Raw genomic sequence first — 56,966 nt, forward strand, 5'->3', positions numbered from 1 at the left:
CGTCTGCGTTTCTCCGGTCCTAAGACATCAATCATCTGCTCTCCAATGACTAGTCTAAAAACTAGTATTAAGACTATCACTTATTTAAGTGATATTGGTTGTCTGGAGATTCAGGGGGCCAGTCTAATTTCCATTAGCTGTACAGGTTTGTTGGAGGTCAGGATACGAACATTCATACCACATATATCCATTATTTCCTGCCGACGCTTCATCCTTCCAGAAGTAATAATCCGCTCTACCAGATGCCAAATCATACGTAATTTCACTGGTCACGTCAGGAGCTGCCTGAACGCCAGTGAGCGTGCCAAACAAGCCCAATATCGCTGCAATCAATCGATTTCTCATGGTGCAACCTCCCTTTGCGCCGTCTGAACGTTTCCACGTAATTTAGGCTGTTTCAACTGTGCCTGAACCTGAATCGACTCCGGTAATTGTGAATAAGTCACCACACTACAAGTAACATCTCCGCTGTAACGAATGCTGGCGCGTTTCTTTACAACACTCAGTGGACACTTAAGGAATTGCTGCCCGGAAAGCAGATAGAGCTCTTTTTCGCTGCCGTTAATTTCAAGTGTAAATCCGCCATCTTCAGCTACCAGTAACATGGCGCTGTTCAGCCCCACAATCGGGAATTTTTTCACCGCTGCCGGCAGTAATAAACGACCGATATAGTTGTAGTTAAAGCTGGCAGACACTTCGCGATAGCGCAGCTTGCCAGGCAACAACATTAATTCACGATTCCCTGCACCGTTAATGATGTTTGTTGTCCCCTGCTGATTGCCCTGGCTACTGTCGTTAACCTCAACAAAACCAGACTGAAATCCAGGATAAGGGAACAACACACTGTCACTTTGACCAAGCTGCAAAGTTCGGCTGCCTGCCACCCGCGCTTCGAGTTGCAGATCCTGACTCTCTTCATCCTGTTCAGAGAAGCCTTTCACATCCACCAGTACCGCACCCAGCAAATCGTCTGTACCACTGGCTCCCAAATTAACGCCATAGCGACTGACAGCCAGCGTAGAGCTATAAGTGCCCGTAAAGGCCGAAAGATGATCATGATTCTTACGGTCATAACTATCAGATACGGTAGCGTAGACATTTCCGTATTGCCCATCCCAACGCCCGTTAACCGCGCTGTTTATGGTATCGGTGTTCAGGCCTCCGACGGTTACGCCAAGTTCTTTATGGCTGAATGAATCGTTATAAAAGGTATGCGATAACTGCCATGACGTTTGATCGCCATCCTGTTCGCTATAACGATAATCCGTAGACACATTTGTTGAATGGCTGTTGTTATTGCTATCCATCGTTGGCGTGTCAGATAACGAAAACGATAAGTACAAGCCGTTGTCGTCGTTATCGCCACCGTTGTCATTACGATGGAAAACACCGACTGACGTACTCAAAATCCAGTCACGCATCACAAAAGCGCGGGAAGCGCTAAGTTGTACAGTTTCAGAGATACTTTGCGCTGTTGTCTGGCGAAGATAGTTATTTTCAAAGCTCTGCTGTTTATCCCAACGCAAACTATCATCAGTGTTATTTTGTGTGCGGGTATAACCCAGCATCATATTCCAGCCGACAAAATTCTGTGAAACCGTCGCGGAAATACTTTCATAACAGCTTAAGGCGTTATAGCTCTCTCTGCTGTCGGTTGTACAAGCATCGCCGTCAGAGTTGGTCCGATAAAAGCCCAACGTCGGCCATCCCGGATTACTCCAGTTGGCCTGTTGCATATCACCTTTGCCGCCGTCATCGTTACGGAACACGCTGGCGCTGATTGCAAGATTCCCCACCCCGCCTAAATCTGCCGTCCAGTTATTACCTAACTCGAAAGCACTCACATCATCGGCATTCGCCAGCCCTGCGTAGAGCTCATATTGCGGATGTAATGGCAGGCGTACTCCTAGCTGATAAGCTGAACTTTCATCATCAGAAACCTGTGATGTAGTTTTACCTGCCTGTAAGAACCATTGCGCATTTCCGTCAGTCAGACCGCCGGTTTTGGTAAACGGCACAAGCTCGGTGCGGGTGAGTTGGTTATTTTCGTAGACTTTTAATGCCACGCTGTAGCTGCCAGGCGGAAAGGAACTGGTATCAATAAATTGCGAACCACTATTGAGATAAAACGATCCCAAAAGTTGCTCATTACGATAAGCGTCAACACGAGAATTGCGCGAAAGCAGAACCATTACTGGGGTTCCTTGCTGGCTTTGCGCCTGGTTTAAATAGCTCAGTGTCGACCCGATACGCATCCCATCAATTGCACCGAGTGGCAGAAAGTTAAAGGTAAAGTTCCCGCCTTGTGCATTAAATAGTGTGCGGTTGTCCATGCGACCCGCCTGCACATAATAACGACGTAAAAAATCATAACGATAATAGAGATCGCTGACGTCAGCATTACTGTCACTGACATCATCTGCATCATAACCGTTGAAATTCCAGTGTGCACCAATATAACTATTTTCTGTTATTCCCAGCGCACCGTTTCCCTGAATAGACAACGATTGGTAATCATCCTGTGCCAGAACATTGATGTCTTGCTGATGTATAAAAGCATTAACAGTATTTTTGTCTGGATTTAAATATAATGACTTCGCATCGAAAGCTGAATTCCATTGCGGATTAATAAACAACGTTGCCGAACTTTCTTCATCATTATAGATTATTTCCAGCGTATCGGTATTCAGAAAACCACACCCTGAGTCAGTACGTACATAACCGCAAGCCAATTCACCGTGGCGAGCTAGCGGCTGCGATAATTTTTCTTTCACTATATGCGCGATTTTCTGATCGTCTACATCCAGTTCCAGCTTGTTATATAGACTTGCTGGATCAAGAAATGTTACGGTATCAAGATTAACCATTGCATAATATTTACCGAGACTTTTCCCTGAAAAATAAACCTCGATATACTCCTGCTGTCCCTGAGCAATAACCTCAAACCCTGCGGGAATTTTGGTTAATGTCGCCTCTGCCGGGCTGAGACTCGCCAGGATCAAAAGAGCCAGTAATTTTTTATCCATGGCAATCCTGAAATCCATAACAAATACTAAAACAGTTAAAATAAGGGAGGGCTACCCCTCCCTTTGTTACGTGTTAATTCTGTTATCTGGATTAGATATCCTGAGACAGATAAATGCTTACTACACCACGGTAGATGCCTGTCTCCAGAACACCTTTGGTGGTTTGAGCAAACATCAGGTTTTTAGCCAGAGAACCGTTAGTTAACGCATCGGAAGCAAAGATTTTGGTTGCGGTAAAAGTGGTTGCCGCATCAGCTTTAATTTCTTCACCGCCCCAGGTTACTGTCAGCGGAACAATCTTGCTAGCATCCAGGCTTTGAACCAGTTGCGCCGGGGAAACTAACTGCATTTTTACATCTTTGGTAACGTCGTTAGACCAGATTTTGGTCATCAACTGGTAAGATTGCAGACCCTGCCCCGGCAGATATTGCATTTCTACTGCTTTCGGCAACGCGGTGTTATCGGTCTGTGTCATATCCAGAGCGGCATCAACGTTGGCCGTTACAGTAATATCCTTTTGTACTGCCAATGCGGAGCCTGCAACAGAAAACATCGCTGCGACCAGAAGAGATTTTGCAAATACCTTTTTCATTACTATTCCTTCGTTTATTACAATGATAATTAATGGACCGCCAGTTCAAACTCGCCATTATCTTTGGTGATCCAGTTATTATATTTGACAACGATTTTGTCGTAGCCAGATATGCTTTCAAGATTTCTTTCCTGACCAGGGAAGATGTTTTTATTTACGGTCTGTATCTTACAATTTTCTTTGCTATTATTTTTACAATAAGCGATCGTTAAAATCTTTAAGCGTTGATTCCCTGCATTAACTAATTTTTGGGCAGCATTTACTTCTAACTTAGCAATAGGTTGCTGAGGTGGAACACTAACAACAATCCCCCAAATTAAGTTAACTGTTAACTGCATAGAGAGATCTTTTTTATCTGTGGCAACGTCATCAATACTGGGAACCGCTTCAAATTTAACGCGATAATTTTTCTCTTTTTGCTCTGGTTCCATCGCAACAAAACGTACGGTTTTGCTACTACCGGCTGGTAAAGCGAATTTAGGTGGCATAACAACCAGATGATTTGCATCACCGGATTTAATCTCAACTTCATTTTCCTGAGGCGTCGATGGATTATCGATACGGAATACTGTCGCCTTGATGTACTGAACTTCATTACTTTTAGATATTACGCGAACGTTGCCTTCACCCTGACTATTAATGGAAACAGCCATAGGATAAACAGTCATATTTGACTGTGCCAAAAAAGGAGCGAACACGAATAAAAGCGGCGTAAGCCGTGATAAGAGATTAATTTTCGCCACCATATAAATTTGATCTTACAATATTGTTTCCAAAAAGTTGGTGTATTAGAGATGTAGATTTATTGTAAGTCAATATAAAAAAGCATTTTTAGTTAATATTAAATTTAAAGGCTGGGAATTAACTTACTGAAATTTAGTAGCTTTCACAATGACGATACTTATTTTTTAGGAATTTATAAATATTCACAATATTAATTCAATACATTAATTCAATCACCAAATTTATATATGACCAATGGCATACCCATGAATAAAGTGGTATGATAACTTGGTCCGCATTCCACTCCGGGAGACGCATATGGAAATCACTGAACCACGCCGTTTGTATCAACAACTTGCCGCTGACCTGAAAGAGCGCATCGAACAGGGCGTCTATCTGGTAGGTGATAAACTGCCTGCAGAACGCTTTATTGCCGATGAAAAGAACGTCAGCCGTACGGTAGTTCGTGAAGCCATCATCATGCTGGAAGTTGAAGGCTATGTCGAAGTGCGTAAAGGTTCAGGTATTCATGTGGTTTCCAACCAGCCGCGCCATCAGCAGGCGGCTGACAATAATATGGAATTCGCCAATTACGGTCCGTTTGAGTTGCTTCAGGCTCGCCAGCTCATCGAAAGTAATATTGCCGAGTTCGCGGCAACTCAGGTAACGAAACAAGACATCATGAAACTGATGGCCATTCAGGAACAGGCGCGCGGCGAACAATGCTTCCGTGATTCCGAGTGGGATTTACAGTTCCACATTCAGGTAGCCCTGGCGACGCAGAACTCCGCCCTGGCGGCCATCGTTGAAAAAATGTGGACCCAACGTAGCCATAACCCGTACTGGAAAAAACTGCACGAACACATTGATTCCCGTACCGTCGATAACTGGTGTGATGACCACGATCAAATCCTCAAGGCGCTGATTCGCAAAGATCCTCATGCTGCTAAGCTGGCAATGTGGCAGCACCTGGAAAACACCAAGATCATGTTATTCAACGAAACCAGCGACGACTTCGAGTTCAATGCCGACCGCTATCTGTTCGCCGAAAACCCGGTAGTGCATCTCGATACGGCCACCAGTGGCAGTAAATGAAACTCCTGTCCGACAGGCGCTGCGACGCGCCTGTTTGTCTCGTCGGTAAGCGAAAAGTATAAAGTGTCAGCCTGTGTAAATCCTCTCGCCACCCTCCCCTGCATTCAGCAAAATCAGACTCCACGGACATGTAATTTTGATAACGAACAACGTTGACCTTTGTTACAATTAGATTCAATTTGAATTTATGTTTTTGAATGCTTTCTTATCTCACGATTTAACAGGGAATAGTTCAGGCTGTGTTGATGTATCAAACCCGCAGAACATACCAAAACAGCAATAACATTGCGGTAGTGCATCTTTTAAAACCAGCGTGGCGTTAACCGATTCACCAGGAATAATGAATGGAACTTTTGACCCAATTGCTGCAAGCCCTGTGGGCGCAGGATTTTGAAACCCTGGCCAATCCATCGATGATTGGCATGTTGTATTTTGTCTTGTTTGTAATTTTGTTCCTTGAAAACGGCTTGCTTCCAGCGGCCTTTTTACCGGGCGACAGTTTACTGGTATTGGTCGGCGTGTTGATTGCGAAAGGCGCGATGGGTTACCCGCAAACGATTCTGCTGCTGACCGTTGCCGCCAGCCTCGGCTGCTGGGTCAGCTATATTCAGGGGCGATGGCTGGGCAATACCCGCACCGTACAAAACTGGCTATCTCATTTACCCGCGCATTATCATCAACGCGCACACCATCTTTTTCATAAACACGGTTTATCGGCGCTGTTAATTGGTCGCTTTATTGCGTTTGTCAGAACACTGCTGCCGACGATTGCCGGGTTATCAGGGCTGAATAACGCGCGCTTTCAGTTTTTCAACTGGATGAGCGGTCTGCTGTGGGTATTGATCCTGACAACTCTGGGTTACATGCTCGGCAAAACGCCGGTATTTTTAAAGTACGAGGACCAGCTGATGTCATGCCTGATGCTGCTCCCGGTGGTGCTGCTGGTGTTTGGCCTGGCAGGTTCTCTGGTCGTGTTATGGAAAAAGAAATATGGAAATCGGGGGTAAGGGATGCAAATACCTCGCATGTCGCTTCGCCAGCTAGCCTGGTCCGGCACTGTTTTACTTCTGGTCGGCACGCTGTTGCTGGCCTGGTCCGCGGTTCGCCAGCAAGAGTCTACGCTGGCGATTCGTGCCGTTCATCAAGGCACAACGATGCCAGACGGTTTTTCGATCTGGCATCACCTTGACGCTCATGGCATTCCTTTCAAAAGTATCACCCCCAAAAACGACACTCTGTTAATTACATTTGACTCCAGCGACCAGAGCGCCGCCGCAAAAGCGGTCCTCGACAGAACATTGCCCCATGGCTACATCATTGCGCAGCAGGACAATAACAGTCAGGCTATGCAGTGGCTGACCCGGTTACGGGATAACTCTCATCGCTTCGGATAACTTCCTGTTATCCGAAACATATCACTCACTTTGGTGATTTCACCGTAACTGTCTATGATTAATGAGGCGGTGGTTAACACTACCGCTTCGTTGTCTGGACAATCGTTCCTTTGTAATAGGTCCGAATCACAATGGAAGGTTCAAGAATGAAATACCGCATCGCTTTAGCTGTTTCTCTCTTTGCTCTTAGTGCCGGTAGTTATGCCACTACCCTGTGTCAGGAAAAGGAGCAAAATATCCTTAAGGAGATCAGCTATGCCGAAAAACACCAAAACCAGAATCGTATTGACGGTCTGAATAAAGCCCTGAGTGAAGTCCGGGCCAACTGTTCAGATAGCCAGCTGCGTGCCGATCATCACAAGAAAATCGCAAAGCAGAAAGATGAGGTGGCGGAACGCCAGCAAGATTTAGCCGAGGCGAAGCAAAAAGGCGATGCCGATAAGATTGCCAAACGCGAACGGAAACTGGCAGAAGCGCAGGAAGAGCTGAAAAAGCTGGAAGCGCGCGACTACTAACTCACAATAGTCACTACTTACTCACCTGGAGAAAACTATGTCGAAAGAACACACTACGGAACATCTGCGTGCTGAGTTGAAATCCCTTTCCGATACGCTGGAAGAGGTGCTTAGCTCATCTGGCGAGAAGTCGAAAGAAGAGTTGAGTAAGATTCGTAGCAAAGCGGAGCAGGCACTGAAACAGAGCCGTTATCGCCTGGGTGAAACCGGTGATGCCATCGCCAAACAAACCCGTGTCGCGGCGGCGCGTGCTGATGAGTATGTGCGTGAAAATCCGTGGACCGGCGTGGGAATTGGCGCTGCAATCGGTGTAGTGCTCGGCGTTCTGCTGTCGCGTCGTTAATTATGGCGGACACTCATCACGCGCAAGGGCCCGGTAAAAGCGTTCTGGGCATCGGGCAGCGAATTGTTTCCATCATGGTTGAAATGGTGGAAACACGTCTGCGGCTGGCGGTGGTGGAGCTGGAAGAGGAAAAAGCTAATCTCTTTCAACTTTTACTGATGCTGGGCCTGACGATGCTTTTCGCTGCATTTGGTCTTATGAGCCTGATGGTGCTAATTATTTGGGCGGTTGATCCGCAATATCGCCTGAATGCGATGATTGCCACCACCGTGGTGTTGCTGCTACTGGCACTGATTGGCGGTATCTGGACGTTACGTAAATCGCGTAAATCCACCTTGCTGCGCCATACACGCCATGAGCTGGCAAACGATCGGCAACTGCTCGAGGAGGAGTCCCGTGAGCAGTAAAGTCGAACGTGAACGACGTAAGGCGCAACTGCTTAGCCAGATCCAGCAACAACGGCTGGATCTTTCCGCCAGTCGTCGTGAATGGCTGGAGGCAACAGGCGCTTACGATCGTCGCTGGAATATGCTGCTAAGTCTGCGCTCCTGGGCGCTGGTTGGCAGTAGCGTGATGGCGATCTGGACGATTCGCCATCCTAATATGCTGGTCCGCTGGGCCAGACGCGGTTTTGGCGTATGGAGCGCCTGGCGTCTGGTTAAAACGACCCTCAAGCAGCAACAGCTTCGCGGTTAACTTCCCTCTGGCCGGAGCAATTCCGGCCTTATCCCTCAAATTTTTTGAAGATTTTTGACAGTTTTCCTTGCTAACAATCATCATTCACCACGTTTATGATTCTCTCCATCGACAGCAACGACGCTAATACCGCGCCCTTGCACAAAAAAACAATCAGCAGCCTGAGTGGCGCAGTGGAGAGTATGATGAAAAAATTAGAAGATGTTGGTGTACTGGTAGCGCGCATTTTAATGCCGATTCTGTTTATTACCGCAGGCTGGGGAAAAATCACCGCTTACTCTGGTACCCAACAATATATGGAAGCAATGGGTGTCCCGGGTTTTATGCTGCCGCTGGTGATTCTGCTTGAGTTCGGTGGTGGTCTGGCAATCCTGTTCGGTTTCCTGACTCGCACCACAGCCCTGTTTACTGCGGGCTTTACGCTGCTGACGGCATTTTTATTTCACAGCAACTTTGCTGAAGGCGTCAACTCGCTGATGTTCATGAAAAACCTGACAATTTCTGGCGGATTCCTGCTGCTGGCAATTACCGGTCCGGGCGCGTATAGCATCGACCGCCTGCTGAATAAAAAGTGGTAAGCACGCGCTATACTTAACGATAAAAAACGAGGAGGAAGCTCCTCGTTTTTGCTATTGGAGGAGAGAAAAATGGGTCAACTGATTGACGGCGTCTGGCATGACACCTGGTACGATACCAAATCTACCGGCGGTAAATTTCAACGTTCAGCTTCCGCATTTCGTAACTGGCTCACTGCCGATGGCGCACCTGGCCCCACTGGCACAGGCGGTTTTATCGCAGAGAAAGATCGTTATCATCTCTATATTTCACTCGCCTGCCCGTGGGCGCACCGCACGCTGATCATGCGCAAACTCAAAGGACTGGAACCGTTTATTTCCGTTTCCGTAGTGAACCCGCTGATGCTGGAAAACGGCTGGACCTTTGATGACAGTTTTCCGGGAGCAACCGGAGATACGCTCTATCAACATGAATTTCTGTATCAGCTTTATCTCCACGCCGATCCACACTACAGCGGACGAGTTACTGTTCCCGTGCTGTGGGACAAAAAGAACCACACCATCGTCAGCAACGAATCAGCAGAAATCATCCGCATGTTCAATACCGCGTTTGATGCGCTGGGCGCAAAAGCGGGTGATTACTACCCACCAGCCCTGCAAACGAAAATTGACGAACTTAACGGCTGGATTTATGACACCGTTAACAACGGCGTGTATAAAGCTGGTTTTGCCACCAGCCAGCAAGCCTACGACGAGGCGGTGGCGAAAGTGTTTGAATCGCTGGCGCGACTGGAGCAGATTTTAGGCCAGCATCGTTACCTGACCGGCAACCAGCTAACCGAAGCCGATATTCGCCTGTGGACCACGCTGGTCCGTTTTGATCCAGTGTATGTGACCCACTTCAAGTGTGATAAGCACCGCATCAGCGATTACCTTAATCTGTATGGCTTCCTGCGTGATATCTACCAGATGCCGGGAATTGCCGAAACAGTCAATTTCGATCACATCCGTAATCATTACTTCCGCAGCCATAAGACCATCAACCCTACGGGGATTATTTCAATTGGTCCATGGCAGGATCTCGATGAACCGCATGGACGAGATGTTCGCTTCGGTTAAAAAAAGGCACCTTACGAGGTGCCTCTGATAATTAGCTAAGTGCATGTTGTTCATGTCGGATGCGGCGTGAACGCCTTATCAAACCTACAAAACATTTATATTCAATATGTTGCAATGACCGCGCAGGCCAGATAAGCGTAGCGCATCTGGCGATTTTGCGCTTGTCATCAGTCTTAGCGCGCCTTCACAGCACTTTATTAATTCCTTGAACGAATATTTACTGCCATTTCATTCACGTCTATTCTTAATTTGCTGCTTTAAAAACAAGTGATTGAGCAAAATTGAGGCAAAAATGGACTGGTATCTGAAAGTACTAAAAAATTATGTCGGTTTCCGGGGTCGTGCGCGGCGCAAAGAGTACTGGATGTTTATTCTGGTCAACATCATCTTTACGTTCGTGCTGGGGCTGCTGGATAAAATGTTAGGCTGGCAACGCGCTGGTGGCGAAGGCATCCTGACGACAATCTACGGTATTCTGGTGTTTTTACCGTGGTGGGCAGTTCAGTTCCGCCGCCTGCACGACACCGACCGCTCGGCGTGGTGGGCACTGTTGTTCTTAATCCCGTTTATCGGCTGGCTTATTATCATCGTCTTTAACTGCCAGGCGGGTACGCCAGGCGAAAACCGCTTTGGACCAGATCCGAAACTGGAACCTTAAAACAAATCTGCTCGCCGGATGTCTGACTCATCCGGCTTTTATCATCATGTTGATGAATGAATAATTTACTAATGTTTATTTAAAATATTTCAATGTCGTTATATAAATTACCTATAAAAAACAACCATGTATTTATCTTAAATATCAAAACCTTTATAACATCCGAAAAAGAAAGATACGAATAGCATTTACACAATACCCGGAATAGACTTTCGTCACTTTTAATTAAAGGGATGTTTTTATGCAGTGGTATTTAGCCGTATTAAAAAATTATGTTGGTTTCTCTGGTCGCGCACGTCGTAAAGAGTACTGGATGTTTACTCTGATTAACGCCATCGTCGGCGCTATTATCAATGTCATTCAATTGATTTTAGGTTTAGAGTTTCCATTCCTTTCTCTCATTTACCTGGCAGCAACAATCATTCCGGTCATTGCTCTGTGTGTTCGTCGTCTGCACGATACTGACCGTTCAGGTGCGTGGGCGCTTCTCTATCTGGTACCGATCATTGGCTGGTTAGTTCTGTTTGTATTTGCCTGTTTAGAAGGCAATTCTGGCAGCAATCGTTACGGAAACGATCCTAAGTTTGGTTCAAATTAATCTTAGAATTGGGGCGACATTTCGCCCCTTTTTATTAATAATAACAAATATTATTTTCCGCTAAAAAGTTTGGGAATTTCCCGCAGACACCAGGATTTCGCTTCCCCCATACTGTCACGACGCCAGGCCATAATAATATCGATCTCGCTGGTCGATTCCGGGCTGACGACACGCAACCGCCCTTCCGCAATATCTTTTTCGACCATCGGATACGGCATCGTCGCCACGCCAAGCCCCGCCAGTAATGCCTGACGTTTATCTTCAATCGTGCTCACCGTTAAGCGCGGCTGTTTGTCCAGCAGCTGTACGGTCAACACCGGGCGCTCACGAGCGGTATCCGCTACCGCAATTCCACGATATTTCACGCGCGTCACTTCAGATAACGGTTCCGGCTCCTGATGAATCGGGTGATCAGGCGCGGCAACGTAGACGTTCATTAACGTATAGAGCTTGCGCGAGTTGATCTCCGACGAGGAACGAAAATGCATATCCGGCGCGATAACAATATCCGCCCGCCCCTGCTCCAGTCGTTCCCACGCCCCCGCCAGCACTTCGGTGATGATTGCCAGTTGGGTATTGGCTTTTGCCGCCAGTTTGTCGATTAACGGGAAAAAGGCAGGTGTCGGTACCAGCGCTTCGGTCACAATGGTGAGATGCGTTTCCCAACCGCGCGCGAGGGCTTCCGCATCGGTAGTCAGTTTATCTGCGGCTTCCAGCAAAACGCGCCCTCGCTCCAGCAACATCCTCCCGACATTGGTGAATTTGGTGCGATGGCCCGAGCGGTCAAACAGCACCACATCCAGCTCTTCTTCCAGTTTTTGCATGGTGTAGCTAAGTGCGGAAGGCACGCGTCCCAGCTCATCCGCCGCCGCCGCAAAACTGCCCCGGCGATCGATCGCATCCATAACCCGTAGTGCTTCCAGCGTTAATGCCCTTTCTTTGGCCATTTCGTTCTCATTCAGGAAATTTGAACATACCGGGCAGAATATCTGGCTAACAATGTAGCGTCCAGCCCCTTACCATAAAAGGAAGTAAAGAGAGGTCAAGAATTATGATTACTACCCGAACTGCCAGGCAGTGTGGACAAGCAGACTACGGATGGTTGCAGGCCCGGTATACTTTTTCCTTTGGACACTACTTCGACCCGAAATTGTTAGGCTATGCCTCCCTGCGTGTGCTTAACCAGGAAGTGCTGGCCCCAGGTGCCGCCTTTCAGCCGCGAACCTATCCCAAAGTCGATATTTTAAATGTGATTCTGGATGGAGAAGCAGAGTATCGCGACAGCGAAGGCAATCATGTTCAGGCCAGCGCCGGTGAGGCGTTGCTGCTCTCTACCCAGCCGGGTGTCAGCTACAGCGAACACAATCTCAGCAAAGACAAACCGTTAACACGAATGCAGCTTTGGCTGGACGCCTGCCCGCAGCGAGAGAATCCGCTGATTCAAAAACTGGCGCTTAATATGGGCAAGCAGCAATTAATCGCCTCGCCAGAGGGTACGATGGGAAGCCTGCAATTACGCCAGCAAGTGTGGCTGCACCATATCGTGCTCGACAAAGGCGAAAGTGCGAATTTCCAGTTGCATGGGCCACGCGCGTATTTGCAATCGATTCACGGGAAATTTCATGCGCTTACGCATCATGAAGAGAAAGCGGCGCTGACCTGCGGTGATGGGGCGTTTATTCGTGACGAGGCTAACATTACGCTGGTTGCCGATTCCCCACTGCGCGCTTTGCTGATAGATTTGCCTGTCTAGTTGTTTTTACAGGGAGATGATGATGAGTAAAAAATCGGCCAAAAAGCGCCAGCCAGTGAAGCCCGTGGTGGCGAAAGAACCTGCTCGCACCGCCAAAAATTTTGGCTATGAAGAGATGTTGAGCGAGCTGGAAGCCATCGTCGCGGATGCTGAAACGCGTTTAGCCGAGGATGAAGCTACCGCGTAAAGACAGGTTGCCGGATGCGGCGAAAACGCCTTATCCGGCCTACAAAATCCAACAACATTAACGAATTAAACAACCCGTAGGCCGGATAAGATGCGCCAGCATCGCATCCGGCATCAGGTACAAAACACAACAACATCAACAAGTTGAGCACCCCGTAGGCCGGATAAGGTGCGCCAGCATCGCATCCGGCACGATACCCAAAACCTGGCGTTTATCTGGCCTTGCTCGCCATAATCTCGATAATCTGCCGATCCGTTTGCTGCATCGAATGGCTTGCTAACGCACACAGGTTGGCAATCGACTGCTCAACATCATGCGCCACGATCCCTTCATTGCCGGTCACGGCGGTATCATCCAGCGCCATTAACACCGCTTTCCACGCAGCCGAAGCACTGGTCGAAACCTTCATCGCGCAGCTGTTCGACGCACCATCGCAAATCATGCCGCTGACATCGCCGATCATACTGCTGATCGCCATCGAGATGGTTTCATAACGCCCATCCACCAGCCATGCCATCCCGGCGGCGGCCCCCATTGCTGCGGTCGTTGCGGCACACAGCGCAGACAAACGCGGTAACTGGTTATGGATGTAAATTGCGCTCAAATGAGAAAGCATCAGCGCACGCGCCAGCCGTTCATCATCCGCTCCGAAGTGTTCTGCTACCACCACCACAGGCATTGTTGCGGTGATCCCCTGGTTACCCGAGCCGGAGTTACTCATAGCCGGAAGCGTAGCGCCGCCCATACGCGCATCGGATGCCGCGCTGGTACGAATCACAATGGATGAAGAGAGATCTTTCGCCAGCAAACCGCGCTCGCACTGTTTTTCCAGCGTCGCGCCAATATGCAGCCCCCACTTACCGCTCAAACCTTCCTGCGATAACGCACAATTTAGCTTCGCGGAATCGAGAATAAAGCGGATCGCCGCAAACGGGACTTCATTGACGAACTTCAGGATCTCAGCCAGCGTCGTTCTGGAAAGCACCGTCAGCGGAGACTCTTGCTCGCCCTCTGCCACACACGCCTGCTGGGTAAACACCACACCATTGTGCGTCTCAATATGCACAATGTTGGTATGCCCGCCGACGATGGTGACACACGCCCACTTCTCACCGTTCCAGACTTTGGCGCGTGAGAAGAGGATTTCATTGCAAGGTTCCTGGATCTTAACGGAGACTTTCCCCGCCGCCAGCAGTGCTTTGGCATCGGCAATTGCCTGCGCAGTTGCGTCTTTCAGCACTTCCAGCCCGGCGTTGGCATTTCCACCTAACGCCCCCAGCGCCGCCGCAATCGGCAGCCCCACCATTCCCGTGCCGGGAACGGTGACGCCCAGACCGTTCTTCATCAGATTTGGCGAAACCCAGGCTTCTACACGTTCAACCGGACCTTCCAGTTCTGCCGCAGCAACCGCCGCCGCCAGCGCCAGTGAAATCGGTTCAGTACATCCCAGCGCCGGTTTTACTTCCTCCTGAACGGCGAGGATGTAACGCTGCCATAACGGATTTAAAGTCGAATCAAACATATTAAAAACCTTAAAATTTCAGGTAAATCAAGAAAATGCCAGGAACGGAGAAACACAAAGCAACAAACCAGTGACGATAATCAGGTACAGAGACATCCCTTTGTATTTGTGCAATGCCGGTACTTTGTAAACCAGCCACGCCGGGATCAGGCACCCTACCATGCCGAAAATCGGGCTACAGATAGAGGTGAAGCTCAACACCGGTGCGTTCAGTACGATGGCGCTCCAGGCCAGCAAAATGGCGAAAATCATGATGCCGCGCTGAACAAGATTTTCGTTAATCTTCTCGGCAGGCATCTTGCGACGCAGGATGTTCATTACGATCCCTTGCGTTGCTTCGCGAAAGCCTAAATAGACGCCAAAGAATGCAGTCATGACAGCAAAGATATTGAGAATGACGCTGACCACTTTCACCCACGCTGCGCCGTCACCGCTAATAAACTGTGCGGCAATCGCCAGCGCGGAAATATTCTGCTCATAGGCTTTTACCGCTTCGTCATGTCCCATCGCCAGCGTGAACGACACGGCGTAGAAAAAGACGGTGACAAACAAAATGCCAAACGCGATATTCATTGCCCGCAATGCTTTATGCCGCGCCACTTCAATTGATTTTTCCCGCGAGCGATAAGAGATCACCATCGGGCTTAACGTCTGGATAAACAGAATCGACGTCAGGGTAAACGGCAGCGTAATAATGGCGTTTTTCACCAGCAGCCCCAGCGGCGGTAGCGAACCGACGTTATACAGATGCCACATTCCCACCATCGACACGCCCAGCGCCGCGACCACCAGCAGCTTGGTCAGCACCATGCCGGTCGAAATTTTGAATAACAATTTCTCGCCGCGTGAAGAGATCGCCACCAGAATGCAAATCAGTACCAGACCATAAAAGGGACTGTCTGACAGCAACCCTTCCGTCACGCCGAAGGTATGCAGATAGGAAGCACTATCGTTGGTGATGGCGGTGGAATAGACGAACATCCAAATCACCAGCATTACGAAATAGAGCGCACCTAACAGGATGCCCCAGTTTTTACCTAAATAACCGCTAATGACACTCGGGTAATCTTTACATTCTGGTGATTCTGCCAGCGTATTAATAAACAACCGCTGAAACAGATACATTGCCGGGTAACCAATCACCGATGAGAGCAAAAATACCCACAATCCCATCAAACCGACCTGCACCGGGAGAAAAACAATCCCCGCGCCAATCGCCATCCCGATACTCATAATCACCCAGCCGGTGTCAGTACTGTCGAATTTGATCGCTTCTCGCCACTCGCTCTCACTCATTCCAGCACGACCCGCCGGGGTCGAAGCGTCTGCAATGACGCCTTTATTCGATGCAATTTCCATAATTTCTCGCTCAATATTTTGTAGGGCTTATTATTTTTTTCCGAGCCGCATCAAGGCGATATGCGGTCTACGTTTTTGCAGGCGAGTTATTAGAATAAAGAAATGATACGCGCGAGGTCAGAGAAAATCTTCACAATCAAGACTTTGAAATAACGGAGATGGATAAGAATTTTCTACTAAATTAATCGCAAGAGAATATTCATTCTCTATTTGCGGCAGATCACAAAAAAAAGGTGCACATTTGTGCACCCAAGGATGAAAGCTGACAGCAATGTCAGCCGCAGACCACTTTAATGGCCAGTCCTCCGCGTGATGTTTCGCGGTATTTATCGTTCATATCTTTGCCGGTTTCATACATCGTCTCGATCACTTTATCGAGTGAAACACGCGGTGCCGAGGTGCGGCGCATCGCCATCCGCGCGGCGTTTACTGCTTTCACGGCATTAATGGCATTACGTTCAATGCACGGGATTTGTACCTGTCCGGCAACCGGATCGCAGGTCAGCCCAAGGTTATGCTCCATCGCGATTTCCGCCGCATTGCATACCTGCGCCGGACTGCCGCCCAGTAGTTCAGTTAACCCTGCCGCCGCCATTGAACAGGCCACGCCAATCTCCCCCTGACAGCCGACCTCCGCGCCAGAGATGGAGGCGTTCATTTTATACAGCGCGCCAATAGCCCCCGCTGCCAGAAAATAGCGGGCAATTGACCGCTCGTTTACCGGACGACGGAACTTATCGTAATAAGCCAGCACTGCCGGAATAATGCCGCACGCACCGTTAGTCGGTGCCGTTACCACGCGCCCGCCAGCTGCGTTTTCTTCACTAACCGCCAGCGCGTACATGTTGATCCAGTCGATGACATTCATCGGATCGTTAGAGATGTTATCGCTAGAAACCAGCTGACGACGCAGCGCTACGGCACGACGCGGCACATTGAGCGGACCAGGCAGCACGCCTTCAGTGTTCATCCCGCGTTCAATACCGTCATGCATCACTTGCCAGATACGGGCAAACCCTGCGTCAATTTCCGCTTTACTGCGCAGCGCTAGCTCGTTGTGCATCATCAGGCCAGATATAGACAGGCCGTTGTAATCACACATTTTCAGCAGTTCACCTGCTGAGTGGAAATCGTAAGGTACGGACGTTTCGACATCGTGCGACAGGCCGAAGTGTTCTTCTTCGACAATAAACCCGCCGCCGACAGAGTAATAGGTTTTACTTAATAGCGCTTCCTGTCCCTTCCAGGCAGTGATCCGCATTCCGTTCTCATGGCGAGGCAACATTTCGGGATGGAAGATAATGTTCTTTGCTACAGGAAAATCAACAATATGCGCACCAGATGCCACTGGCAGCCGCCCGCTGCGCGTTACTAACTCTATAAATGCAGGGATCTCATCAATGACAACATCCTGCGGACTGTTTCCTGCCAGTCCCATGATAATGGCGACATCCGTGGCATGGCCTTTGCCCGTCAGTGACAACGACCCATACAGATCGACCACAATATGGCTCGTCGCGGTTAATAAGCCGCTACTTTCCAGCCGATCAATAAAACTTTTTCCGGCATTCATTGGCCCCACGGTATGCGAACTGGAGGGACCAATCCCAATTTTGAAAATATCGAATGCACTAATCATATCCACACCCTCGGATTGCCGTTCAGTGAAGTGGAGCGGAACGACCTTGCGACCGTCCCGCTCACGAGGCTTTACGCACTACGTACTGCGATAGCTTCAATTTCCAGCTTCACATCTTTCGGCAAACGCGCAACCTGCACACAGCTCCGGGTCGGGTAGGTCGCCTGATGCTCATCGAAGAACTGCTTATAGACTTCATTGATGGTGGCAAAATCATTCAGATCGGTGATGAACACGGTCATCTTGATGATATCGCCCACGCTCAGCCCGGCAGCAACCACGATCGCTTTGACGTTTTCGAGGCTTAAACGCGCCTGATCTTGCACATCAGCCGGGATCTCACCGGTCTGCGGGCAAACCGGAATTTGCCCGGAGGTGAAGACCATGCTGCCTAAATCAACGCCCTGAACATAAGGGCCGATTGCGCCTGGGGCACGTTGCGTTTCGATAATCTTTTTCATACATCCTCCGGCGTCAGAGCGCCTGGGTAAAAGTACGTGAAATAACATCCTGTTGCTGTTCACGGGTCAGTGCGTTGAAGCGCACGGCGTAGCCAGAGACACGGATTGTCAGGTTAGGATATTTTTCCGGGTGCTCGATGGCATCCAGCAGCATTTCCCGATTCATTACGTTGACGTTGAGGTGTTGACCGCCTTCGACATCCGCTTCGTGGTGGAAATACCCATCCAGCAGGCCGACAAGGTTGGTTTTACGTACTGGATCTTCTTTGCCCAGCGCCGCAGGAACGATTGAGAAGGTGTACGAGATCCCATCTTTGGCGTAGGTGAACGGCAGTTTCGCCACCGACGTCAATGAGGCCACGGCACCTTTGCGGTCACGACCATGCATCGGGTTAGCGCCCGGCGCGAACGGTGTTCCGGCGCGACGACCGTCCGGCGTATTACCGGTTTTCTGGCCGTACACCACGTTAGAAGTGATAGTCAGAATCGACTGGGTAGGGACGGCGTTGCGATAGGTTGGCAGCGCTTTAATTTTCTTCATAAAGCGTTCAACCAGGTCGCAGGCAATGCTGTCTACGCGCTCGTCGTTGTTGCCGTACTGCGGATATTCACCGTCGATTTCAAAGTCCACCGCCAGGCCGTTTTCGTCACGGATTGGTTTCACGCGGGCATATTTGATGGCAGACAGGGAGTCCGTCGCCACCGACAGGCCCGCGATGCCGCATGCCATAGTGCGATAGACATCACGATCGTGCAGCGCCATCAGCGAAGCTTCGTAGCTGTACTTGTCGTGCATGTAGTGAATGATATTCAGCGCGCTGATGTACTGCACCGCCAGCCAGTCCATGAAGTGATCGAGGCTGTCCATCACTTTGTCGTAATCCAGCACGTCGTCCATCAGCGGTGCTGTTTTCGGCCCGACCTGAATCTTCAGCTTCTCGTCCACCCCGCCGTTAATTGCGTAGAGCAGCGTTTTCGCCAGGTTAGCGCGTGCACCAAAGAACTGCATTTGCTTACCAATCACCATTGGGCTGACGCAGCAGGCAATCGCGTAATCGTCGCTGTTGAAGTCAGTACGCATCAGATCGTCATTTTCATACTGCAAGGAAGAGGTGACGATCGACACCTGCGCGGCATATTTTTTGAAGGCAATCGGTAATTCTTCCGACCAAAGAATGGTCAGGTTAGGTTCCGGTGCCGGCCCCATAGTGTGCAGGGTGTGCAAATAGCGGAAGGAGTTTTTGGTCACCAGCGTACGACCGTCCAGCCCCATCCCGCCGATCACTTCCGTCGCCCAGATTGGGTCGCCGGAGAACAGCGAATCAAATTCCGGTGTACGCAGGAAGCGTACCATACGGATCTTCATGATGAAGTGATCGATCAGTTCCTGTGCCTGCTGCTCATTGAGTACGCCAGCTTTAAAGTCGCGCTCAATGTAGATATCGAGGAACGATGCCGTGCGGCCCAGCGACATCGCGCCGCCATTTTGCGATTTCACTGCCGCCAGATAAGCGAAGTAGAGCCACTGCACCGCTTCCTGCGCATTCTGCGCCGGGCGAGAGATATCAAAGCCATATTTCGCCGCCATTTCCTGAATCTGCAACAGCGCATGACGATGCTCTGCCAGCTCCTCACGCAGACGGATGGTGGCTTCCAGATCCTCGCCTTTTTCCAGACGAGACTGGAGATCGGCAAATTGCAGTTCGCGTTCACGTACCAGATAACTGATGCCATACAGCGCTACGCGGCGATAGTCACCGATAATGCGCCCACGGCCATAGCCATCTGGTAAACCGGTCAGCACGCCAGATTTACGGCAGCGCAGCATATCCGGTGAGTAAACATCAAATACGCCCTGGTTATGGGTTTTACGCAGATCGGTAAACAGATATTCAAATTCACTGTCCATTTCTCGGCCATAGGCGTGGAATGAACTTTTAATCATATTAATGCCACCGAACGGGTGTAGCGCACGTTTCAACGGCGCATCCGTTTGCAGGCCAACAATTTTTTCCAGCGGCTGGTTAATATATCCCGCATCATGAGCGGTAATTGTGGTGGCAATATTGGTATCGAAATCAACCGGCGCGTGGGTTGCATTTTCGATACGGATGCCTTCCATTACTTTTTCCCACAATTCCGTGGTGGCAGGCGTCGCTTCGGCGAGGAAAGATTCATCGCCTTCATACGGTGTATAGTTATGTTGAATAAAATCGCGGACATTAATTTCGTTTTTCCAGTCCGTACCTTTAAAGCCAAGCCATGCGTCGGCGTACAGCTTATCGCTGGTATCAATATCTACCTTCATGAAAAATAATCTCTCTACAATACTTCAACTAAATTATGCAAATTCTGCGGGCGCGTTAACTTTGCCTAAATGAATGGCATCCAAAGCAATCATTTTTTCTTCGTTAGTCGGAATAACGGCACAAATGACACGCGCATTTTCACTGGAAACAATTCGCTCACCACAGGAGTTAGAGCGATTATTCATTTCTGTATCAATCTCTACGCCTAATACAGCCAAATGTTCCATGACCAGACGACGAATTAAGCTTGAATTCTCTCCTATTCCGCCGGTGAATATAATTCCATCCAGGCGACGTAATGAAGCTGCGTGTCCGGCAATATGACGGGCAATTCGGTGAACAAAGGTTTTAATTGCCAGTTGCGCGCGTTCGTGACCTTCATGCCAGGCTTTTTCCAGAACACGTAAATCCGAAGAAAGACCGGAAATACCTAATAATCCCGACTCTTTATTCACTACGCGTTCCAGGTCACCCAGGCTCTGGTTGGTTTGGCTGGCGACCCAGGACATCGCACCAAAGTCGACATCGCCACTGCGGGTACCCATCATCAAGCCTTCCAGCGGCGTCATTCCCATTGAAGTATCAACACTCTGACCGTTGCGAACCGCGCAGATTGACGCGCCATTGCCAAGATGCGCCACAACCAGGCCGGAGTCATCTTCCGCCAGATTCAGCAGCGAATGTGCGCGCTGGGAAACATAGCGGTGCGACGTGCCGTGGAAACCATAACGGCGTACACCTAACTCTTCATAATATTTCCACGGCAGGCCGTATAAATAAGCTTCCGGAGCCATCGTCTGGTGGAAACTGGTATCAAATACCGCCACCTGAGTTACGCCCGGAAATAATTGCTGCGCCGATTCAATACCACTTAAATTGGCGTAATTATGCAGGGGTGCCAGTGGAGAAACGCGACGGATATTATCAATGACTTCATCGGTAATAATGGCGGACTCGGTAAAAATACTGCCGCCGTGAGCGATGCGGTGGCCAATTAAGGCCACACTGTCATTTAAATTCCGTTTTTCCAGTTCAAATGCAATTGCCTTCAATGCACCTTCGTAGCTGTGGTGAGCCAGCGGTGCTGGCTCTCCCCCATTTACGGATAAGAATGCATTTTCCGAGTTAATACCGTCGGCAATACCTGACATTAATACTTCACAGTCGCTGGCATCGAGTACGGAAAACTTAATCGAAGACGAACCACAGTTAATAACCAAAACAACCGGAAATTCATTCATCTCTTTTCTCATCCTGAGTTACGGATTAAAACAGTTTGTATACGATGTTCAGGATGGTCAGCAGACCAATCACGGTAACAAACACGTTATCCAGACGACCACGGTATTTCGCCAGAGACGGCGCTTTACGGATGGCATACATCGGCAACAGGCACAGCAGGGATGCGATAATCGGTGCGCCCATGGCTTCAATAAGGTCGAGGATGTTCGGGTTGGCGTAGGCAACAACCCAGGTGGAGCCCATGATGAAGATCATGCTGATAGTGTTCAGTTTACCCAGCGACACTTTAGTTTTGTCGCCTTTATAACCGAACTTCAGAATCAGACCATTCAAGCCTTCCAGCGTCCCCAGATAGTGACCGAAGAAAGATTTGAAGATAGCCACGAGTGCGATGATGGAAGCCGCATATTCCAGTGTAATCGCGAACGTTGTTTTGGTACCGGTCATGGACGCAAAGTGGTTAGCCAGATAAGAAAGCACTGGAATATTCTGCGCTTTGGCTTCCGCCATGTTGGCCGGAGACAGCGTAAACAGGCAGCTAAAGGCAAAGAACATCACCACTGCAACCATCAGCATGCTGGCACGAGAAATGATTTGGGAACATTTACGTTCGGTGAAGTCGCGACCGAAGTCTTTCTCATACTCTTCACGTTTAGAAACCACGAAGGAAGAGACGATTGGCGAGAAGTTAAAGGAGAAAACCATGATGGAAATCCCCAGCCAGACAGTGATCAGGATACCGTCATGACCGGTTAACGACAGCGAACCGAGGTCAACCTGGTCGATAACTGCAGAGTTCCAGTAAGGGATCAGCGACAGAGAAATCAGCACCAGGCTGGCGATAAACGGCCATACCAGGTAGCTCATCACTTTAACCATCAGATCCTTACCAAACCAGATGACGAAAGCCATCAGCAGCAACAGGAACAGCGCCACAAAGCCGCGATTCAGCGGTGCAAATCCGAGCTGGTTTTCCCAGAACGTCATAAAGGTATTGGTAATAGTAACGCCATAAATCCACAGCAGTGGGCAAATCGCGAAGAAGTACAGGAACGTGATAACCACGCCGCCAGTTTTACCAAAATGCTCTTCCACCGTTTCCGTAATGTTGCCGGAAGGGTTAGAGCCAGAAAGACACAGACGCGCCAGCGCCCGGTGGCAATAAAATGCGATGGGGTATGCCAATACCAACATCAGAAGAATCGGGATCAGTCCGCCAAAACCTGCGCGGATAGGGAAGAACAGCACCCCGGCGCCGATTGCCGTACCAAACAAGCCTAACGTCCATGTGGTATCTGATTTACGCCAGGACGATTGTTTTGTCTGGCTGGATACAATGCTATCTGAAGTACTCATATCCTATCCTCAACGAATTAATTAAGCGTCAACGAAACCGGTGATTTGAGAGACGCGAGAAAGATCGATATTGCCGCCGGAAATAATACTGACGGTTTTTCTGTTTTGAATATATTGGTCTAATTTACCGCTTAATAATGCAGCACATGCCAGAGCGCCTGCGCCTTCGGTGACGACTTTATTGCGCTGAATTAAGGCAATCATACTGTTTCTGATTTCGTCTTCGCTGACCAGCACGATGTCATCGACTAATTCACGAACGATTTCGTAAGTTAAATTACCCGGGCGGGAGACATCACAACCATCCGCCAGGGTGCCGGTAGTTCGGTGCGTGGTTATTTCTCCGGAGTGGAAAGAAGCCGCCATGCCGTGAACGTTTTCTGACTGTACGCCAATAACACGAATGGTCGGGTTAATAGATTTAATTGCCACCGCAATACCAGCAATTAAACCACCACCACCAATTGGCACAATCACGTTATCGACATCATAGAGATCTTCCATAATTTCCAGACCAATCGTTCCCTGGCCAGCAATCACTTTCGGATCATCGTAAGGTGGGATAAAAATACGACCTTCCATTTCGACAATTTCGCTCACTTTAGCGATAGTGTCGTTGAAATTATCACCATGCAGAACGACTTCTGCGGAGTAGTCGCACGTTGCCGCTACTTTGGATTTTGGCGCACCTTTTGGCATCACCACTTTACCGTCGATACCCAGCATCGCGCAGGAGAGCGAAACCCCTTGCGCATGGTTGCCCGCAGAACAGGCCACTACACCTTTACGTTTTTCCGCATCAGTCAGTGAACTTAATTTATTAAATGCGCCACGAATTTTAAATGAACCCGTACGCTGCATATTTTCAAACTTCAGGAATATTTCACCTTTGCAACGTTCACTAAAATAGTTTGAGCGAGGCATGCCTGTTTTATAAATTCGCCCAGCCAGTCGTTGTTTCGCTTCAATAATGTCATCAATAGCAACCGGCAGATCGTATGTAATATGCATTATAAAACCTCTTCGCCTGAATTAAATATGTAGGTAACCGTAACCGACACCTGCAAAACAGACAGGTGGATTATTTATGTTTAAATAAAAACAAATAACTAACCAACTTCTATTAATTGCCTTCGTCTACACCCATTATAAGATGAATACTCTTTGGCTAATTCCACCAAAACCGATGCTGCTTTTTTAATACGATAATTTTTCGACCATACCGCGGCATATTGTGCCACAGGTAATGTTTCTTCAACCGGAATAGTAATAAATTGATTTGAACCAAAAGGTGACGTCATATCACAAGGAATTACAGTTAAGAAATCAGCATTGAGAACAAGATTATAAATTGTCACGACTGAGTCGGTTTTAACGATGTTTTCAATACTGATGCCATTTCTTTGTAACGTAGTAAGAAGCTCGCTGTAGTACCCCATATTGGTTTGTGGCAACACCCACTGTTCGTTCTTCAACGACTCCAGCGTGGTGGTGCCGGTGCATGTTCGGGACTTACTGGCTACCAGCACAAACTCGGACTCGAACAGCGGCTCAACATGTAAATCCTGAAGCTTCATTTCTGCACTTAACGTACCAATCGCAAAATCCAGTCGACCGTCGCGGATTGCCGGTAAGAACGAAGACAGTTGCGCTTCATACATAGAAACCTGCGCTTTCGGGAACACCTCTTTGAACTTGTTGATCATCCCTGACATAAAAGTAAAACCAATCAATGAAGGAAAACCAAATGAGACTTCCACCACCGCCTCAGAAGACATACCGCTTATCTCATTAACCATATTTTTCATTTCACGGGTAATGGATTCGGAACGGGAGAGTAACAATTGACCGGCAGGTGTTAATGTTACACCGGTATTTTTCCGCACCACTAATTCCACACCAAAATAATCTTCAATATCGTTAATGATTTTACTGACGGCTGGTTGAGTTAACCCTAATTCTTTTGCAGCCGAGCCGATAGAGCCACTTCTAATGACTTCCTGAAAGACTACCAGGTGCTGCGTTTTCGGAAGAAGAATAGTGCTCATAACGACCTACGTTAATTACCTCATTGACGGCATGAAGTGTATCAAAATGAAATGAACAGGATATGTGCGACCACTCACAAATTAACTTTCAATACTTTCCATGGTATCGTTACGCAAATTAAATACCTTTAAATATCAACAAGTTAAAGTATAAAAATCAGCATAAACCCTGATTTTTGTCAAAAAAAATGACGGGGATAACCATATTTTATGGCGATAACATCATTCGTTATGTGGTTAATATAAAAAAGGGGCTGAGACCATATTTCAAGCAATTACCGGATAATTACCAGGCAAAATTTGAGTTAAATTTAATGAGCAAGTTCTCAAATTTTATTATAAATAAACCATTTTCAGCGATAAATACTGCGGCACGTCACATTTTTTCACGCTATTTGTTGGAGAACAAACATTTATTTTATCAATATTTTAAAATTTCGAATACAGGTATTGATCATCTCGAACAATTGATTAACGTCAACTTTTTCTCTTCTGACAGGACGTCATTTTGTGAATGCAATCGTTTTCCATAAATTCTTCTCCCCTCATAGGCGACGAATAGCATTTTGTGTTGAGGATCACAAAACGAATAATTGCTGGTCGCCGCGATAAGGTCAGACGAAGTCAACAAGGGGGATTTTCACTGTGCTTTACATCAGCGTAGGACACAGAATGTTGCTTCGTTTACTGTAACGCCGGGTAAATGAGCGTTTTTTGATAGTGCGTAAGTGTCGTGCGAGGAAAATAAGCATCTATTATTGTTTGTCATGACGACAAGGCAGGCATCAATGAAAGGCTTCCCAATTGCACATATTTTTCACCCTTCAATCCCGCCAATGCACGCAGTGGTTAACAATCACAATAGAAATATTGATTATTGGACGGTAAAAAGAAAGTTTGCAGAAATTGTCTCCACCAATGACGTTAATAAAATTTACAGTATAAGTAATGAACTGCGGAGAGTATTATCTGCAATTACTGCATTGAATTTCTATCAAGGCGATGTTCCTTCTGTCATGATCCGAATCCAACCGGAAAATATGAGTCCATTCATCATAGATATTTCTACAGGAGAACATGATGATTATATCATACAAACATTAGATGTAGGCACTTTTGCACCTTTTGGTGAACAATGTACTTGCTCAGCCGTCAATAAAAAAGAGCTGGAATGTATTAAGGAGACGATTTCTAAGTATTGCGCAAAGTTCACCCAAAAAGAAGCCATCTTAACACCCCCTACGCACTTTAATAAAACCTGCATTACTTCAGATTATTGGCAAATTCTCTTTTTTTCACCCGATCATTTTAATAATGATTTTTATTGATTATTTATAAAGGATAAAATAATGTCCCCTGTTTCATCAATTGGTAATGATATTAGTAGTGATTTAGTCCGTCGAAAAATGAATGACCTTCCTGAAAGCCCCATAGGAAATAACCTCGAAGCACTAGCACCAGGTATAGAAAAACTAAAACAGACCTCTATTCAAATGGTCACTTTACTTAACGCGTTACAACCAGGTGGAAAATGCATTATCACTGGTGATTTTCAAAAAGAATTAGCGTACTTACAAAATGTAATTCTTTATAATGACTCGTCTCTTCGTCTGGATTTTTTAGGTTATAACGCCCAAATTATTCAACGTTCGGACAATACCTGCGAACTTACCATTAATGAACCGTTAAAAAACCAGGAAATATCTACAGGCAATATCAATGTTAATTGCCCATTAAAAGATATTTACAATGAAATCAGGAGGTTGAACGTAATCTTTAGTTGTGGGACTGGAGATATAGTTGATCTATCCTCTCTGGACTTACGTAATGTCGATTTAGATTATTATGATTTCACAGATAAACATATGGCTAATACTATTTTAAATCCTTTTAAATTGGATTCAACAAATTTTACTAATGCCAACATGTTTCAGGTTAATTTTGTTAGTTCAACACAAAACGTCACAATCTCCTGGGGTTATTTACTAAAAATAACGCCTGTTTTAATAAGCATTAGCGATATGTATTCTGAAGAAAAAATCAAGTTTGTCGAAAGTTGTTTAAATGAGCTTGGAGACATTACCGAAGAACAATTAAAGATTATGAGATTTGCAATTATAAAGTCTATACCAAGGGCAACTCTTACAGATAAATTAGAAAATGAATTAACAAAAGAAATATATAAAAGCTCATCGAAAATTAACAATTACTTGAACAGAATTAAATTACCAGAGATGAAAGGATTCTCATCAGAAAAAATAGATTATTACATCGATATAATCATTAAAGATTATGAAAGCGTCAAAGAAAATGCTTATCTTATCGATCCAAAAATTAATTACAATACAGATTTAAACATAGAGGATTCTAGCTCAGAAGAATTCCTTTCAGATAATATACTCGAGAAAGACGAAAATTCTCCTGACAATTGCTTTGAGGTTGTAAAATATAACACATATGAAGCATATAACTCAGAGAATCAATATTTTACCAGAGAGGACTATACGTATAATTACGACCTTTTAAATGCAATATAGACTTAATAACTTCTTACAAAGTCTATTATTAATACCGTAGATATTTATTCATCTTACCCTGTGCACCAAAAGCAAAAACTCACTGACGCGGGTTTGAAACTGATGGCAACCGCAAAAATGCCTGATGCGCTACGCTTATCAGGCCTACGCCATCTCTGCAATATATTGAATTTGCGTGCTTTTGTAGGCAGGATAAGGCGTTCACGCCGCATCCGGCATGAATAAAGCGCACTCAACAATCTGAAACCCGCCGGAACGGTTTATTACGTACATCAGGTGAAACTGACCGATAAGCCGCTTTCTTTTGGGTATAGTGTCGTGGACAGTCATTCATCTTTCTGCCCCTCCAAAAGCAAAAACCCGCCGAAGCGGGTTTTTACGTAAATCAGGTGAAACTGACCGATAAGCCGCTTTCTTTTGGGTATAGCGTCGTGGACAGTCATTCATCTTTCTGCCCCTCCAAAAGCAAAAACCCGCCGAAGCGGTTTTTTACGTAAACCAGGTGAAACTGACCGATAAGCCGCTTTCTTTTGGGTATAGTGTCGTGGACAGTCATTCATCTTTCTGCCCCTCCAAAAGCAAAAACCCGCCGAAGCGGTTTTTTACGTAAACCAGGTGAAACTGACCGATAAGCCGCTTTCTTTTGGGTATAGCGTCGTGGACAGTCATTCATCTTTCCGCTCCTCCAAAAGCAAAAACCCGCCGAAGCGGGTTTTTACGTAAATCAGGTGAAACTGACCGATAAGCCGGGTTCTGTCGTGGACAGTCATTCATCTAGGCCAGCAATCGCTCACTGGCTCAAGCAGCCTACCCGGGTTCAGTACGGGCCGTACCTTATGAACCCCTATTTGGCCTTGCTCCGGGTGGAGTTTACCGTGCCACGGACTGTTACCAGCCGCGCGGTGCGCTCTTACCGCACCCTTTCACCCTTACCTGATCCCGCTTGCGCGGGCCATCGGCGGTTTGCTCTCTGTTGCACTGGTCGTGGGTTTCCCCCCCAGGCGTTACCTGGCACCCTGCCCTATGGAGCCCGGACTTTCCTCCCCTCCGCCCGTCTCCCCCGAAGAGGACGACGACGAAGCGGCGACTGTCTGGTCAGCTTCGGCGCGCAGTATAGAGGGTTTGCGCGCCCTTGTCACCCCGCGTTGCGCATTCCAATCGCCAGTGTCGCGGCGATATTACGTGAAGCACGGCAGATATTGTCATAAGCCCCGCGGAATGCTTCGTCCAACGTACCTATGCTGGTCAATACGCTGAAGACCGCATCGATGCCATGCTGATGTACAACGCCAACATCATCGGTCAGGCTACCCGCAATGCCAATCACCGGTTTATGGTACTTCTTCGCCACGTTTGCAACGCCAATCGGTACCTTGCCGTGAATACTCTGGCTGTCAATACGCCCTTCACCGGTGATCACCAGCGTACAATCGTGAATATGTTCCTCCAGATTCAGCGCCGTAGTGACGATTTCAATACCACTTTTCAGTTCCGCACCAAGAAACGCCATCAGCGCCGCACCCATACCGCCCGCAGCTCCTGCGCCGGGGACATCTTTCACATCAACATGCAGCGCTTTTTTAATGACATCGGCATAGTGAGAGAGGTTATTGTCCAGCTCAACAATCATCGCTTCACTGGCTCCCTTTTGTGGGCCAAAGATGCGCGATGCGCCGTTATCGCCCACCAGCGGATTGGTGACATCACAAGCGACGCGAATGACGCAATCTTTTAAGCGCGGATCGAGGCCGGAAATATCAATATCATTCAGAGTATTAAGACTACCGCCGCCAAAACCAATTTCATTGCCGTTGGCGTCGCATAATTTCGCCCCCAGCGCCTGTACCATGCCTGCGCCGCCATCATTTGTAGCGCTACCGCCAATGCCGATAATAATGTTTGTCGCGCCGCTCTCCAGCGCCTGCAGGATTAACTCGCCTGTGCCGCGTGAAGTGGTCACGAGTGGATCGCGTTTTTCCGCAGGTACCAGCTCCAGCCCACTGGCCGCCGCCATTTCAATAAACGCGGTTTTGCCATCGCCGGAGATCCCCCAACTGGCATTCACTTTCTCGCCCAGCGGCCCTGTAACCCAGGCGTGACGTTCAGAACCCTGGGTGGCTGCAATCATCGCTTCCACCGTTCCTTCGCCACCGTCGGCAACCGGAATAGAAACGTACTGTGCATCAGGAAAAATTTCCCGAAATCCTTTTTCTATCGCCTGCGCAACCTCGCTGGCAGATAAACTTTCTTTATAAGAGTCTGGGGCGATTACGATTTTCATACCTATGCCTGTTACCACATGACGCCGGAGGGCGTTTCTCTTATTCGGCCTGGATTCCAGGCCCGGATTGCAATACGCCATCCGGGCACGACGTCATTAACGAGTAACTTCGACTTTCGCCAGTTTTTCGTAGTAGCACGCCAGGGCGCTATGATCCGCCGTTCCTAAACCATCTGCTCGCAGTGCCTGCATCATCTCCATAACCGCAGCTGTGAGCGGCAGTTGCGCGCCGACGCCGTGGGAAGTATCCAGCGCATTTGCCAGATCCTTAATATGCAGATCAATACGGAAGCCCGGCTTGAAGTTGCGGTCCATCACCATCGGCGCTTTGGCATCCAGCACGGTACTGCCCGCCAGTCCACCGCGAATTGCCTGATACACCAGGTCCGGGTTAACGCCCGCTTTGGTTGCCAGCGTTAGCGCTTCTGACATCGCGGCAATATTCAGCGCCACAATGACCTGATTTGCCAGTTTGGTGACGTTACCTGCACCGATTTCCCCGGTATGCACCACGGAACCCGCCATCGCTTTCATCAAATCATAGTATTTGTCGAAAATAGCCTTGTCGCCGCCCACCATCACTGACAGCGTACCGTCGATGGCTTTCGGTTCACCGCCGCTCACCGGAGCATCCAGCATATCAATGCCTTTCGCTTTCAGCGCTTCGCTGATTTCACGGCTTGCCAGCGGTGCGATAGAACTCATATCGATCAATACCGTACCTGGCTTCGCGCCTTCAATAATGCCATTCTCACCCAGCGCCACCTCTTTCACATGAGGGGAGTTTGGCAGCATGGTTATGATGACGTCGCACTGTTCAGCGATCGCTTTAGCCGTAGACGCTGTTTCTGCACCTGCAGCAATCACGTCAGCAATAGCTTCTGGGTTACGGTCAGCAACCACCAGCGAGTAACCTGCTTTCAGAAGGTTTTTACTCATTGGTTTACCCATAATCCCCAGGCCAATAAAACCAACTTTCATAGTCATATCAATCATCTCTCTTGTTGCGGTGGTGGTTATTTTTTAAAGGTATCAGCCAGTTTCTGAGTGGCAGAGCGGAAGACGCCAAGATCGCTGCCGACAGCCACAAACGTCGCGCCCCATTCCAGATAACGACGCGCATCGGCTTCGACCGGCGCGAGAATACCGCTGGGTTTGCCGTGCGCACTGGCACGGTTAAAAATGTGCTGAATTGCTTTTTGTACATCCGGGTGCGAGGCATTGCCGAGATGGCCTAATGCCGCAGCCAGATCGCTGGGGCCGACGAAGATACCGTCTACACCTTCGGTAGCGGCAATGGCATCGACGTTATCTACGCCCTGCTGACTTTCTATCTGGACCAGAATGGTGATGTTCTTGTTCGACTGAGCGAAATAATCCGCCACGGTGCCAAACATATTGGCGCGGTGAGAAACGGAGACGCCGCGAATGCCTTCCGGTGGGTAACGGGTTGATGCCACCGCCTGCTCTGCTTCCTCTTTTGTTTCTACAAAAGGAATCAGGAAGTTATAGAAACCGATATCCAGAAGACGCTTAATAATTACCGGCTCGTTGGTCGGCACTCGCACTACTGGCGCGCTGGCGCTGCCTTTCAGGGCCATTAACTGCGGAATAAACGTGGAGATATCGTTTGGCGCATGTTCGCCATCCAGCACCAGCCAGTCAAACCCAGCCAAACCAAGAACTTCAGTGCTAATCGGGTTAGAGAGTGCTGACCAGCAACCAATTTGTACCTGTTTCGCAGCCAGTGCGGCTTTGAATTTATTCGGGAAAACATCGTTATTCATCGCTTATACCTTTGCTTATTTCTGCAATTCCATACGTTTAATGTCGCCAACTACGAAGAGGTAGCAGACCATCGCCATCAGCGCTGAACATCCCACGAAAACCAGTGCTGCATTGAAGGAGTGCAGTTCACTTACCAGGTAGCCAATCACCAGTGGAGTGACAATGGAGGCAACATTGCCAAAGACGTTAAAGACGCCGCCACAGAGGCCAACAATCTCTTTCGGCGCGGTGTCAGAAATCACCGGCCAGCCCAGAGCACCAAATCCTTTGCCAAAAAAAGCCAGCGCCATCAGCATGACCACCAGCGTGGTGTTGTTGGTGTAGTTACATAAGATGATGGTGGAAGCCAGCAACATTCCCAGCACAATCGGTAGCTTACGTGCCAGGGTCAGGGATAAACCGCGTTTGATCAGATAATCCGAGAAGACACCTCCCAGCACGCCGCCCGCAAAACCACACAGTGCCGGAATCGAGGCGACCAGACCCACTTTCAGAATCGACATGCCTTTTTCCTGCACCAGATAAATCGGGAACCAGGTGAGGAAGAACCAGGTGATGGTGTTGATAAAATATTGTCCGAAAAATACGCCCAACATCATGCGGTTAGAGAGCAATTGCTTGATGTAATGCAGTTTGGGACCGCTTGCTGCCGCGCTGCCCGGCTTTTTGTGGTCCATATCGACCACCGCGCCATTTTCAGAGATAAACTTCAGCTCTTCCGCAGACATACGTGGGTGATCTGTCGGGTTATGAATCAATTTGATCCACAGCGCCGTCAGCACAAAACCAATCACCCCCATAACGGTAAAGACGTGCTCCCAGCCCCAGGCGAAAGTCAGCCAGCCAAGCAGAGGCGAAAAGAGCGCCAGCGAGAAATATTGCGCCGAGTTAAAGATGGCGGAGGCAGTACCACGTTCTTTCGTCGGGAACCAGGCGGCGACAATACGGGCGTTCGCCGGGAATGATGGCGCTTCCGAGAAGCCGAGCATAAAGCGCATAAAGAACATGGAGATCCCTGCCCAGGCCAGCGGGAACATATCAACAAAGCCTTGCAGGAAAGTGAATAGCGACCAGAAAAAGAGGCTATAGGTATAAACTTTTTTCGAGCCAAACTTATCAAGCAGCCAGCCGCCGGGGATTTGCATCAGCAAGTAGGCCCAGCCAAAAGCAGAAAAGATGTAACCCATCGAAACCGCACTTAACTGCAACTCTTTTGCCACTTCGGTACCAGCAATAGACAGCGTTGCACGATCGGCGTAGTTAACGGCGGTAACAATAAAAATAATCAGTAATATTAAATAGCGGGTATGCACGCCTTTCTTTTTTTCGTCAACGGTGTCCAGAATCATTTTATTTACCTCGGGTACTTATGCTGATTTTTATTATTATGGGGAAGGTGTTATTTATGAGTTTCATTTATGCCGTAACGGCAATGAACTCGGGAATTAGTATAAGCAGCGCGAGAATAATAATCATTGTGCAAATGCTAATTTAATTAATACTATTTAAATATTATTTTGAGCATATGCACATAAGGTTGCGCGCTAAAGCACAGATTTGCGCTTTACCTTGCCGGGCGGCACTGCAATCCCTGAAATGATTGACATTGATCACATTTCTGCGTTTAAACTCCTGACATTCTTATTTCACCCAATGAAGTCATTTATTTTTAAATGAGACCAGGTCCTCATTTTAATAACCCCTGGCTGGAGAATATTGCACAATGGCCAACATCGAAATCAGACAAGAAACGCCAACTGCGTTTTATATAAAAGTTCACGACACAGATAATGTGGCAATTATTGTTAATGATAATGGCCTGAAAGCAGGAACGCGTTTTCCGGATGGGCTGGAATTAATTGAACATATTCCCCAGGGGCATAAAGTCGCATTGCTGGACATTCCGGCTAATGGTGAAATTATTCGTTATGGCGAAGTGATTGGTTACGCCGTGCGTGCAATCCCACGCGGAAGCTGGATCGACGAATCAATGGTTGTACTACCGGAAGCGCCGCCGTTACACACGCTGCCACTGGCAACCAAAGTCCCGGCCCCCTTACCGCCGCTGGAAGGATACACCTTTGAGGGCTATCGCAATGCCGATGGCAGCGTGGGCACCAAAAACCTGCTCGGCATCACCACCAGCGTCCACTGTGTGGCAGGCGTGGTGGACTATGTAGTAAAAATCATTGAACGCGATCTGCTACCGAAATACCCGAACGTCGATGGCGTGGTGGGGCTGAATCATTTGTACGGCTGTGGCGTGGCGATTAACGCACCGGCGGCAGTTGTGCCTATTCGTACCATCCACAATATTTCGCTGAACCCTAACTTTGGCGGCGAAGTAATGGTGATTGGTCTGGGTTGTGAAAAGTTGCAGCCTGAGCGCCTGCTGGTCGGCACGGATGATGTGCAAGCTATTCCAGTAGAAAGCGCCAGCATTGTCAGTTTGCAGGATGAAAAGCATGTCGGTTTTCAGTCCATGGTCGAGGATATTTTGCAGGTCGCCGAACGCCATCTACAAAAACTGAATCAACGTCAGCGAGAAACCTGTCCGGCTTCAGAACTGGTTGTCGGCATGCAGTGCGGTGGCAGCGATGCCTTTTCTGGCGTAACGGCAAACCCGGCGGTTGGCTATGCGTCTGATCTACTGGTGCGCTGCGGCGCAACGGTGATGTTCTCAGAAGTCACGGAAGTGCGTGACGCGATCCATCTGCTGACACCACGCGCAGTGAACGAAGAGGTCGGCAAACGGCTGCTGGAGGAGATGGAGTGGTACGATAACTATCTCAATATGGGAAAAACCGACCGCAGCGCCAACCCTTCGCCGGGCAACAAGAAAGGCGGTCTGGCAAACGTGGTAGAGAAGGCACTCGGCTCCATTGCTAAATCGGGTAAAAGCGCAATTGTTGAAGTGCTGTCGCCCGGTCAACGCCCGACTAAACGCGGATTAATTTACGCCGCGACGCCAGCCAGCGATTTTGTCTGTGGCACGCAACAGGTGGCTTCGGGTATCACCGTGCAAGTGTTTACGACCGGTCGTGGTACGCCGTACGGCCTGATGGCGGTACCCGTCATTAAAATGGCGACCCGCACCGAGCTGGCGAACCGCTGGTTTGATTTAATGGATATTAACGCGGGCACTATCGCCACCGGCGAAGAAACCATTGAAGAGGTGGGCTGGAAGTTGTTCCACTTTATTCTCGACGTCGCCAGCGGGAAGAAGAAAACCTTCTCGGATCAATGGGGGCTGCATAACCAGCTGGCAGTGTTTAACCCGGCACCGGTGACCTGATTTCTTTTGGAACGTCCCTCGCAAAACATGGCCTTAGTGCCATGTTTTTATTGTTTAAAGCCCCCACGTCCATTAATAATGCATTTGCATTACCTTAGTTCAAGCTTATAATTTGAGCAGAAAACAGGCTGTAAAAGGACAGTGAATCATGCCCGCTAATGCTCGCTCTCACGCTGTACTGACCACTGAATCAAAGGTCACGATACGCGGACAAACAACTATCCCCGCGCCAGTGCGTGAGGCCTTAAAACTGAAGCCAGGCCAGGACAGCATTCATTACGAAATTCTGCCTGGTGGGCAAGTCTTTATGTGCCGACTGGGAGATGAACAGGAGGATCATACTATGAATGCATTTTTGCGTTTTCTGGATGCAGATATCCAGAACAACCCGCAAAAAACTCGTCCATTCAACATTCAACAAGGAAAGAAACTTGTCGCTGGCATGGACGTCAACATTGATGATGAGATTGGCGACGACGAATAATGGATTTTCCACAAAGGGTTAATGGTTGGGCGCTATATGCTCATCCCTGTTTTCAGGAAACCTACGACGCTTTAGTTGCCGAAGTCGAGACATTAAAGGGAAAAGATCCTGAAAATTATCAGAGAAAAGCCGCCACAAAGTTATTGGCGGTAGTCCATAAAGTGATTGAGGAGCATATCACGGTCAATCCATCATCACCGGCATTCCGTCATGGCAAGTCGTTAGGCTCTGGGAAAAATAAAGACTGGTCACGGGTAAAATTTGGTGCTGGTCGTTATCGTTTCTTCTTTCGTTATAGTGAAAAAGAGAAAGTCATCATTCTGGGATGGATGAACGATGAAAACACTCTGCGCACCTACGGTAAAAAAACAGATGCCTATACCGTATTCAGCAAAATGTTAAAAAGAGGACATCCTCCTGCCGACTGGGAAAGCCTCACCCAAGAGACAGAAGAAAACCATTGATGGTGTTCACAATGCCCGCCGAACGTATTCGTGTTGACCAGCGGGCACCCTTTCTCACTCCCCGACCAGAATCACTTCAACCCCAGCCTTTCGCAGTCCTTCCAGACTATCCGCAGGAATGCCTTCATCAACAATGATCATGTCGATACGTTGAGTATCAATGATCTTATGTAAACTGGAACGATTGAATTTACTGGAATCGGTGACCACGATGATCCGTTCCGCAACTTCGCACATCCGACGGTTTAAACGGGCTTCATCTTCATTATGTGTGCTGACGCCGCGCTCCAGATCGATCGCATCTACACCAAGAAACAGCATATCGAAGTGGTAATTTTGCAGCGATTGCTCAGCCTGATCGCCGTAAAAAGATTGCGACTGACGGCGCAAATGCCCGCCGGTCATCAGCAGCTCAACGCCTTCCGCTTCCAGCAACGCATTAGCCACGTTCATACCGTTGGTCATCGCAATTACGTCAGTGTGCTTACGCATCAGACGAGCAATCTCAAAAGTGGTAGTCCCGGAATCGAGGATCACCCGATGACCAGGCTGAATCAACTCAACGGCAGCTTTCGCAACGCTGCGTTTCATCGCGGTGTTCAGCGCGCTTTTATCTTCCACTGATGGCTCGACTGACGGCGTCGTGCTATCGCAGATCAACGCGCCACCATAGGCACGCACAGCGATCCCCTGCTTTTCCAGAAACGCCAGATCATTGCGGATCGTCACAGTAGATACGCCATACAATGCCGACAGATCGTTAACCTGCACACTCCCTTGCTGTCGCAGACGCTGAATGATCTGTTCTCGTCGCTCGCTGGTGCCAGTCACTCGCTTCTCACCTGAAGCGTCGGTATTACTCATAGTAAGTCCTTTCGTAAAACTTTCGTTTCATTTCGTTTTGCCTATTAACGCTTTTCTATTAAGCAAATGCAAGCCCACCTTGCCCATTGGCGCAAGCTACTCTCGTTTCAGTGACTTTCATTATGTTTCTTTTGTGAATCAGATCAGAAAACTATTATCTTTCGTTTTATTTTTATCTCACCATGACGCAGTATCAACTGAAACAAAACGAAAGATTAATATCGCAGTAATCTGAACTGGAGAGGAAAGTGAAACATCTGACAGAAATGGTGAGACAGCACAAAGCGGGCAAAACAAATGGAATTTATGCCGTTTGTTCCGCACATCCGCTGGTGCTGGAGGCTGCAATCCGCTACGCCAGTGCAAACCAAACGCCGTTACTGATTGAAGCAACCTCCAATCAGGTAGACCAGTTCGGCGGTTATACCGGAATGACGCCCGCCGATTTTCGCGGCTTTGTTTGTCAGCTCGCCGACTCGTTGAATTTCCCGCAGGATGCGTTGATTCTGGGTGGTGACCATCTGGGGCCAAACCGCTGGCAAAACCTGCCGGCCGCTCAGGCAATGGCCAATGCCGATGATTTGATTAAAAGCTACGTTGCGGCAGGATTCAAAAAAATCCACCTTGATTGCAGCATGTCCTGTCAGGACGATCCGATTCCCTTAACTGATGACATCGTGGCTGAACGCGCCGCCCGTCTGGCGAAAGTGGCGGAAGAAACCTGTCTTGAACACTTTGGCGAAGCCGATCTGGAGTATGTCATTGGTACCGAAGTGCCGGTACCTGGCGGCGCGCATGAAACCTTAAGCGAGCTGGCGGTCACCACGCCGGATGCCGCCCGCGCCACGCTGGAAGCCCATCGTCACGCCTTTGAAAAGCAAGGTTTGAATGCCATCTGGCCACGCATCATTGCCCTGGTGGTTCAACCCGGCGTCGAATTCGATCACACCAACGTTATTGATTATCAGCCCGCCAAAGCGAGCGCCTTAAGCCAGATGGTCGAAAACTACGAAACGCTGATTTTCGAAGCGCACTCTACCGATTATCAAACGCCGCAATCGCTGCGCCAGCTGGTGATTGACCACTTTGCCATTCTGAAAGTTGGCCCAGCGCTGACCTTCGCCCTGCGTGAAGCTCTGTTCTCTCTGGCGGCGATTGAAGAAGAACTGGTGCCAGCGAAAGCCTGTTCTGGTCTGCGTCAGGTGCTGGAAGACGTGATGCTCGACCGCCCGGAATACTGGCAAAGCCACTACCACGGTGACGGCAACGCGCGTCGTCTGGCGCGTGGTTATAGCTACTCGGATCGCGTGCGCTATTACTGGCCGGACAGCCAGATTGATGACGCTTTCGCTCATCTGGTTCGTAATCTGGCGGATTCACCAATTCCGCTACCGCTCATCAGCCAGTATCTGCCGCTGCAATACGTGAAAGTTCGCTCCGGCGAGCTGCAACCGACGCCACGGGAACTCATTATCAACCATATTCAGGACATCCTGGCGCAGTACTACACAGCCTGTGAAGGCCAATAAGCAAAACAAAGAGGAACACGCTATGCCAAATATTGTTTTAAGCCGGATTGATGAACGCTTGATTCACGGTCAGGTCGGCGTTCAGTGGGTCGGATTTGCGGGGGCAAATCTGGTGCTGGTAGCCAACGATGAGGTTGCCGAAGATCCGGTACAACAAAACCTGATGGAAATGGTACTGGCAGAAGGGATCGCCGTACGTTTCTGGACGCTGCAAAAAGTTATCGACAACATTCATCGCGCCGCCGATCGACAGAAAATCCTGCTGGTTTGTAAAACACCCGCCGATTTCCTGACGCTGGTGAAAGGTGGCGTTCCGGTGAATCGCATTAACGTTGGCAATATGCACTACGCCAATGGCAAACAACAAATCGCCAAAACGGTTTCTGTGGATGCGGGCGATATCGCAGCATTTAACGACCTGAAAGCCGCTGGGGTGGAATGCTTCGTTCAGGGCGTCCCGACAGAGCCTGCTGTGGACCTCTTTAAATTACTTTGAGGGATTCATCATGGAAATCAGCCTGTTGCAGGCATTTGCGTTGGGCATTATCGCCTTTATCGCTGGCCTGGATATGTTTAACGGCCTAACACATATGCACCGCCCGGTGGTCCTCGGCCCGTTGGTCGGGCTGGTACTTGGCGATCTGCATACCGGAATTTTAACCGGCGGTACGCTGGAACTGGTGTGGATGGGGCTGGCCCCGCTGGCGGGCGCACAGCCGCCTAACGTGATTATCGGTACTATCGTCGGCACGGCGTTTGCCATTACTACTGGCGTGAAACCCGATGTCGCGGTCGGTGTCGCCGTACCTTTCGCTGTCGCAGTACAGATGGGGATTACCTTCCTGTTCTCGGTGATGTCTGGCGTGATGTCTCGCTGCGACCGGATGGCGGAGAACGCCGATACTCGCGGCATTGAACGCGTGAACTATCTGGCACTGCTGGCACTCGGCACTTTCTATTTTCTCTGCGCTTTCCTGCCTATCTACTTCGGCGCGGAACATGCAAAAACCATCATTGATGTCCTGCCGCAACGATTAATCGACGGCCTCGGCGTCGCGGGCGGCATCATGCCAGCAATCGGTTTTGCCGTGCTGCTGAAAATCATGATGAAAAACGTCTACATCCCCTACTTCATCCTGGGCTTTGTTGCCGCAGCCTGGCTCAAGTTACCGGTGCTGGCTATTGCTGCCGCTGCGCTGGCGATGGCGCTGATCGACCTGCTGCGTAAATCTCCTGAACCGACTCAACCTGCGGCACAGAAAGAGGAATTTGAAGATGGCATCTAATCAAACCACCCTGCCGAACGTCAGTGAAAACGAAGAAACATTGCTGACTGGCGTCAATGAAAACGTGTATGAAGATCAGAGCATTGGCGCGGAGCTGACGAAAAAAGATATCAACCGCGTCGCCTGGCGTTCCATGCTGTTACAAGCGTCTTTTAACTACGAACGTATGCAGGCTTCTGGCTGGTTGTACGGTCTGCTGCCTGCTCTGAAAAAGATCCACACTAATAAACGCGACCTGGCGCGCGCCATGAAGGGGCATATGGGTTTCTTCAATACCCATCCGTTTCTGGTGACATTTGTTATCGGCATTATCCTTGCGATGGAGCGTTCTAAGCAGGACGTTAACAGTATTCAGAGCACCAAAATTGCCGTCGGTGCGCCGCTCGGCGGGATTGGCGATGCAATGTTCTGGCTAACGCTACTGCCGATTTGTGGCGGGATTGGAGCCAGTCTGGCATTGCAAGGCTCCATTCTTGGCGCAGTCGTCTTTATTCTGCTGTTCAACGTGGTACACCTGGGGCTGCGTTTTGGTCTGGCGCATTATGCTTACCGCATGGGCGTGGCGGCGATTCCACTCATTAAAGCGAATACCAAAAAAGTCGGCCATGCTGCGTCTATCGTTGGGATGACGGTAATCGGCGCGCTGGTGGCAACCTATGTTCGTTTAAGCACCACGCTGGAAATCACAGCGGGCGACGCAGTGGTTAAGTTACAGACTGATGTTATTGACAAACTGATGCCTGCCTTCTTACCGCTGGTCTACACCTTGACCATGTTCTGGCTGGTACGCCGCGGCTGGAGTCCGCTGCGTCTGATTGCAGTTACCGTGGTTCTCGGCATCGTCGGTAAATTCTGCCATTTCCTTTAAATACAATGAGGTATTAGATGTTAAGTATTATTTTGACAGGGCATGGCGGGTTTGCCAGCGGCATGGAAAAAGCAATGAAGCAAATTCTCGGTGAGCAATCGCAGTTTATCGCCATCGATTTTCCGGAAACCTCAAGCACCGCGCTGCTTACATCGCAGCTTGAAGAGGCCATCGCCCAACTGGATTGTGAAGACGGCATTGTTTTTCTGACGGATTTGCTGGGCGGCACGCCGTTTCGCGTAGCTTCAACGCTGGCGATGCAAAAACCGGGCTGTGAAGTGATCACCGGCACCAATTTGCAACTGCTACTGGAGATGGTGCTGGAGCGCGAAGGGTTAAGCGGTGAAGAATTCCGTGTACAGGCGCTGGAGTGTGGACACCGAGGGCTGACCAGTCTGGTGGACGAGTTAGGCCGCTGCCATGAAGAATGTCCGGTCGAGGAAGGAATATGACACACGTTCTGCGCGCCAGAAGGCTGCTGACTGAAGAGGGATGGCTCGATGACCATCAGTTGCGTATTGCTGACGGTGTCATCGCAGCAATCGAACCGATTCCAGTGGGCGTGACTGAACGCGATGCGGAACTGCTCTGCCCCGCTTACATCGACACCCATGTACACGGTGGTGCGGGCGTTGATGTAATGGATGACGCGCCGGATGTACTCGACAAGCTGGCAATGCACAAGGCACGCGAAGGTGTCGGCAGTTGGTTGCCGACTACCGTAACCGCGCCGCTTAACAGCATTCATGCGGCGCTGAAACGTATTGCTCAACGTTGCCAACGCGGCGGACCTGGTGCGCAAGTGCTGGGGAGTTATCTCGAAGGACCGTACTTCACGCCGCAGAATAAAGGCGCGCATCCGCCGGAATTGTTTCGCGAGCTTGAAATTGCCGAGCTGGATCAATTGATTGCCGTTTCTCAGCACACCTTACGCGTGGTAGCGCTGGCACCGGAAAAAGAGGGGGCATTGCAGGCCATCCGCCATCTTAAACAGCAAAATGTACGAGTGATGCTGGGGCATAGCGCGGCGACCTGGCAACAAACTCGCGCCGCGTTTGATGCTGGTGCCGACGGCCTGGTGCATTGCTATAACGGGATGACAGGTTTACATCACCGCGAACCGGGAATGGTTGGCGCGGGATTAACGGACAAGCGCGCCTGGCTGGAACTGATAGCCGATGGTCATCATGTGCATCCGGCGGCGATGTCGCTGTGTTGTTGCTGTGCAAAAGAGAGAATCGTGCTGATCACCGACGCGATGCAGGCAGCCGGGATGCCGGATGGTCGCTATACGTTATGTGGCGAAGAAGTGCAGATGCACGGTGGCGTTGTCCGTACCGCGTCCGGTGGGCTGGCGGGCAGTACGCTGTCTGTTGATGCGGCAGTGCGCAACATGGTCGAGTTGACGGGCGTAACGCCTGCGGAAGCCATTCATATGGCATCGCTGCATCCGGCGCGAATGCTGGGTGTTGATGGTGTTCTGGGATCGCTTAAACCGGGCAAACGCGCCAGCATCGTTGCGCTGGATAGCGGGCTGCATGTGCAACAAATCTGGATTCAGAGTCAATTAGCTTCGTTTTGATAGTTTGCTCCTTTATTGGGCCTTCACTTCCCCCGTAAGGCCTTTCTTTTTCTTTCGTTTTGATCTGTGCAGCGGTGTCGGATGCGACGCTAACGCGTCTTATGCGACCTACGGTACGCCGCATCCGGCAATCGGTGAACATAGCGACGTCATTACGCAATTCTTAATCTTCCCTTGTCTTTTCTTTCAACGATCACAGATTTCGTTTTATTTCCTTTTTCTCCATTGAACTTTCAGTTTCTTTTCTATAGATTTTAATCAACGAAAGAAATCACCAAGTGAAATGAAACGAAAGGCAAGTGAAAGCGACAACGCCCGACGTCAAGTTCATCAGACTAAGGATTGAGTTATGCCAGAAAATTACACCCCTGCTGCCGCCGCAACCGGTACATGGACTGAAGAAGAGATCCGCCATCAGCCTCGCGCATGGATCCGTTCACTCACCAACATCGACGCGCTACGTTCCGCGCTCAATAACTTCCTTGAACCGTTACTGCGCAAAGAGAATCTGCGGATCATCCTGACCGGAGCCGGAACGTCGGCATTTATCGGTGACATCATCGCGCCGTGGCTCGCCAGCCATACCGGTAAAAACTTCAGCGCCGTACCGACCACCGATCTGGTCACCAATCCGATGGACTACCTGAATCCAGCTCATCCGCTGCTGTTGATCTCCTTCGGTCGATCCGGCAACAGCCCGGAAAGCGTCGCTGCCGTGGAACTGGCAAATCAATTTGTACCGGAATGCTATCACCTGCCGATCACCTGCAACGAAGCGGGCGCTCTTTACCAAAACGCGATCAACAGCGATAACGCATTTGCCCTGCTGATGCCCGCAGAAACGCACGATCGCGGCTTTGCGATGACCAGCAGCATTACCACCATGATGGCCAGCTGCCTCGCGGTTTTCGCACCTGAGACGATCAACAGCCAAACCTTCCGCGACGTGGCGGATCGTTGCCAGGCGATCCTGACCTCACTGGGCGATTTCAGCGAAGGTGTGTTTGGTTACGCACCGTGGAAACGGATCGTTTATCTCGGCAGCGGTGGCTTACAGGGCGCAGCACGCGAGTCGGCGCTGAAAGTGCTGGAACTGACGGCGGGTAAACTGGCGGCCTTTTATGATTCTCCAACCGGATTCCGTCATGGACCAAAATCGCTGGTCGATGACGAAACGCTGGTGGTGGTATTTGTCTCCAGCCACCCTTACACCCGTCAGTATGATCTTGATCTGCTGGCTGAACTTCGCCGTGACAACCAGGCAATGCGTGTAATCGCCATCGCCGCGGAAAGCAGCGACATCGTCGCTGCCGGTCCACATATCATCCTGCCACCGTCACGTCACTTTATCGACGTTGAGCAGGCATTTTGCTTCCTGATGTACGCCCAGACGTTTGCACTGATGCAGTCGCTGCACATGGGCAATACGCCGGATACCCCATCAGCCAGTGGCACCGTTAACCGCGTGGTGCAAGGCGTAATCATTCATCCGTGGCAGGCATAAGAGGATCGCATTATGAGCATTATCTCCACTAAATATCTGTTACAGGACGCCCAGGCCAATGGCTACGCGGTGCCTGCTTTTAACATTCATAACGCCGAGACGATCCAAGCGATCCTCGAAGTGTGCAGTGAAATGCGATCGCCGGTGATCCTCGCCGGAACGCCGGGGACCTTTAAACATATCGCGCTGGAAGAGATCTACGCCCTGTGCAGCGCCTATTCCACAACCTACAACATGCCACTGGCGCTGCATCTCGACCACCACGAATCGCTGGATGATATTCGCCGTAAAGTCCACGCAGGTGTGCGCAGTGCAATGATCGACGGCAGCCACTTCCCGTTTGCCGAGAACGTGAAGCTGGTGAAATCGGTTGTTGACTTCTGCCACTCACAGGATTGCAGCGTGGAAGCAGAACTGGGCCGCCTGGGCGGTGTTGAAGATGACATGAGCGTTGACGCCGAAAGTGCATTCCTGACCGATCCACAAGAAGCTAAACGCTTTGTCGAACTGACTGGCGTCGACAGCCTGGCGGTAGCGATTGGTACGGCGCACGGCTTATACAGCAAAACGCCGAAGATTGATTTCCAGCGGCTGGCGGAAATTCGTGAAGTGGTGGATGTTCCTCTGGTGCTACATGGTGCCAGCGATGTTCCAGATGAATTTGTCCGTCGCACTATTGAACTTGGCGTCACAAAAGTGAACGTTGCCACAGAATTAAAAATAGCCTTCGCTGGCGCGGTTAAAGCCTGGTTTGCGGAAAATCCGCAGGGTAATGATCCTCGTTATTATATGCGCGTCGGAATGGATGCGATGAAAGAAGTTGTCAGAAATAAAATTAATGTCTGTGGTTCAGCGAATCGAATTTCAGCATAATCATTAGTTTTTTATGATTTATCCCAATGTACTTCCCGATTAATATCGGGGAGTGCCTTAATGGAAAAGGAGATGACTAAACCTTAATAAATACATCAGTACAATATCGCAACAATAATATATTAAAAAAAATCATATTATTCAACTTTATGGTGAGGATTACACAATGAGCAGTCCAAATATTCTCTTAACCCGTATTGATAACCGTCTGGTTCACGGTCAGGTTGGCGTGACCTGGACATCCACCATCGGTGCGAATCTGCTGGTAGTCGTGGATGATGTTGTCGCTAACGATGATATTCAACAGAAATTAATGGGTATTACCGCAGAAACCTACGGCTTTGGCATTCGTTTCTTTACTATCGAAAAAACCATTAACGTCATCGGCAAAGCTGCACCGCATCAGAAGATCTTCCTGATTTGCCGTACGCCACAAACGGTACGTAAATTGGTAGAAGGTGGCATTGACCTGAAAGATATCAACGTCGGCAATATGCATTTCTCGGAAGGGAAAAAGCAAATCAGCAGTAAAGTTTATGTCGATGACCAGGATCTCGCGGACTTACGTTTTATTAAACAACGTGGCGTGAATGTTTTCATTCAGGACGTCCCTGGCGATCAAAAAGAACAAATCCCTGACTAAATCTAAAATCGCCTTAATATTGGTTTGAGGTAATAAAAATGCATGAAATAACCCTACTTCAGGGATTATCCCTGGCGGCGTTAGTTTTCGTTCTGGGGATTGATTTTTGGCTGGAAGCCTTATTTTTATTCCGCCCGATAATCGTTTGTACCCTAACTGGCGCTATTCTCGGTGATATTCAGACTGGCTTAATTACCGGTGGTCTGACAGAGTTGGCTTTCGCCGGATTAACCCCTGCAGGTGGTGTTCAGCCGCCCAACCCGATTATGGCGGGTCTGATGACCACCGTCATTGCATGGTCTACGGGCGTTGATGCCAAAACAGCAATTGGTCTTGGCCTGCCGTTTAGTTTGTTAATGCAGTACGTCATTCTGTTCTTCTATTCCGCTTTCTCATTATTTATGACCAAAGCCGATAAATGCGCGAAAGAGGCGGATACGGCAGCGTTTTCCCGGCTTAACTGGACAACGATGCTCATCGTCGCTTCAGCGTATGCGGTGATTGCTTTCCTCTGTACTTACCTGGCACAAGGGGCGATGCAGGCGCTGGTGAAAGCGATGCCCGCCTGGTTGACCCACGGCTTTGAAGTGGCTGGCGGTATTCTGCCTGCCGTTGGTTTTGGCTTGCTGCTGCGCGTAATGTTCAAAGCGCAATATATCCCTTACCTGATCGCCGGTTTCCTGTTTGTTTGCTACATCCAGGTCAGCAACCTGTTGCCGGTTGCCGTACTGGGCGCAGGCTTTGCGGTGTATGAGTTTTTCAATGCGAAATCCCGGCAGCAAGCGCAACCGCAGCCCGTTGCCAGTAAAAATGAAGAAGAGGACTACAGCAATGGGATCTGAAATCAGTAAAAAAGATATCACCCGTCTGGGCTTTCGTTCGTCGCTGCTGCAAGCGAGCTTTAACTACGAAAGGATGCAGGCGGGCGGTTTTACCTGGGCGATGTTGCCGATCCTGAAAAAGATTTATAAGGACGACAAACCGGGCTTAAGCGCGGCGATGAAAGATAACCTCGAATTTATTAATACCCACCCGAATCTGGTCGGATTCCTGATGGGGTTATTAATTTCGATGGAAGAAAAAGGAGAAAACCGCGACACCATTAAAGGCCTCAAAGTGGCACTGTTTGGCCCAATCGCCGGGATTGGCGATGCGATTTTCTGGTTTACTTTGTTGCCGATTATGGCGGGAATTTGCTCATCATTTGCCAGCCAGGGAAACCTGCTGGGGCCGATTCTATTTTTCGCCGTTTACCTGCTTATCTTTTTCCTGCGCGTCGGCTGGACCCACGTCGGTTATTCAGTCGGCGTGAAGGCGATCGATAAAGTGCGAGAGAACTCGCAGATGATTGCTCGCTCGGCAACCATCCTCGGGATCACGGTAATCGGCGGGCTGATCGCTTCGTATGTGCATATTAACGTGGTGACATCGTTTGCCATCGACAGTACCCACAGCGTCGCGCTGCAACAGGATTTCTTCGATAAAGTCTTCCCGAACATTTTACCGATGGCCTACACCCTGCTGATGTATTACTTCCTGCGGGTGAAAAAAGCGCATCCGGTGCTGTTAATCGGCGTGACTTTTGTGCTCTCTATTGTTTGTTCCGCATTCGGCATTTTGTAAATGGAACGAGGCACTGCTTCTGGCGGTGCCTCTTTACTTAAGGAATTTCATCCTGTGCAAACCCTTCAGCAAGTTGAAAACTATACGGCGTTAAGTGAACGAGCTAGCGAATATTTATTGGCTGTGATCCGTAGCAAACCGGATGCCGTGATTTGCCTGGCGACCGGAGCCACGCCATTACTGACGTATCATTATCTGGTAGAAAAAATCCACCAGCAGCAGGTTGATATCAGCCAGCTCACCTTCGTGAAGCTCGACGAATGGGTGGATCTGCCATTAACGATGCCTGGCACCTGCGAAACTTTCCTACAACAGCATATCGTGCAGCCGCTGGGGCTGCGTGAAGACCAGCTCATCAGCTTTCGCTCCGAAGAGATAAATGAGACAGAGTGCGAACGGGTAACGAACCTGATTGCGCGCAAAGGCGGTCTGGATTTATGCGTTCTAGGATTGGGGAAAAACGGTCATCTTGGGCTGAACGAACCGGGAGAAAGCCTACAACCGGCCTGCCATATCAGTCAACTTGATGCCAGAACACAGCAACATGAGATGTTAAAAACCACGGGTCGCCCCGTGACTCGTGGGATCACCTTAGGCCTGAAGGATATTCTCAATGCCCGCGAGGTTTTGTTATTGGTGACTGGCGAAGGAAAGCAGGATGCGACAGAACGTTTTCTCACGGCTAAAGTCTCCACCGCTATCCCGGCTTCGTTTTTATGGCTGCACAGTAACTTTATTTGTTTAATTAATACCTAACCAGATGAAAATTTGCTCAAAATTTTTAAATTAACTTATTCAACAGTCACGCATTATATTAAATAACATTTGACTGGGTTGAACATAACGCCAATAGCAAAAGGAGTTATGTTCAACAATTTAATTTTAGATATACATATAACTTGTTCTATTAATAAATCACCTCGTATTCTGACTCGGCCCCTGGCGCAGCAAAGTCAGGCATTTATACTCTTTTTAACACATAGAAAATTCATATCAATATAATAAAAACATAGAATATTTGCATATAAATATAATCTTAAAGTTTAGTCTATTTAATGTTCAATGAAATATTTCTACCTGTATAATCTTTAAAGATGTTGAACATATATTCACATTAAATATGATTATGTACTTGTTACAAGGATAAGGTTATAAATGAATAAAGTTACAAAAACAGCTATTGTGGGCTTACTTGCGCTTTTCGCAGGTAATGCCGCTGCAACCGATGGTGAAATAGTTTTTGATGGCGAGATTTTAAAATCCGCTTGTGAAATCAATGACTCTGATAAGAAAATTGAAGTTGCTCTTGGTCACTATAATGCCGAACAGTTTCGTTCTGTTGGCGATCGTAGCCCAAAAATTCCATTCACTATTCCTTTAGTTAACTGCCCAGTGACTGGGTGGGAGCACGATAACGGCAACGTTGAAGCGTCTTTCCGTTTATGGCTGGAAACGCGGGATAATGGCACCGTCCCTAACTTCCCTAATCTGGCAAAAGTGGGCTCTTTTGCTGGCACAGCGGCAACAGGTGTGGGTATCCGTATTGACGATGCGGAAAGCGGAAACCTTATGCCACTGAATGCTATGGGGAATGATAACACGGTTTATCAGATCCCAGCGGACTCCAATGGTATTGTCAATGTTGACCTCATCGCTTACTACGTATCAACCGTTGAAGCATCAGAAATCACCCCAGGGGAAGCAGACGCTGTCGTTAACGTAACGCTGGATTACCGTTAATACGTTACGGCGTTATCTGACCTTTCAGATAACGCCCTTTTCCTTCCTCTTTCTCGTTGTATCAGGTTGAAAAATAACTATGTCAAAACGAACATTCGCGGTGATAATAACCTTGTTGTGTAGCTTCTGTATCGGCCAGGCGCTTGCAGGGGGTATCGTTTTACAGCGAACGCGAGTGATCTATGATGCCAGCCGCAAAGAGGCTGCGTTACCTGTCGCAAACAAAGGCGCAGAAACGCCTTATTTACTGCAATCATGGGTAGATAATATAGATGGTACAAGCCGTGCCCCATTTATTATAACCCCACCGCTATTTCGTCTTGAAGCTGGCGATGACTCATCACTGCGAATTATTAAAACAGCTGATAACCTGCCTGAAAATAAAGAGTCGCTGTTCTACATTAATGTTCGTGCCATTCCAGCAAAGAAAAAATCAGATGATGTTAATGCTAACGAGTTGACGCTGGTATTTAAAACACGGATCAAAATGTTTTATCGCCCCGCACACCTGAAGGGACGGGTAAACGATGCGTGGACATCACTGGAATTTAAACGTAGTGACCATTCACTCAATATATATAACCCAACTGAATATTACGTCGTATTTGCCGGACTGGCAGTCGATAAAACCGATCTCACAAGCAAAATTGAATATATCGCGCCCGGAGAACATAAACAGTTACCACTTCCTGCATCTGGCGGAAAGAACGTGAAATGGGCTGCAATCAATGATTATGGCGGCAGTTCCGGGACAGAAACTCGTCCACTGCAATAACAAATATAAAAAACACAGGTCATCAGGGAATGCCACAACGACACCACCAGGGACATAAACGCACACCGAAACAGTTGGCGCTCATCATCAAACGCTGTTTGCCGATGGTGCTCACTGGCAGCGGCATGCTTTGCACTACCGCTAACGCCGAAGAGTATTATTTCGACCCCATTATGCTGGAAACTACAAAAAGTGGTATGCAAACAACTGATCTGTCACGTTTTTCAAAAAAATACGCACAACTACCAGGAACTTATCAGGTTGATATCTGGCTGAATAAAAAGAAGGTTTCACAGAAAAAAATTACATTTACCGCCAATGCAGAGCAACTTCTGCAGCCACAGTTTACGGTAGAACAACTACGTGAGCTGGGTATTAAGGTGGATGAAATCCCGGCGCTGGCTGAAAAAGATGACGATAGCGTGATCAACTCGCTTGAACAAATCATTCCCGGTACAGCTGCTGAATTTGATTTCAATCATCAGCGACTTAATTTGAGCATTCCCCAAATTGCACTGTACCGTGATGCAAAAGGTTACGTCTCCCCTTCTCGTTGGGACGATGGTATACCAACGCTGTTTACCAACTACTCGTTTACAGGTTCTGATAACCGTTACCGCCAGGGCAATCGTAGCCAACGACAGTACCTGAATATGCAAAATGGTGCTAATTTTGGCCCCTGGCGATTACGTAACTATTCTACGTGGACACGCAACGATCAGGCGTCAAGCTGGAACACTATCAGTAGTTATTTACAACGTGATATCAAGGCGTTGAAGTCTCAGTTGCTTCTGGGAGAAAGCGCCACCAGCGGCAGTATTTTTTCCAGCTACACCTTTACTGGCGTGCAACTCGCTTCCGACGATAATATGTTGCCAAACAGCCAGCGCGGATTTGCCCCAACGGTACGCGGTATCGCAAACAGTAGTGCAATCGTGACTATCAGGCAAAATGGTTATGTGATCTATCAAAGCAACGTGCCAGCGGGTGCCTTTGAAATTAACGATCTCTACCCCTCTTCCAACAGCGGCGATTTAGAAGTCACGATTGAAGAAAGTGACGGTACGCAACGTCGCTTTATCCAGCCTTATTCTTCATTACCCATGATGCAGCGACCTGGGCATCTAAAATATAGCGCGACCGCTGGACGCTATCGCGCTGATGCAAACAGTGATAGCAAGGAACCCGAATTTGCTGAAGCCACGGCAATATATGGTTTGAATAATACTTTTACGCTGTATGGCGGCCTGCTCGGTTCTGAAGATTATTATGCGCTGGGGATCGGTATCGGCGGCACACTTGGCGCACTGGGCGCGTTGTCGATGGATATCAACAGAGCTGACACCCAATTCGATAACCGGCACTCTTTTCATGGCTATCAATGGCGTACGCAGTACATCAAAGATATCCCGGAAACCAACACCAATATCGCTGTTAGCTACTATCGCTATACCAACGATGGCTATTTTAGTTTTGATGAAGCCAATACCCGTAATTGGGACTATAACAGTCGCCAAAAAAGTGAAATTCAATTCAACATCAGCCAGACAATATTTGATGGGGTAAGTCTGTATGCCTCCGGTTCGCAGCAAGACTATTGGGGCAATAACGATAAAAACAGGAATATCTCAGTTGGGGTTTCCGGTCAGCAATGGGGAATTGGTTACAGCCTGAATTATCAATACAGTCGCTACACGGATCAAAATAATGACCGCGCACTCTCTTTGAATCTCAGTATTCCGTTAGAACGCTGGTTACCGCGTAGCCGGGTTTCCTATCAGATGACCAGCCAGAAAGATCGCCCAACCCAACATGAAATGCGTCTTGATGGCTCACTGCTGGATGATGGTCGCCTGAGCTATAGCCTGGAACAAAGTCTGGATGACGATAACAACCATAACAGTAGCCTGAACGCCAGTTACCGTTCACCTTATGGCACCTTCAGTGCCGGATACAGCTACGGTAATGACAGCAGCCAATACAATTACGGCGTTACCGGCGGCGTGGTTATCCATCCTCATGGCGTGACGCTCTCGCAATATCTGGGCAACGCTTTTGCGCTTATCGATGCTAATGGGGCTTCTGGCGTGAGGATACAAAACTATCCGGGGATTGCTACTGATCCCTTTGGCTATGCAGTGGTTCCTTATCTCACGACTTACCAGGAAAACCGTCTCTCGGTAGATACTACGCAGCTGCCCGATAACGTCGATCTTGAGCAAACAACACAGTTTGTGGTGCCCAACAGAGGTGCAATGGTAGCGGCGCGTTTCAACGCCAATATCGGTTATCGCGTACTTGTTACAGTCAGCGATCGCAACGGTAAACCGTTGCCCTTTGGCGCTCTTGCCAGCAACGATGAGACGGGGCAACAAAGTATCGTCGATGAGGGCGGCATACTATATCTCTCTGGGATATCGAGTAAATCACAAAGCTGGACTGTACGCTGGGGAAATCAGGCAGATCAACAATGTCAGTTTGCTTTTAGTACACCGGATTCAGAACCAACAACCTCTGTATTACAAGGCACGGCGCAGTGCCATTAAGGATAAAAAAATGAAAAGAGCGCCTCTTATAACAGGACTTTTGTTGATATCCACATCCTGCGCTTATGCCTCCTCAGGAGGGTGTGGAGCTGACAGCACTAGCGGTGCGACAAATTACAGCAGTGTGGTTGATGATGTTACGGTGAACCAGACAGATAACGTGACAGGACGGGAGTTTACCTCTGCCACGCTAAGTAGCACTAACTGGCAATACGCCTGTACCTGCTCTGCGGGTAAGGCAGTTAAACTTGTCTATATGGTCAGCCCTGTACTTACCACCACTGGACATCAAGCAGGATATTACAAACTCAATGATAGTCTGGATATTAAAACCACATTACAGGCGAATGACATTCCAGGACTCGTGACTGACCAGACCGTTTCTGTTAACACCCGATTCACACAGATAAAAAGCAACACCGTATATTCTGCTGCAACCCAAACGGGTGTTTGCCAGGGTGACACGTCTCGTTATGGACCCGTTAATATTGGTGCAAATACCACCTTTACCCTGTATGTCACCAAGCCATTTCTCGGCTCGATGACCATTCCGAAAACGGATATTGCCGTCATTAAAGGCGCATGGGTCGATGGAATGGGAAGCCCGTCTACAGGTGACTTCCATGATTTAGTCAAGTTATCGATTCAGGGAAATCTCACCGCCCCACAGTCGTGCAAAATTAATCAGGGCGATGTTATTAAGGTTAATTTTGGATTCATCAATGGTCAGAAGTTTACCACCCGCAATGCCATGCCAGACGGTTTTACTCCAGTAGACTTTAATATCACTTATGACTGTGGTGATACTTCAAAGATTAAAAACTCGTTGCAAATGCGCATCGACGGTACAACTGGGGTAGTAGACCAGTACAACCTGGTCGCCAGACGAAGAAGTTCAGACAATGCGCCCGATGTCGGTATTCGTATTGAAAATCTCGGCGGCGGAGTTGCAAATATTCCTTTTCAGAACGGTATCCTTCCCGTTGATCCTTCCGGGCATGGCACCATCAACATGCGCGCCTGGCCAGTTAATCTGGTCGGTGGTGAGCTGGAAACAGGAAAATTTCAGGGCACCGCCACCATTACCGTCATCGTGCGGTAAAAGAAGACGTTGCGTTTTGATTAACGCAACGCTTCGGCACTCTTACCCCTGCTGCTCCAGCGCATACTTATACAGCGCATTTTTCTTCACGCCGTGAATTTCTGCCGCCAGCGCCGCCGCTTTTTTCAACGGCAGTTCTGCCTGTAGCAGCGCCAGCGTGCGCAGGGCATCGGCGGGTAAGTCTTCTTCCTGTGCTTTATGACCTTCGATAATCAGCACCATTTCGCCTTTGCGACGGTTTTCATCTTCTTTTACCCACGCCAGCAGCTCGCCAACGGGCGCGCCGTGAATGGTTTCCCAGGTTTTGGTCAGCTCACGCGCCAGAACCACGTAGCGGGATTCGCCTAATACCGCAACGATATCTTCCAGGCTATCTAACAGACGGTGGGTGGATTCATAAAAAATCAGCGTGCGCGGCTCCGCTTCAATGGCTTTTAGCGCATCACGGCGGCCTTTTGATTTGGCAGGTAAAAAGCCTTCGTAACAGAAACGGTCAGAGGGTAAACCCGCGGCGCTTAACGCAGTGATAGCAGCACACGGCCCGGGTAGCGGCACCACGCAAATCCCCGCTTCACGGCAGGTACGCACCAGATGGTAGCCAGGATCGTTAATTAGCGGCGTTCCGGCATCGGAAACCAGCGCAATGTTCTGCCCTTCTTGCAGCTTCGCCAGCAGCGTTTCGGCTTTTTGTTGTTCGTTATGGTCGTGCAGCGCAAACAACCGGGCATTAATCCCAAAATGTTGCAGCAATAAACCGGTGTGACGAGTATCCTCGGCGGCAATCAGATCAACGGCCTGTAATACCTCTAACGCACGCTGGGTGATATCCGCCAGATTGCCGATTGGCGTCGGTACAATGTAAAGCTGGCCCTGAGAATTATCCGCCGATTGGTGTTGTTTCATTGTGTCGTCCGTATTGCCGATTTAATATTGAGCATTGCGTAAAAAAATATCACTGGATACATTATGGTACCCTCAACATTTTCTCGTTTGAAAGCCGCGCGTTGTCTGCCTGTTGTTCTGGCAGCCCTGATTTTCGCCGGTTGTGGCACCCATACTCCCGATCAGTCCACTGCTTATATGCAGGGCACGGCGCAGGCTGATTCTGCCTTTTATCTTCAGCAGATGCAGCAAAGCTCTGATGATACCAGGATCAACTGGCAATTACTCGCCATTCGTGCACTGGTGAAAGAAGGTAAAACCGGGCAGGCGGTTGAGTTGTTTAACCAACTACCGCAAGAACTGAACGATTCTCAGCGTCGCGAGAAAACACTGCTGGCGGTAGAGATTAAACTGGCGCAGAAAGATTTTGCTGGCGCGCAAAACTTGCTGGCGAAAATCACACCTGCCGATTTAGAACAAAACCAGCAAGCGCGTTACTGGCAGGCAAAAATCGATGCCAGCCAGGGGCGTCCTTCCATTGATTTACTGCGCGCGTTAATTGCTCAGGAACCGCTGCTCGGCGCGAAAGAAAAACAGCAGAATATTGATGCCACCTGGCAGGCGCTCTCCTCCATGACTCAGGAACAGGCGAATACGCTGGTGATCAACGCCGACGAAAATATTCTGCAAGGCTGGCTGGATCTGCAGCGCGTCTGGTTTGATAACCGTAACGATCCCGACATGATGAAAGCCGGGATCGCCGACTGGCAAAAACGTTATCCGAACAATCCGGGCGCGAAAATGCTGCCAACGCAGTTGGTTAACGTAAAAGCGTTTAAACCAGCCTCGACCAACAAAATCGCCCTGCTGTTGCCGCTGAATGGCCAGGCAGCGGTATTTGGTTGCACTATTCAGCAAGGCTTTGAAGCGGCGAAAAATATCGGCACTCAGCCAGTGGCGGCTCAGGTAGCTGCCGCACCTGCCGCAGACGTAGCTGAACAACCTCAGCCGCAAACCGTGGATGGCGTTGCCAGCCCGGCACAAGCCTCGGTTAGCGATCTGACCGGTGAACAGCCTGCGGCACAGCCAGCGCCTGTAAGCACCCCGGCAGCAACCACCACAGCGGTAAGCGCGCCAGCGAATCCATCCGCAGAACTGAAAATCTACGATACCTCATCACAACCACTTAGCCAGATCTTAAGCCAGGTTCAGCAGGATGGCGCGAGTATTGTGGTTGGTCCGTTGCTGAAAAATAACGTTGAAGAGTTGCTTAAGAGCAACACCCCGCTGAACGTGCTGGCACTGAACCAGCCGGAGAATATCGAAAACCGCGTCAATATTTGTTACTTCGCGCTTTCACCGGAAGACGAAGCGCGCGATGCAGCGCGTCATATTCGTGACCAGGGTAAACAAGCGCCGCTGGTGCTGATCCCACGCAGTTCATTGGGCGATCGCGTAGCCAATGCGTTTGCGCAGGAGTGGCAGAAACTGGGCGGCGGCACCGTTCTGCAACAAAAATTTGGTTCCACCAGCGAATTACGCGCGGGTGTTAACGGCGGTTCTGGTATCGCTTTAACGGGTACCCCGATTACTCCCAGAGCGACAACCGACTCCGGCATGACGACCAACAATCCAACGCTGCAAACCACGCCAACCGATGACCAGTTCACCAATAATGGCGGTCGTGTCGATGCGGTGTACATTGTGGCAACGCCGGGTGAAATCGCTTTTATCAAACCGATGATCGCCATGCGTAACGGTAGCCAGAGCGGTGCAACGCTGTACGCCAGCTCCCGCAGTGCGCAAGGGACCGCTGGCCCGGATTTCCGACTGGAGATGGAAGGCTTGCAGTACAGCGAAATCCCGATGCTGGCAGGCGGTAATCTACCGTTAATGCAGCAGGCACTCAGCGCGGTGAATAACGATTATTCACTGGCTCGCATGTATGCGATGGGCGTCGATGCCTGGTCGCTGGCAAATCATTTCTCACAAATGCGCCAGGTTCAGGGTTTTGAAATCAACGGTAATACCGGAAGCCTGACGGCAAACCCGGATTGCGTGATTAACAGGAAGTTATCATGGCTACAGTACCAACAAGGTCAGGTAGTCCCCGCCAGTTAACCACCAAACAGACCGGCGATGCGTGGGAAGTACAAGCGCGTCGCTGGCTGGAAGGCAAAGGACTGCGATTTGTCGCCGCTAACGTGAACGAGCGTGGCGGCGAGATCGATCTGATAATGCGTGAAGGCCGGACCACCGTTTTTGTCGAGGTACGCTATCGCCGCTCTGCGCTTTATGGCGGCGCGGCAGCCAGTGTGACCCGCAGCAAACAACACAAATTATTACAGACTGCCCGCTTGTGGCTCGCGCGTCATAATGGGAGTTTTGATACTGTGGATTGCCGGTTCGATGTGGTAGCCTTCACCGGGAATGAGGTTGAGTGGATTAAGGATGCCTTTAATGACCACTCATAATTAAGGTTTAAGGATTAGCGTGCAAGAAAGAATTAAAGCTTGCTTCACTGAAAGCATTCAAACTCAAATTGCGGCGGCAGAGGCGCTTCCGGATGCCATCTCCCGTGCAGCCATGACGCTGGTTCAGTCTCTGCTCAATGGCAACAAAATCCTCTGTTGTGGTAATGGAACTTCCGCTGCCAATGCACAGCATTTTGCTGCCAGCATGATCAACCGTTTCGAAACGGAGCGGCCCAGCTTACCTGCCATTGCACTAAATACTGATAATGTTGTCTTAACGGCGATTGCCAACGATCGCTTACATGATGAAGTGTATGCAAAACAGGTGCGGGCGCTGGGTCATGCGGGAGATGTATTGTTAGCCATTTCCACCCGTGGCAACAGCCGCGATATTGTAAAAGCGGTAGAAGCTGCCGTTACGCGTGATATGACTATTGTGGCATTGACCGGCTATGACGGCGGCGAACTTGCAGGTTTGTTAGGGCCACAAGATGTGGAGATCCGCATTCCTTCGCATCGTAGTGCTCGCATTCAGGAAATGCATATGCTGACGGTAAATTGCCTGTGCGATCTGATCGATAACACGCTTTTCCCTCACCAGGATGTTTAAGGAGAATACATGAAGGCATTATCGCCAATCGCAGTCCTTATTTCCGCGCTGCTGTTGCAAGGTTGT

General features: G+C 49.0%; 59 protein-coding genes, 1 other RNA gene and 1 pseudogene (1 of these 61 running past the window's edge). 40 read left to right on the forward strand and 21 right to left on the reverse strand.

Annotated elements, in window-relative coordinates; all coding sequences use genetic code 11:
- Window positions 1–126: 126 nt before the first annotated feature.
- The 4 genes and pseudogenes from ACJHXA_RS18735 to ACJHXA_RS18750 all read right to left on the reverse strand — a co-directional run.
- Window positions 127–345 (reverse strand): annotated as a pseudogene (locus ACJHXA_RS18735) (pilus assembly protein CblD); the annotation flags it as partial.
- The gene (locus tag ACJHXA_RS18740; RefSeq protein WP_000358674.1) at window positions 342–3,026 is read right to left on the reverse strand and encodes a TcfC E-set like domain-containing protein; all 2,685 of its coding nucleotides are present in this window, start codon (window positions 3,024–3,026) and stop codon (window positions 342–344) included. The gene ACJHXA_RS18740 and the pseudogene ACJHXA_RS18735, both read right to left, overlap by 4 nt.
- Before the next feature lie 91 nt (window positions 3,027–3,117).
- Complete coding sequence (locus ACJHXA_RS18745) at window positions 3,118–3,618, reverse strand: CS1 type fimbrial major subunit (protein ID WP_000755097.1); 501 nt, start codon at window positions 3,616–3,618, stop codon at window positions 3,118–3,120.
- Window positions 3,619–3,647: 29 nt separating this feature from the next.
- Complete coding sequence (locus tag ACJHXA_RS18750) at window positions 3,648–4,364, reverse strand: fimbria/pilus periplasmic chaperone (RefSeq protein ID WP_000225866.1); 717 nt, start codon at window positions 4,362–4,364, stop codon at window positions 3,648–3,650.
- A gap of 295 nt (window positions 4,365–4,659) precedes the next feature.
- Here ACJHXA_RS18750 and exuR point away from each other — a divergent pair, with 295 nt between their 5' ends.
- From exuR to ACJHXA_RS18810, 12 genes are all read left to right on the forward strand, one after another.
- The gene (gene exuR / locus ACJHXA_RS18755) at window positions 4,660–5,436 is read left to right on the forward strand and encodes a transcriptional regulator ExuR (RefSeq protein ID WP_000406488.1); all 777 of its coding nucleotides are present in this window, start codon (window positions 4,660–4,662) and stop codon (window positions 5,434–5,436) included.
- 239 nt (window positions 5,437–5,675) lie between these two features.
- On the forward strand, window positions 5,676–5,759 hold the full coding sequence (yqiM, locus tag ACJHXA_RS18760) for a protein YqiM (RefSeq protein ID WP_211180508.1): 84 nt from the start codon (window positions 5,676–5,678) through the stop codon (window positions 5,757–5,759).
- Window positions 5,760–5,780: 21 nt separating this feature from the next.
- Window positions 5,781–6,443: a DedA family general envelope maintenance protein YqjA gene (gene yqjA / locus ACJHXA_RS18765; RefSeq protein ID WP_000422149.1), complete on the forward strand. Its 663-nt coding sequence runs from the start codon at window positions 5,781–5,783 to the stop codon at window positions 6,441–6,443.
- 3 nt (window positions 6,444–6,446) lie between these two features.
- The gene (mzrA, locus tag ACJHXA_RS18770; protein ID WP_001166768.1) at window positions 6,447–6,830 is read left to right on the forward strand and encodes an EnvZ/OmpR regulon moderator MzrA; all 384 of its coding nucleotides are present in this window, start codon (window positions 6,447–6,449) and stop codon (window positions 6,828–6,830) included.
- Window positions 6,831–6,976: 146 nt separating this feature from the next.
- Complete coding sequence (gene yqjC, locus ACJHXA_RS18775; protein WP_001297156.1) at window positions 6,977–7,345, forward strand: DUF1090 family protein YqjC; 369 nt, start codon at window positions 6,977–6,979, stop codon at window positions 7,343–7,345.
- A 37-nt stretch (window positions 7,346–7,382) separates the two neighbouring features.
- Entirely contained in the window at window positions 7,383–7,688 is a 306-nt protein-coding gene (locus ACJHXA_RS18780; protein WP_000031415.1) for a YqjD family protein, read from the forward strand.
- 2 nt (window positions 7,689–7,690) lie between these two features.
- Complete coding sequence (locus ACJHXA_RS18785; protein WP_000785722.1) at window positions 7,691–8,095, forward strand: phage holin family protein; 405 nt, start codon at window positions 7,691–7,693, stop codon at window positions 8,093–8,095.
- The gene (locus ACJHXA_RS18790) at window positions 8,085–8,384 is read left to right on the forward strand and encodes a YqjK-like family protein (protein ID WP_000096086.1); all 300 of its coding nucleotides are present in this window, start codon (window positions 8,085–8,087) and stop codon (window positions 8,382–8,384) included. The genes ACJHXA_RS18785 and ACJHXA_RS18790 overlap by 11 nt, the downstream gene beginning before the upstream one ends.
- A 185-nt stretch (window positions 8,385–8,569) precedes the next feature.
- A complete protein-coding gene (locus ACJHXA_RS18795; protein WP_000732233.1) occupies window positions 8,570–8,962 on the forward strand; it encodes a DoxX family protein in 393 nt (130 codons plus the stop codon).
- A 69-nt stretch (window positions 8,963–9,031) separates the two neighbouring features.
- The gene (yqjG, locus tag ACJHXA_RS18800; RefSeq protein WP_000531193.1) at window positions 9,032–10,018 is read left to right on the forward strand and encodes a glutathionyl-hydroquinone reductase YqjG; all 987 of its coding nucleotides are present in this window, start codon (window positions 9,032–9,034) and stop codon (window positions 10,016–10,018) included.
- A gap of 292 nt (window positions 10,019–10,310) precedes the next feature.
- Window positions 10,311–10,676, forward strand: coding sequence for a DUF805 domain-containing protein (locus ACJHXA_RS18805; RefSeq protein WP_000384145.1), 366 nt, complete (start codon window positions 10,311–10,313; stop codon window positions 10,674–10,676).
- Window positions 10,677–10,917: 241 nt separating this feature from the next.
- The gene (locus tag ACJHXA_RS18810) at window positions 10,918–11,274 is read left to right on the forward strand and encodes a DUF805 domain-containing protein (RefSeq protein WP_001198780.1); all 357 of its coding nucleotides are present in this window, start codon (window positions 10,918–10,920) and stop codon (window positions 11,272–11,274) included.
- Window positions 11,275–11,324: 50 nt separating this feature from the next.
- On the opposite strand, the gene yhaJ is transcribed toward ACJHXA_RS18810, so the two are convergent.
- Window positions 11,325–12,221, reverse strand: coding sequence for a DNA-binding transcriptional regulator YhaJ (yhaJ, locus tag ACJHXA_RS18815; RefSeq protein WP_001041010.1), 897 nt, complete (start codon window positions 12,219–12,221; stop codon window positions 11,325–11,327).
- 104 nt (window positions 12,222–12,325) lie between these two features.
- Here yhaJ and ACJHXA_RS18820 point away from each other — a divergent pair, with 104 nt between their 5' ends.
- Window positions 12,326–13,027, forward strand: coding sequence for a pirin family protein (locus ACJHXA_RS18820; protein WP_000633577.1), 702 nt, complete (start codon window positions 12,326–12,328; stop codon window positions 13,025–13,027).
- A gap of 22 nt (window positions 13,028–13,049) precedes the next feature.
- Window positions 13,050–13,214, forward strand: coding sequence for a protein YhaL (gene yhaL / locus ACJHXA_RS18825; protein ID WP_001295544.1), 165 nt, complete (start codon window positions 13,050–13,052; stop codon window positions 13,212–13,214).
- A 211-nt stretch (window positions 13,215–13,425) separates the two neighbouring features.
- Here the strand turns inward: yhaL and cyuA are convergent, their stop codons facing one another.
- From cyuA to tdcA, 9 genes are all read right to left on the reverse strand, one after another.
- Complete coding sequence (gene cyuA / locus ACJHXA_RS18830; protein ID WP_000460519.1) at window positions 13,426–14,736, reverse strand: cysteine desulfidase; 1,311 nt, start codon at window positions 14,734–14,736, stop codon at window positions 13,426–13,428.
- Window positions 14,737–14,763: 27 nt separating this feature from the next.
- Complete coding sequence (locus tag ACJHXA_RS18835) at window positions 14,764–16,095, reverse strand: amino acid permease (RefSeq protein WP_000401598.1); 1,332 nt, start codon at window positions 16,093–16,095, stop codon at window positions 14,764–14,766.
- 274 nt (window positions 16,096–16,369) lie between these two features.
- Window positions 16,370–17,734 (reverse strand): L-serine ammonia-lyase, encoded by a 1,365-nt coding sequence (gene tdcG / locus ACJHXA_RS18840; RefSeq protein ID WP_000622115.1) that lies wholly within the window; start codon window positions 17,732–17,734, stop codon window positions 16,370–16,372.
- 71 nt (window positions 17,735–17,805) lie between these two features.
- Window positions 17,806–18,195 (reverse strand): enamine/imine deaminase, encoded by a 390-nt coding sequence (locus ACJHXA_RS18845; protein ID WP_000719990.1) that lies wholly within the window; start codon window positions 18,193–18,195, stop codon window positions 17,806–17,808.
- Between the two features lie 13 nt (window positions 18,196–18,208).
- Window positions 18,209–20,503: a 2-ketobutyrate formate-lyase/pyruvate formate-lyase gene (gene tdcE / locus ACJHXA_RS18850; protein ID WP_000861734.1), complete on the reverse strand. Its 2,295-nt coding sequence runs from the start codon at window positions 20,501–20,503 to the stop codon at window positions 18,209–18,211.
- A gap of 33 nt (window positions 20,504–20,536) precedes the next feature.
- Window positions 20,537–21,745: a propionate kinase gene (tdcD, locus tag ACJHXA_RS18855; RefSeq protein WP_001297162.1), complete on the reverse strand. Its 1,209-nt coding sequence runs from the start codon at window positions 21,743–21,745 to the stop codon at window positions 20,537–20,539.
- A gap of 25 nt (window positions 21,746–21,770) precedes the next feature.
- Window positions 21,771–23,102 (reverse strand): threonine/serine transporter TdcC, encoded by a 1,332-nt coding sequence (gene tdcC, locus ACJHXA_RS18860; protein ID WP_000107720.1) that lies wholly within the window; start codon window positions 23,100–23,102, stop codon window positions 21,771–21,773.
- A 21-nt stretch (window positions 23,103–23,123) separates the two neighbouring features.
- On the reverse strand, window positions 23,124–24,113 hold the full coding sequence (tdcB, locus tag ACJHXA_RS18865) for a bifunctional threonine ammonia-lyase/L-serine ammonia-lyase TdcB (protein ID WP_000548347.1): 990 nt from the start codon (window positions 24,111–24,113) through the stop codon (window positions 23,124–23,126).
- Between the two features lie 98 nt (window positions 24,114–24,211).
- Window positions 24,212–25,150 (reverse strand): transcriptional regulator TdcA, encoded by a 939-nt coding sequence (gene tdcA, locus ACJHXA_RS18870; RefSeq protein ID WP_000104211.1) that lies wholly within the window; start codon window positions 25,148–25,150, stop codon window positions 24,212–24,214.
- 314 nt (window positions 25,151–25,464) lie between these two features.
- On the opposite strand from tdcA, the gene tdcR reads away from it, so the two are divergent.
- The 3 genes from tdcR to ACJHXA_RS18885 all read left to right on the forward strand — a co-directional run bounded on the left by tdcR (window position 25,465) and on the right by ACJHXA_RS18885 (window position 27,687).
- Window positions 25,465–25,683: a transcriptional activator TdcR gene (tdcR, locus tag ACJHXA_RS18875; RefSeq protein WP_001390702.1), complete on the forward strand. Its 219-nt coding sequence runs from the start codon at window positions 25,465–25,467 to the stop codon at window positions 25,681–25,683.
- 255 nt (window positions 25,684–25,938) lie between these two features.
- Window positions 25,939–26,478: a protein YhaB gene (yhaB, locus tag ACJHXA_RS18880; protein WP_000675743.1), complete on the forward strand. Its 540-nt coding sequence runs from the start codon at window positions 25,939–25,941 to the stop codon at window positions 26,476–26,478.
- Window positions 26,479–26,499: 21 nt separating this feature from the next.
- Window positions 26,500–27,687 carry a YhaC family protein gene (locus ACJHXA_RS18885; RefSeq protein ID WP_283512345.1) on the forward strand — a complete coding sequence of 396 codons (1,188 nt, stop codon included), beginning with the start codon at window positions 26,500–26,502 and terminating at the stop codon, window positions 27,685–27,687.
- A gap of 726 nt (window positions 27,688–28,413) precedes the next feature.
- Here the strand turns inward: ACJHXA_RS18885 and rnpB are convergent.
- From rnpB to garP, 5 genes are all read right to left on the reverse strand, one after another.
- An RNA gene (gene rnpB, locus ACJHXA_RS18890) (RNase P RNA component class A) lies at window positions 28,414–28,790 on the reverse strand.
- Between the two features lie 32 nt (window positions 28,791–28,822).
- Window positions 28,823–29,968, reverse strand: coding sequence for a glycerate 2-kinase (gene garK, locus ACJHXA_RS18895; protein ID WP_001299416.1), 1,146 nt, complete (start codon window positions 29,966–29,968; stop codon window positions 28,823–28,825).
- A 96-nt stretch (window positions 29,969–30,064) separates the two neighbouring features.
- Entirely contained in the window at window positions 30,065–30,955 is an 891-nt protein-coding gene (gene garR / locus ACJHXA_RS18900; RefSeq protein WP_001303675.1) for a 2-hydroxy-3-oxopropionate reductase, read from the reverse strand.
- A gap of 29 nt (window positions 30,956–30,984) precedes the next feature.
- The gene (gene garL, locus ACJHXA_RS18905) at window positions 30,985–31,755 is read right to left on the reverse strand and encodes a 2-dehydro-3-deoxyglucarate aldolase (RefSeq protein ID WP_001058227.1); all 771 of its coding nucleotides are present in this window, start codon (window positions 31,753–31,755) and stop codon (window positions 30,985–30,987) included.
- A 15-nt stretch (window positions 31,756–31,770) separates the two neighbouring features.
- Complete coding sequence (garP, locus tag ACJHXA_RS18910) at window positions 31,771–33,105, reverse strand: galactarate/glucarate/glycerate transporter GarP (RefSeq protein ID WP_000599636.1); 1,335 nt, start codon at window positions 33,103–33,105, stop codon at window positions 31,771–31,773.
- A gap of 374 nt (window positions 33,106–33,479) precedes the next feature.
- On the opposite strand from garP, the gene garD reads away from it, so the two are divergent.
- The 3 genes from garD to yhaV all read left to right on the forward strand — a co-directional run bounded on the left by garD (window position 33,480) and on the right by yhaV (window position 35,999).
- Window positions 33,480–35,051, forward strand: coding sequence for a galactarate dehydratase (garD, locus tag ACJHXA_RS18915; protein WP_001273741.1), 1,572 nt, complete (start codon window positions 33,480–33,482; stop codon window positions 35,049–35,051).
- Between the two features lie 148 nt (window positions 35,052–35,199).
- Window positions 35,200–35,535, forward strand: a complete 336-nt coding sequence (prlF, locus tag ACJHXA_RS18920) for a type II toxin-antitoxin system antitoxin PrlF (protein ID WP_001307405.1) — start codon at window positions 35,200–35,202, stop codon at window positions 35,533–35,535.
- Window positions 35,535–35,999: a type II toxin-antitoxin system ribonuclease toxin YhaV gene (yhaV, locus tag ACJHXA_RS18925; RefSeq protein WP_000347266.1), complete on the forward strand. Its 465-nt coding sequence runs from the start codon at window positions 35,535–35,537 to the stop codon at window positions 35,997–35,999. The genes prlF and yhaV overlap by 1 nt, the downstream gene beginning before the upstream one ends.
- Before the next feature lie 54 nt (window positions 36,000–36,053).
- On the opposite strand, the gene agaR is transcribed toward yhaV, so the two are convergent.
- Window positions 36,054–36,863: an aga operon transcriptional regulator AgaR gene (gene agaR, locus ACJHXA_RS18930; protein WP_000072187.1), complete on the reverse strand. Its 810-nt coding sequence runs from the start codon at window positions 36,861–36,863 to the stop codon at window positions 36,054–36,056.
- 248 nt (window positions 36,864–37,111) lie between these two features.
- On the opposite strand from agaR, the gene kbaZ reads away from it, so the two are divergent.
- The 16 genes from kbaZ (at window position 37,112) to ACJHXA_RS19010 (ending at window position 52,934) form a co-directional block, all read left to right on the forward strand.
- On the forward strand, window positions 37,112–38,392 hold the full coding sequence (gene kbaZ, locus ACJHXA_RS18935) for a tagatose-bisphosphate aldolase subunit KbaZ (RefSeq protein ID WP_000681921.1): 1,281 nt from the start codon (window positions 37,112–37,114) through the stop codon (window positions 38,390–38,392).
- Window positions 38,393–38,414: 22 nt separating this feature from the next.
- A complete protein-coding gene (gene agaV, locus ACJHXA_RS18940; RefSeq protein ID WP_001295547.1) occupies window positions 38,415–38,888 on the forward strand; it encodes a PTS N-acetylgalactosamine transporter subunit IIB in 474 nt (157 codons plus the stop codon).
- A 10-nt stretch (window positions 38,889–38,898) separates the two neighbouring features.
- Entirely contained in the window at window positions 38,899–39,678 is a 780-nt protein-coding gene (gene agaW / locus ACJHXA_RS18945) for a PTS N-acetylgalactosamine transporter subunit IIC (protein WP_000406214.1), read from the forward strand.
- Window positions 39,668–40,546 (forward strand): PTS N-acetylgalactosamine transporter subunit IID, encoded by an 879-nt coding sequence (gene agaE, locus ACJHXA_RS18950; protein WP_001315856.1) that lies wholly within the window; start codon window positions 39,668–39,670, stop codon window positions 40,544–40,546. Before agaW ends, agaE begins: the two co-directional genes overlap by 11 nt.
- A 17-nt stretch (window positions 40,547–40,563) precedes the next feature.
- Window positions 40,564–40,998 carry a PTS galactosamine/N-acetylgalactosamine transporter subunit IIA gene (gene agaF, locus ACJHXA_RS18955; RefSeq protein WP_000948824.1) on the forward strand — a complete coding sequence of 145 codons (435 nt, stop codon included), beginning with the start codon at window positions 40,564–40,566 and terminating at the stop codon, window positions 40,996–40,998.
- Complete coding sequence (nagA, locus tag ACJHXA_RS18960) at window positions 40,995–42,128, forward strand: N-acetylglucosamine-6-phosphate deacetylase (RefSeq protein WP_001326138.1); 1,134 nt, start codon at window positions 40,995–40,997, stop codon at window positions 42,126–42,128. Before agaF ends, nagA begins: the two co-directional genes overlap by 4 nt.
- A gap of 349 nt (window positions 42,129–42,477) precedes the next feature.
- A complete protein-coding gene (locus ACJHXA_RS18965) occupies window positions 42,478–43,632 on the forward strand; it encodes an AgaS family sugar isomerase (protein ID WP_001114869.1) in 1,155 nt (384 codons plus the stop codon).
- A gap of 12 nt (window positions 43,633–43,644) precedes the next feature.
- Complete coding sequence (gene kbaY, locus ACJHXA_RS18970) at window positions 43,645–44,505, forward strand: tagatose-bisphosphate aldolase subunit KbaY (protein WP_000022766.1); 861 nt, start codon at window positions 43,645–43,647, stop codon at window positions 44,503–44,505.
- Between the two features lie 166 nt (window positions 44,506–44,671).
- Window positions 44,672–45,148 carry a PTS galactosamine transporter subunit IIB gene (gene agaB, locus ACJHXA_RS18975; protein ID WP_000098017.1) on the forward strand — a complete coding sequence of 159 codons (477 nt, stop codon included), beginning with the start codon at window positions 44,672–44,674 and terminating at the stop codon, window positions 45,146–45,148.
- Window positions 45,149–45,186: 38 nt separating this feature from the next.
- Window positions 45,187–45,990 carry a PTS galactosamine transporter subunit IIC gene (gene agaC, locus ACJHXA_RS18980; RefSeq protein ID WP_000544489.1) on the forward strand — a complete coding sequence of 268 codons (804 nt, stop codon included), beginning with the start codon at window positions 45,187–45,189 and terminating at the stop codon, window positions 45,988–45,990.
- The gene (gene agaD, locus ACJHXA_RS18985; protein ID WP_000534351.1) at window positions 45,980–46,771 is read left to right on the forward strand and encodes a PTS galactosamine transporter subunit IID; all 792 of its coding nucleotides are present in this window, start codon (window positions 45,980–45,982) and stop codon (window positions 46,769–46,771) included. The genes agaC and agaD overlap by 11 nt, the downstream gene beginning before the upstream one ends.
- Window positions 46,772–47,527, forward strand: a complete 756-nt coding sequence (locus tag ACJHXA_RS18990; protein ID WP_001307409.1) for a galactosamine-6-phosphate isomerase — start codon at window positions 46,772–46,774, stop codon at window positions 47,525–47,527.
- A gap of 399 nt (window positions 47,528–47,926) precedes the next feature.
- On the forward strand, window positions 47,927–48,511 hold the full coding sequence (locus tag ACJHXA_RS18995) for a fimbrial protein (RefSeq protein WP_001045442.1): 585 nt from the start codon (window positions 47,927–47,929) through the stop codon (window positions 48,509–48,511).
- 79 nt (window positions 48,512–48,590) lie between these two features.
- Window positions 48,591–49,286 carry a molecular chaperone gene (locus ACJHXA_RS19000; RefSeq protein ID WP_000044768.1) on the forward strand — a complete coding sequence of 232 codons (696 nt, stop codon included), beginning with the start codon at window positions 48,591–48,593 and terminating at the stop codon, window positions 49,284–49,286.
- Window positions 49,287–49,315: 29 nt separating this feature from the next.
- A complete protein-coding gene (locus ACJHXA_RS19005) occupies window positions 49,316–51,832 on the forward strand; it encodes a fimbria/pilus outer membrane usher protein (RefSeq protein WP_001136449.1) in 2,517 nt (838 codons plus the stop codon).
- A gap of 10 nt (window positions 51,833–51,842) precedes the next feature.
- Window positions 51,843–52,934 carry a fimbrial protein gene (locus tag ACJHXA_RS19010; protein ID WP_000817006.1) on the forward strand — a complete coding sequence of 364 codons (1,092 nt, stop codon included), beginning with the start codon at window positions 51,843–51,845 and terminating at the stop codon, window positions 52,932–52,934.
- 42 nt (window positions 52,935–52,976) lie between these two features.
- Here ACJHXA_RS19010 and rsmI read toward each other — a convergent pair whose 3' ends face one another.
- Entirely contained in the window at window positions 52,977–53,837 is an 861-nt protein-coding gene (rsmI, locus tag ACJHXA_RS19015; protein ID WP_000809253.1) for a 16S rRNA (cytidine(1402)-2'-O)-methyltransferase, read from the reverse strand.
- Window positions 53,838–53,900: 63 nt separating this feature from the next.
- Here rsmI and lpoA point away from each other — a divergent pair, with 63 nt between their 5' ends.
- The 4 genes in view from lpoA to dolP are tightly spaced (at most 19 nt apart) and all read left to right on the forward strand, a layout consistent with a single transcriptional unit that may run on beyond the window.
- Window positions 53,901–55,937, forward strand: coding sequence for a penicillin-binding protein activator LpoA (lpoA, locus tag ACJHXA_RS19020; RefSeq protein WP_000249144.1), 2,037 nt, complete (start codon window positions 53,901–53,903; stop codon window positions 55,935–55,937).
- Window positions 55,895–56,290 (forward strand): YraN family protein, encoded by a 396-nt coding sequence (locus ACJHXA_RS19025; protein WP_000246855.1) that lies wholly within the window; start codon window positions 55,895–55,897, stop codon window positions 56,288–56,290. Before lpoA ends, ACJHXA_RS19025 begins: the two co-directional genes overlap by 43 nt.
- A gap of 19 nt (window positions 56,291–56,309) precedes the next feature.
- On the forward strand, window positions 56,310–56,900 hold the full coding sequence (diaA, locus tag ACJHXA_RS19030; protein ID WP_001158035.1) for a DnaA initiator-associating protein DiaA: 591 nt from the start codon (window positions 56,310–56,312) through the stop codon (window positions 56,898–56,900).
- A 9-nt stretch (window positions 56,901–56,909) separates the two neighbouring features.
- A protein-coding gene (dolP, locus tag ACJHXA_RS19035; protein ID WP_000646033.1) for a division/outer membrane stress-associated lipid-binding lipoprotein crosses the window boundary here: on the forward strand, window positions 56,910–56,966 show its beginning. 519 nt of this gene lie beyond the right edge of the window; the window shows 57 of its 576 coding nt (coding positions 1–57); its start codon is at window positions 56,910–56,912; its stop codon lies beyond the right edge, outside the window.

It is taken from the genome of Escherichia sp. WS33, assembly GCF_046486385.1.
Taxonomy (GTDB): domain Bacteria; phylum Pseudomonadota; class Gammaproteobacteria; order Enterobacterales; family Enterobacteriaceae; genus ECMA0423.

What these genes read in the sequence shown, in the direction of transcription:
- ACJHXA_RS18740 (WP_000358674.1), bottom strand. Translation starts at nt 3,026, where the DNA reads ATGGATAAAAAATTACTGGCTCTTTTGATCCTGGCGAGTCTCAGCCCG.
- ACJHXA_RS18745 (WP_000755097.1), bottom strand. Translation starts at nt 3,618, where the DNA reads ATGAAAAAGGTATTTGCAAAATCTCTTCTGGTCGCAGCGATGTTTTCT.
- ACJHXA_RS18750 (WP_000225866.1), bottom strand. Translation starts at nt 4,364, where the DNA reads ATGGTGGCGAAAATTAATCTCTTATCACGGCTTACGCCGCTTTTATTC.
- exuR (WP_000406488.1), top strand. Translation starts at nt 4,660, where the DNA reads ATGGAAATCACTGAACCACGCCGTTTGTATCAACAACTTGCCGCTGAC.
- yqjA (WP_000422149.1), top strand. Translation starts at nt 5,781, where the DNA reads ATGGAACTTTTGACCCAATTGCTGCAAGCCCTGTGGGCGCAGGATTTT.
- mzrA (WP_001166768.1), top strand. Translation starts at nt 6,447, where the DNA reads ATGCAAATACCTCGCATGTCGCTTCGCCAGCTAGCCTGGTCCGGCACT.
- yqjC (WP_001297156.1), top strand. Translation starts at nt 6,977, where the DNA reads ATGAAATACCGCATCGCTTTAGCTGTTTCTCTCTTTGCTCTTAGTGCC.
- ACJHXA_RS18780 (WP_000031415.1), top strand. Translation starts at nt 7,383, where the DNA reads ATGTCGAAAGAACACACTACGGAACATCTGCGTGCTGAGTTGAAATCC.
- ACJHXA_RS18785 (WP_000785722.1), top strand. Translation starts at nt 7,691, where the DNA reads ATGGCGGACACTCATCACGCGCAAGGGCCCGGTAAAAGCGTTCTGGGC.
- ACJHXA_RS18795 (WP_000732233.1), top strand. Translation starts at nt 8,570, where the DNA reads ATGAAAAAATTAGAAGATGTTGGTGTACTGGTAGCGCGCATTTTAATG.
- yqjG (WP_000531193.1), top strand. Translation starts at nt 9,032, where the DNA reads ATGGGTCAACTGATTGACGGCGTCTGGCATGACACCTGGTACGATACC.
- ACJHXA_RS18805 (WP_000384145.1), top strand. Translation starts at nt 10,311, where the DNA reads ATGGACTGGTATCTGAAAGTACTAAAAAATTATGTCGGTTTCCGGGGT.
- ACJHXA_RS18810 (WP_001198780.1), top strand. Translation starts at nt 10,918, where the DNA reads ATGCAGTGGTATTTAGCCGTATTAAAAAATTATGTTGGTTTCTCTGGT.
- yhaJ (WP_001041010.1), bottom strand. Translation starts at nt 12,221, where the DNA reads ATGGCCAAAGAAAGGGCATTAACGCTGGAAGCACTACGGGTTATGGAT.
- ACJHXA_RS18820 (WP_000633577.1), top strand. Translation starts at nt 12,326, where the DNA reads ATGATTACTACCCGAACTGCCAGGCAGTGTGGACAAGCAGACTACGGA.
- yhaL (WP_001295544.1), top strand. Translation starts at nt 13,050, where the DNA reads ATGAGTAAAAAATCGGCCAAAAAGCGCCAGCCAGTGAAGCCCGTGGTG.
- cyuA (WP_000460519.1), bottom strand. Translation starts at nt 14,736, where the DNA reads ATGTTTGATTCGACTTTAAATCCGTTATGGCAGCGTTACATCCTCGCC.
- ACJHXA_RS18835 (WP_000401598.1), bottom strand. Translation starts at nt 16,095, where the DNA reads ATGGAAATTGCATCGAATAAAGGCGTCATTGCAGACGCTTCGACCCCG.
- tdcG (WP_000622115.1), bottom strand. Translation starts at nt 17,734, where the DNA reads ATGATTAGTGCATTCGATATTTTCAAAATTGGGATTGGTCCCTCCAGT.
- ACJHXA_RS18845 (WP_000719990.1), bottom strand. Translation starts at nt 18,195, where the DNA reads ATGAAAAAGATTATCGAAACGCAACGTGCCCCAGGCGCAATCGGCCCT.
- tdcE (WP_000861734.1), bottom strand. Translation starts at nt 20,503, where the DNA reads ATGAAGGTAGATATTGATACCAGCGATAAGCTGTACGCCGACGCATGG.
- tdcD (WP_001297162.1), bottom strand. Translation starts at nt 21,745, where the DNA reads ATGAATGAATTTCCGGTTGTTTTGGTTATTAACTGTGGTTCGTCTTCG.
- tdcC (WP_000107720.1), bottom strand. Translation starts at nt 23,102, where the DNA reads ATGAGTACTTCAGATAGCATTGTATCCAGCCAGACAAAACAATCGTCC.
- tdcB (WP_000548347.1), bottom strand. Translation starts at nt 24,113, where the DNA reads ATGCATATTACATACGATCTGCCGGTTGCTATTGATGACATTATTGAA.
- tdcA (WP_000104211.1), bottom strand. Translation starts at nt 25,150, where the DNA reads ATGAGCACTATTCTTCTTCCGAAAACGCAGCACCTGGTAGTCTTTCAG.
- tdcR (WP_001390702.1), top strand. Translation starts at nt 25,465, where the DNA reads ATGAGCAAGTTCTCAAATTTTATTATAAATAAACCATTTTCAGCGATA.
- yhaB (WP_000675743.1), top strand. Translation starts at nt 25,939, where the DNA reads ATGAAAGGCTTCCCAATTGCACATATTTTTCACCCTTCAATCCCGCCA.
- ACJHXA_RS18885 (WP_283512345.1), top strand. Translation starts at nt 26,500, where the DNA reads ATGTCCCCTGTTTCATCAATTGGTAATGATATTAGTAGTGATTTAGTC.
- garK (WP_001299416.1), bottom strand. Translation starts at nt 29,968, where the DNA reads ATGAAAATCGTAATCGCCCCAGACTCTTATAAAGAAAGTTTATCTGCC.
- garR (WP_001303675.1), bottom strand. Translation starts at nt 30,955, where the DNA reads ATGACTATGAAAGTTGGTTTTATTGGCCTGGGGATTATGGGTAAACCA.
- garL (WP_001058227.1), bottom strand. Translation starts at nt 31,755, where the DNA reads ATGAATAACGATGTTTTCCCGAATAAATTCAAAGCCGCACTGGCTGCG.
- garP (WP_000599636.1), bottom strand. Translation starts at nt 33,105, where the DNA reads ATGATTCTGGACACCGTTGACGAAAAAAAGAAAGGCGTGCATACCCGC.
- garD (WP_001273741.1), top strand. Translation starts at nt 33,480, where the DNA reads ATGGCCAACATCGAAATCAGACAAGAAACGCCAACTGCGTTTTATATA.
- prlF (WP_001307405.1), top strand. Translation starts at nt 35,200, where the DNA reads ATGCCCGCTAATGCTCGCTCTCACGCTGTACTGACCACTGAATCAAAG.
- yhaV (WP_000347266.1), top strand. Translation starts at nt 35,535, where the DNA reads ATGGATTTTCCACAAAGGGTTAATGGTTGGGCGCTATATGCTCATCCC.
- agaR (WP_000072187.1), bottom strand. Translation starts at nt 36,863, where the DNA reads ATGAGTAATACCGACGCTTCAGGTGAGAAGCGAGTGACTGGCACCAGC.
- agaV (WP_001295547.1), top strand. Translation starts at nt 38,415, where the DNA reads ATGCCAAATATTGTTTTAAGCCGGATTGATGAACGCTTGATTCACGGT.
- agaW (WP_000406214.1), top strand. Translation starts at nt 38,899, where the DNA reads ATGGAAATCAGCCTGTTGCAGGCATTTGCGTTGGGCATTATCGCCTTT.
- agaE (WP_001315856.1), top strand. Translation starts at nt 39,668, where the DNA reads ATGGCATCTAATCAAACCACCCTGCCGAACGTCAGTGAAAACGAAGAA.
- agaF (WP_000948824.1), top strand. Translation starts at nt 40,564, where the DNA reads ATGTTAAGTATTATTTTGACAGGGCATGGCGGGTTTGCCAGCGGCATG.
- nagA (WP_001326138.1), top strand. Translation starts at nt 40,995, where the DNA reads ATGACACACGTTCTGCGCGCCAGAAGGCTGCTGACTGAAGAGGGATGG.
- ACJHXA_RS18965 (WP_001114869.1), top strand. Translation starts at nt 42,478, where the DNA reads ATGCCAGAAAATTACACCCCTGCTGCCGCCGCAACCGGTACATGGACT.
- kbaY (WP_000022766.1), top strand. Translation starts at nt 43,645, where the DNA reads ATGAGCATTATCTCCACTAAATATCTGTTACAGGACGCCCAGGCCAAT.
- agaB (WP_000098017.1), top strand. Translation starts at nt 44,672, where the DNA reads ATGAGCAGTCCAAATATTCTCTTAACCCGTATTGATAACCGTCTGGTT.
- agaC (WP_000544489.1), top strand. Translation starts at nt 45,187, where the DNA reads ATGCATGAAATAACCCTACTTCAGGGATTATCCCTGGCGGCGTTAGTT.
- agaD (WP_000534351.1), top strand. Translation starts at nt 45,980, where the DNA reads ATGGGATCTGAAATCAGTAAAAAAGATATCACCCGTCTGGGCTTTCGT.
- ACJHXA_RS18990 (WP_001307409.1), top strand. Translation starts at nt 46,772, where the DNA reads ATGGAACGAGGCACTGCTTCTGGCGGTGCCTCTTTACTTAAGGAATTT.
- ACJHXA_RS18995 (WP_001045442.1), top strand. Translation starts at nt 47,927, where the DNA reads ATGAATAAAGTTACAAAAACAGCTATTGTGGGCTTACTTGCGCTTTTC.
- ACJHXA_RS19000 (WP_000044768.1), top strand. Translation starts at nt 48,591, where the DNA reads ATGTCAAAACGAACATTCGCGGTGATAATAACCTTGTTGTGTAGCTTC.
- ACJHXA_RS19005 (WP_001136449.1), top strand. Translation starts at nt 49,316, where the DNA reads ATGCCACAACGACACCACCAGGGACATAAACGCACACCGAAACAGTTG.
- ACJHXA_RS19010 (WP_000817006.1), top strand. Translation starts at nt 51,843, where the DNA reads ATGAAAAGAGCGCCTCTTATAACAGGACTTTTGTTGATATCCACATCC.
- rsmI (WP_000809253.1), bottom strand. Translation starts at nt 53,837, where the DNA reads ATGAAACAACACCAATCGGCGGATAATTCTCAGGGCCAGCTTTACATT.
- lpoA (WP_000249144.1), top strand. Translation starts at nt 53,901, where the DNA reads ATGGTACCCTCAACATTTTCTCGTTTGAAAGCCGCGCGTTGTCTGCCT.
- ACJHXA_RS19025 (WP_000246855.1), top strand. Translation starts at nt 55,895, where the DNA reads ATGGCTACAGTACCAACAAGGTCAGGTAGTCCCCGCCAGTTAACCACC.